Annotated in this window: 55 protein-coding genes (1 of these 55 only partly in view); 42 read left to right on the forward strand and 13 right to left on the reverse strand. The window is 70.2% G+C overall.

Going from position 1 to position 55,080, the window contains the following annotated elements:
* From BUB97_RS17245 to BUB97_RS17255, 3 genes are all read right to left on the reverse strand, one after another.
* Nucleotides 1-233: transposase (locus BUB97_RS17245; protein WP_408906141.1), on the reverse strand; the 233-nt coding region annotated here is incomplete at its 3' end.
* Nucleotides 234-311: 78 nt separating this feature from the next.
* Entirely contained in the window at nucleotides 312-995 is a 684-nt protein-coding gene (locus BUB97_RS17250; RefSeq protein WP_073137011.1) for a Fe2+-dependent dioxygenase, read from the reverse strand.
* 110 nt (nucleotides 996-1,105) lie between these two features.
* Nucleotides 1,106-3,304 carry a TonB-dependent receptor gene (locus BUB97_RS17255; RefSeq protein ID WP_139281374.1) on the reverse strand — a complete coding sequence of 733 codons (2,199 nt, stop codon included), beginning with the start codon at nucleotides 3,302-3,304 and terminating at the stop codon, nucleotides 1,106-1,108.
* Nucleotides 3,305-3,569: 265 nt separating this feature from the next.
* Here BUB97_RS17255 and BUB97_RS25890 point away from each other — a divergent pair, with 265 nt between their 5' ends.
* From BUB97_RS25890 to BUB97_RS17295, 8 genes are all read left to right on the forward strand, one after another.
* Nucleotides 3,570-3,851 (forward strand): hypothetical protein, encoded by a 282-nt coding sequence (locus tag BUB97_RS25890; RefSeq protein WP_175562668.1) that lies wholly within the window; start codon nucleotides 3,570-3,572, stop codon nucleotides 3,849-3,851.
* A gap of 101 nt (nucleotides 3,852-3,952) precedes the next feature.
* On the forward strand, nucleotides 3,953-4,912 hold the full coding sequence (gene fabD / locus BUB97_RS17265; RefSeq protein ID WP_073137017.1) for an ACP S-malonyltransferase: 960 nt from the start codon (nucleotides 3,953-3,955) through the stop codon (nucleotides 4,910-4,912).
* 7 nt (nucleotides 4,913-4,919) lie between these two features.
* Nucleotides 4,920-5,366: a GNAT family N-acetyltransferase gene (locus tag BUB97_RS17270; RefSeq protein ID WP_073137019.1), complete on the forward strand. Its 447-nt coding sequence runs from the start codon at nucleotides 4,920-4,922 to the stop codon at nucleotides 5,364-5,366.
* The gene (gene fabG, locus BUB97_RS17275) at nucleotides 5,366-6,103 is read left to right on the forward strand and encodes a 3-oxoacyl-[acyl-carrier-protein] reductase (protein ID WP_073137021.1); all 738 of its coding nucleotides are present in this window, start codon (nucleotides 5,366-5,368) and stop codon (nucleotides 6,101-6,103) included. Before BUB97_RS17270 ends, fabG begins: the two co-directional genes overlap by 1 nt.
* 187 nt (nucleotides 6,104-6,290) lie before the next feature.
* The gene (locus tag BUB97_RS17280) at nucleotides 6,291-6,530 is read left to right on the forward strand and encodes an acyl carrier protein (protein ID WP_043830727.1); all 240 of its coding nucleotides are present in this window, start codon (nucleotides 6,291-6,293) and stop codon (nucleotides 6,528-6,530) included.
* A 139-nt stretch (nucleotides 6,531-6,669) separates the two neighbouring features.
* Nucleotides 6,670-7,953 carry a beta-ketoacyl-ACP synthase II gene (fabF, locus tag BUB97_RS17285; RefSeq protein ID WP_073137023.1) on the forward strand — a complete coding sequence of 428 codons (1,284 nt, stop codon included), beginning with the start codon at nucleotides 6,670-6,672 and terminating at the stop codon, nucleotides 7,951-7,953.
* Between the two features lie 77 nt (nucleotides 7,954-8,030).
* Nucleotides 8,031-9,044, forward strand: coding sequence for an endolytic transglycosylase MltG (gene mltG / locus BUB97_RS17290; RefSeq protein WP_073137025.1), 1,014 nt, complete (start codon nucleotides 8,031-8,033; stop codon nucleotides 9,042-9,044).
* Between the two features lie 19 nt (nucleotides 9,045-9,063).
* Nucleotides 9,064-9,963 carry a DMT family transporter gene (locus BUB97_RS17295; protein WP_073137027.1) on the forward strand — a complete coding sequence of 300 codons (900 nt, stop codon included), beginning with the start codon at nucleotides 9,064-9,066 and terminating at the stop codon, nucleotides 9,961-9,963.
* A gap of 7 nt (nucleotides 9,964-9,970) precedes the next feature.
* On the opposite strand, the gene rutA is transcribed toward BUB97_RS17295, so the two are convergent.
* Nucleotides 9,971-11,056, reverse strand: a complete 1,086-nt coding sequence (gene rutA, locus BUB97_RS17300; protein WP_073137029.1) for a pyrimidine utilization protein A — start codon at nucleotides 11,054-11,056, stop codon at nucleotides 9,971-9,973.
* 179 nt (nucleotides 11,057-11,235) lie between these two features.
* Between rutA and BUB97_RS17305 the strand changes: the two genes are divergently transcribed.
* Nucleotides 11,236-12,024 carry a TerC family protein gene (locus BUB97_RS17305; RefSeq protein WP_086062290.1) on the forward strand — a complete coding sequence of 263 codons (789 nt, stop codon included), beginning with the start codon at nucleotides 11,236-11,238 and terminating at the stop codon, nucleotides 12,022-12,024.
* Here BUB97_RS17305 and BUB97_RS17310 read toward each other — a convergent pair.
* A complete protein-coding gene (locus BUB97_RS17310; RefSeq protein WP_245818346.1) occupies nucleotides 11,984-12,790 on the reverse strand; it encodes an SDR family NAD(P)-dependent oxidoreductase in 807 nt (268 codons plus the stop codon). The genes BUB97_RS17305 and BUB97_RS17310 overlap by 41 nt on opposite strands.
* Before the next feature lie 27 nt (nucleotides 12,791-12,817).
* Between BUB97_RS17310 and BUB97_RS17315 the strand changes: the two genes are divergently transcribed.
* From BUB97_RS17315 to BUB97_RS17340, 6 genes are all read left to right on the forward strand, one after another.
* A complete protein-coding gene (locus tag BUB97_RS17315) occupies nucleotides 12,818-13,711 on the forward strand; it encodes a YicC/YloC family endoribonuclease (protein ID WP_073137033.1) in 894 nt (297 codons plus the stop codon).
* On the forward strand, nucleotides 13,708-14,343 hold the full coding sequence (gmk, locus tag BUB97_RS17320) for a guanylate kinase (protein WP_073137035.1): 636 nt from the start codon (nucleotides 13,708-13,710) through the stop codon (nucleotides 14,341-14,343). Before BUB97_RS17315 ends, gmk begins: the two co-directional genes overlap by 4 nt.
* Before the next feature lie 4 nt (nucleotides 14,344-14,347).
* The gene (locus BUB97_RS17325; protein WP_073137038.1) at nucleotides 14,348-15,277 is read left to right on the forward strand and encodes an AEC family transporter; all 930 of its coding nucleotides are present in this window, start codon (nucleotides 14,348-14,350) and stop codon (nucleotides 15,275-15,277) included.
* A gap of 122 nt (nucleotides 15,278-15,399) precedes the next feature.
* Nucleotides 15,400-16,881: a DASS family sodium-coupled anion symporter gene (locus BUB97_RS17330; protein WP_073137040.1), complete on the forward strand. Its 1,482-nt coding sequence runs from the start codon at nucleotides 15,400-15,402 to the stop codon at nucleotides 16,879-16,881.
* The gene (locus BUB97_RS17335; RefSeq protein WP_073137042.1) at nucleotides 16,881-17,837 is read left to right on the forward strand and encodes a lactate/malate family dehydrogenase; all 957 of its coding nucleotides are present in this window, start codon (nucleotides 16,881-16,883) and stop codon (nucleotides 17,835-17,837) included. Before BUB97_RS17330 ends, BUB97_RS17335 begins: the two co-directional genes overlap by 1 nt.
* A gap of 1 nt (nucleotide 17,838) precedes the next feature.
* On the forward strand, nucleotides 17,839-18,297 hold the full coding sequence (locus tag BUB97_RS17340; protein WP_073137044.1) for a hypothetical protein: 459 nt from the start codon (nucleotides 17,839-17,841) through the stop codon (nucleotides 18,295-18,297).
* A 57-nt stretch (nucleotides 18,298-18,354) separates the two neighbouring features.
* On the opposite strand, the gene BUB97_RS17345 is transcribed toward BUB97_RS17340, so the two are convergent.
* The gene (locus tag BUB97_RS17345; RefSeq protein ID WP_073137046.1) at nucleotides 18,355-18,630 is read right to left on the reverse strand and encodes a Usg-like family protein; all 276 of its coding nucleotides are present in this window, start codon (nucleotides 18,628-18,630) and stop codon (nucleotides 18,355-18,357) included.
* A 267-nt stretch (nucleotides 18,631-18,897) separates the two neighbouring features.
* Between BUB97_RS17345 and groES the strand changes: the two genes are divergently transcribed.
* The 3 genes from groES to BUB97_RS17360 all read left to right on the forward strand — a co-directional run bounded on the left by groES (nucleotide 18,898) and on the right by BUB97_RS17360 (nucleotide 21,226).
* The gene (gene groES, locus BUB97_RS17350) at nucleotides 18,898-19,197 is read left to right on the forward strand and encodes a co-chaperone GroES (RefSeq protein WP_073137048.1); all 300 of its coding nucleotides are present in this window, start codon (nucleotides 18,898-18,900) and stop codon (nucleotides 19,195-19,197) included.
* A 51-nt stretch (nucleotides 19,198-19,248) separates the two neighbouring features.
* Nucleotides 19,249-20,895, forward strand: coding sequence for a chaperonin GroEL (gene groL / locus BUB97_RS17355; protein ID WP_073137050.1), 1,647 nt, complete (start codon nucleotides 19,249-19,251; stop codon nucleotides 20,893-20,895).
* A gap of 121 nt (nucleotides 20,896-21,016) precedes the next feature.
* Entirely contained in the window at nucleotides 21,017-21,226 is a 210-nt protein-coding gene (locus BUB97_RS17360) for a cold-shock protein (protein ID WP_073137052.1), read from the forward strand.
* Nucleotides 21,227-21,292: 66 nt separating this feature from the next.
* Here the strand turns inward: BUB97_RS17360 and BUB97_RS17365 are convergent, their stop codons facing one another.
* Complete coding sequence (locus BUB97_RS17365) at nucleotides 21,293-21,790, reverse strand: hypothetical protein (RefSeq protein WP_139281375.1); 498 nt, start codon at nucleotides 21,788-21,790, stop codon at nucleotides 21,293-21,295.
* A gap of 319 nt (nucleotides 21,791-22,109) precedes the next feature.
* On the opposite strand from BUB97_RS17365, the gene BUB97_RS17370 reads away from it, so the two are divergent.
* A complete protein-coding gene (locus tag BUB97_RS17370) occupies nucleotides 22,110-23,237 on the forward strand; it encodes an alpha/beta hydrolase family protein (protein ID WP_217659700.1) in 1,128 nt (375 codons plus the stop codon).
* Between the two features lie 157 nt (nucleotides 23,238-23,394).
* Here BUB97_RS17370 and BUB97_RS17375 read toward each other — a convergent pair whose 3' ends face one another.
* The gene (locus BUB97_RS17375; protein ID WP_073137163.1) at nucleotides 23,395-23,829 is read right to left on the reverse strand and encodes a tellurite resistance TerB family protein; all 435 of its coding nucleotides are present in this window, start codon (nucleotides 23,827-23,829) and stop codon (nucleotides 23,395-23,397) included.
* A 51-nt stretch (nucleotides 23,830-23,880) separates the two neighbouring features.
* Nucleotides 23,881-26,718: an ATP-dependent DNA helicase gene (locus BUB97_RS17380; protein WP_073137058.1), complete on the reverse strand. Its 2,838-nt coding sequence runs from the start codon at nucleotides 26,716-26,718 to the stop codon at nucleotides 23,881-23,883.
* Nucleotides 26,719-26,864: 146 nt separating this feature from the next.
* Here BUB97_RS17380 and fbaA point away from each other — a divergent pair, with 146 nt between their 5' ends.
* Nucleotides 26,865-27,962, forward strand: a complete 1,098-nt coding sequence (fbaA, locus tag BUB97_RS17385; protein ID WP_073137060.1) for a class II fructose-bisphosphate aldolase — start codon at nucleotides 26,865-26,867, stop codon at nucleotides 27,960-27,962.
* A 171-nt stretch (nucleotides 27,963-28,133) separates the two neighbouring features.
* Nucleotides 28,134-29,633 (forward strand): catalase, encoded by a 1,500-nt coding sequence (locus BUB97_RS17390; RefSeq protein WP_073137062.1) that lies wholly within the window; start codon nucleotides 28,134-28,136, stop codon nucleotides 29,631-29,633.
* An 81-nt stretch (nucleotides 29,634-29,714) separates the two neighbouring features.
* Here BUB97_RS17390 and BUB97_RS17395 read toward each other — a convergent pair whose 3' ends face one another.
* A complete protein-coding gene (locus BUB97_RS17395) occupies nucleotides 29,715-30,722 on the reverse strand; it encodes an aspartate-semialdehyde dehydrogenase (RefSeq protein WP_073137064.1) in 1,008 nt (335 codons plus the stop codon).
* Between the two features lie 221 nt (nucleotides 30,723-30,943).
* On the opposite strand from BUB97_RS17395, the gene BUB97_RS17400 reads away from it, so the two are divergent.
* Nucleotides 30,944-32,575 carry a lysine--tRNA ligase gene (locus BUB97_RS17400; protein ID WP_073137066.1) on the forward strand — a complete coding sequence of 544 codons (1,632 nt, stop codon included), beginning with the start codon at nucleotides 30,944-30,946 and terminating at the stop codon, nucleotides 32,573-32,575.
* Nucleotides 32,572-34,503 carry a phosphatidylglycerol lysyltransferase domain-containing protein gene (locus BUB97_RS17405; RefSeq protein WP_073137068.1) on the forward strand — a complete coding sequence of 644 codons (1,932 nt, stop codon included), beginning with the start codon at nucleotides 32,572-32,574 and terminating at the stop codon, nucleotides 34,501-34,503. Before BUB97_RS17400 ends, BUB97_RS17405 begins: the two co-directional genes overlap by 4 nt.
* A gap of 4 nt (nucleotides 34,504-34,507) precedes the next feature.
* Here BUB97_RS17405 and BUB97_RS17410 read toward each other — a convergent pair whose 3' ends face one another.
* Entirely contained in the window at nucleotides 34,508-35,143 is a 636-nt protein-coding gene (locus BUB97_RS17410) for a S24 family peptidase (RefSeq protein ID WP_073137070.1), read from the reverse strand.
* A gap of 125 nt (nucleotides 35,144-35,268) precedes the next feature.
* Here BUB97_RS17410 and BUB97_RS17415 point away from each other — a divergent pair, with 125 nt between their 5' ends.
* The 11 genes from BUB97_RS17415 (at nucleotide 35,269) to terL (ending at nucleotide 47,068) form a co-directional block, all read left to right on the forward strand.
* On the forward strand, nucleotides 35,269-35,712 hold the full coding sequence (locus BUB97_RS17415) for a hypothetical protein (RefSeq protein ID WP_073137072.1): 444 nt from the start codon (nucleotides 35,269-35,271) through the stop codon (nucleotides 35,710-35,712).
* Between the two features lie 173 nt (nucleotides 35,713-35,885).
* Nucleotides 35,886-36,245, forward strand: coding sequence for a hypothetical protein (locus BUB97_RS17420; RefSeq protein ID WP_175562669.1), 360 nt, complete (start codon nucleotides 35,886-35,888; stop codon nucleotides 36,243-36,245).
* A gap of 190 nt (nucleotides 36,246-36,435) precedes the next feature.
* A complete protein-coding gene (locus BUB97_RS17425; protein WP_073137074.1) occupies nucleotides 36,436-37,848 on the forward strand; it encodes a portal protein in 1,413 nt (470 codons plus the stop codon).
* Nucleotides 37,845-38,603 carry a capsid assembly protein gene (locus tag BUB97_RS17430; protein WP_073137076.1) on the forward strand — a complete coding sequence of 253 codons (759 nt, stop codon included), beginning with the start codon at nucleotides 37,845-37,847 and terminating at the stop codon, nucleotides 38,601-38,603. The genes BUB97_RS17425 and BUB97_RS17430 overlap by 4 nt, the downstream gene beginning before the upstream one ends.
* A gap of 448 nt (nucleotides 38,604-39,051) precedes the next feature.
* Nucleotides 39,052-39,885, forward strand: coding sequence for a phage capsid protein (locus BUB97_RS17435; protein ID WP_073137077.1), 834 nt, complete (start codon nucleotides 39,052-39,054; stop codon nucleotides 39,883-39,885).
* Nucleotides 39,886-40,121: 236 nt separating this feature from the next.
* Nucleotides 40,122-40,688, forward strand: a complete 567-nt coding sequence (locus tag BUB97_RS17440) for a phage connector family protein (RefSeq protein ID WP_073137079.1) — start codon at nucleotides 40,122-40,124, stop codon at nucleotides 40,686-40,688.
* Nucleotides 40,689-40,693: 5 nt separating this feature from the next.
* Complete coding sequence (locus BUB97_RS17445) at nucleotides 40,694-42,574, forward strand: phage tail protein (protein WP_073137081.1); 1,881 nt, start codon at nucleotides 40,694-40,696, stop codon at nucleotides 42,572-42,574.
* Nucleotides 42,574-43,014 carry a hypothetical protein gene (locus tag BUB97_RS17450; RefSeq protein ID WP_073137083.1) on the forward strand — a complete coding sequence of 147 codons (441 nt, stop codon included), beginning with the start codon at nucleotides 42,574-42,576 and terminating at the stop codon, nucleotides 43,012-43,014. Before BUB97_RS17445 ends, BUB97_RS17450 begins: the two co-directional genes overlap by 1 nt.
* Before the next feature lie 37 nt (nucleotides 43,015-43,051).
* Nucleotides 43,052-45,334 (forward strand): glycosyl hydrolase family 28-related protein, encoded by a 2,283-nt coding sequence (locus tag BUB97_RS17455; protein ID WP_073137085.1) that lies wholly within the window; start codon nucleotides 43,052-43,054, stop codon nucleotides 45,332-45,334.
* A complete protein-coding gene (locus BUB97_RS17460) occupies nucleotides 45,331-45,642 on the forward strand; it encodes a hypothetical protein (RefSeq protein WP_073137087.1) in 312 nt (103 codons plus the stop codon). Before BUB97_RS17455 ends, BUB97_RS17460 begins: the two co-directional genes overlap by 4 nt.
* Entirely contained in the window at nucleotides 45,626-47,068 is a 1,443-nt protein-coding gene (gene terL / locus BUB97_RS17465) for a phage terminase large subunit (RefSeq protein WP_073137089.1), read from the forward strand. Before BUB97_RS17460 ends, terL begins: the two co-directional genes overlap by 17 nt.
* A gap of 225 nt (nucleotides 47,069-47,293) precedes the next feature.
* On the opposite strand, the gene BUB97_RS17470 is transcribed toward terL, so the two are convergent.
* Nucleotides 47,294-47,515: a hypothetical protein gene (locus tag BUB97_RS17470; RefSeq protein WP_073137091.1), complete on the reverse strand. Its 222-nt coding sequence runs from the start codon at nucleotides 47,513-47,515 to the stop codon at nucleotides 47,294-47,296.
* A 108-nt stretch (nucleotides 47,516-47,623) separates the two neighbouring features.
* Between BUB97_RS17470 and BUB97_RS17475 the strand changes: the two genes are divergently transcribed.
* From BUB97_RS17475 to BUB97_RS17495, 5 genes are all read left to right on the forward strand, one after another.
* On the forward strand, nucleotides 47,624-47,998 hold the full coding sequence (locus BUB97_RS17475) for a hypothetical protein (RefSeq protein ID WP_073137093.1): 375 nt from the start codon (nucleotides 47,624-47,626) through the stop codon (nucleotides 47,996-47,998).
* A gap of 3 nt (nucleotides 47,999-48,001) precedes the next feature.
* On the forward strand, nucleotides 48,002-48,511 hold the full coding sequence (locus BUB97_RS17480) for a cell wall hydrolase (protein ID WP_073137095.1): 510 nt from the start codon (nucleotides 48,002-48,004) through the stop codon (nucleotides 48,509-48,511).
* 68 nt (nucleotides 48,512-48,579) lie between these two features.
* A complete protein-coding gene (locus BUB97_RS17485; RefSeq protein WP_073137097.1) occupies nucleotides 48,580-49,545 on the forward strand; it encodes a Bug family tripartite tricarboxylate transporter substrate binding protein in 966 nt (321 codons plus the stop codon).
* 14 nt (nucleotides 49,546-49,559) lie between these two features.
* On the forward strand, nucleotides 49,560-50,435 hold the full coding sequence (locus tag BUB97_RS17490; protein WP_073137099.1) for an isocitrate lyase/PEP mutase family protein: 876 nt from the start codon (nucleotides 49,560-49,562) through the stop codon (nucleotides 50,433-50,435).
* Between the two features lie 44 nt (nucleotides 50,436-50,479).
* Nucleotides 50,480-50,848, forward strand: coding sequence for a DUF952 domain-containing protein (locus BUB97_RS17495; protein WP_073137101.1), 369 nt, complete (start codon nucleotides 50,480-50,482; stop codon nucleotides 50,846-50,848).
* A 263-nt stretch (nucleotides 50,849-51,111) separates the two neighbouring features.
* Here BUB97_RS17495 and BUB97_RS17500 read toward each other — a convergent pair whose 3' ends face one another.
* A complete protein-coding gene (locus BUB97_RS17500; RefSeq protein WP_073137167.1) occupies nucleotides 51,112-51,936 on the reverse strand; it encodes a DMT family transporter in 825 nt (274 codons plus the stop codon).
* 144 nt (nucleotides 51,937-52,080) lie between these two features.
* Here BUB97_RS17500 and BUB97_RS17505 point away from each other — a divergent pair, with 144 nt between their 5' ends.
* The 3 genes in view from BUB97_RS17505 to BUB97_RS17515 are tightly spaced (at most 11 nt apart) and all read left to right on the forward strand, a layout consistent with a single transcriptional unit that may run on beyond the window.
* Nucleotides 52,081-53,139, forward strand: coding sequence for a quinone-dependent dihydroorotate dehydrogenase (locus tag BUB97_RS17505; RefSeq protein ID WP_073137103.1), 1,059 nt, complete (start codon nucleotides 52,081-52,083; stop codon nucleotides 53,137-53,139).
* Complete coding sequence (locus tag BUB97_RS17510; RefSeq protein ID WP_073137105.1) at nucleotides 53,139-53,996, forward strand: TIGR01459 family HAD-type hydrolase; 858 nt, start codon at nucleotides 53,139-53,141, stop codon at nucleotides 53,994-53,996. The genes BUB97_RS17505 and BUB97_RS17510 overlap by 1 nt, the downstream gene beginning before the upstream one ends.
* Before the next feature lie 11 nt (nucleotides 53,997-54,007).
* On the forward strand, nucleotides 54,008-55,080 hold the 5' portion of the coding sequence (locus BUB97_RS17515) for a multidrug effflux MFS transporter (RefSeq protein WP_139281376.1). 106 nt of this gene lie beyond the right edge of the window; the window shows 1,073 of its 1,179 coding nt (coding positions 1-1,073); its start codon is at nucleotides 54,008-54,010; its stop codon lies beyond the right edge, outside the window.

Below are 55,080 nucleotides of genomic sequence, written 5' to 3' on the forward strand. Positions count from 1 at the left end.
CGCTCGGAGCGGACCGAGAACAGGATCTGGATCAGGCTCGCTCGGATCAGCCGCTCGGGCGCAATCGAGGGGCGGCCGAAGTCGGTGTAAAGCACCTCGAAATCGGCATCCAGGCTGGCCAGCGCCTCGTTCACCACCTGCCGGATCTTGCGCAGGGGATGCCGCGCCGGGATGCGCGCCTCAAGATCGACGTAGCTGAACAGCGACCCGCTCGTCTCGTCCGTCCCCCGCATCATCAACCCCGCGGTTGCCCTGCGGAGGTGAATCATGTTCCTCAAATCGCGTCGAGGGCCGACTTCTTCAGCAACCTGCTAGATCTCCACCCAGCGCCGGAGAAGGTTGTGGTAGGCGGCCGTCATGGCCAGGACGCCGGGGTGGTCGTCCGGCAGGTCCCGCCGGAGCTCGATGATCCCCATGTCCATGTCGTAGAGGAAGGCGCGCTGGCCGTCGTCCTTCACCATGGACTGGGTCCAGAAGAAGGAGCCCCAGCGGCTGCCCCGCGTGACGGGCTTCACGTGGTGCAGGCTGGTCGAGGGGTAGACCACCATGTCCCCGGCCTCGAGCTTCACCTCATGGGTGCCGTAGGTGTCCTGCACCACCAGCTCGCCGCCCTCGTAATCCTCGGGCGGGGTCAGGAAGAGGGTGGAGGAGACATCCGCCCGGATGCGCTGGCCCGTGCCGGGGATGGCGCGGATGGCGTTGTCCACATGCGCCTGGAAGGTCATGCCGACATCGTAGCGGTTGAACATGGGCGGCAGCACGCGCAGGGGCAGCGCCGCCGTGGCGAAGAGGGCGTTGCGGCCGAGCGCGCGCAGGACCAGGTCGCCCAGCTCCTTCGCCTCAGGTGAATCGACGGGGATCTGGAGGTTGTGCTTCACCTTGGCGGATTGCTCCCCCGCCGTCGCGCGGCCGTCCTGCCAGGCGGCGGCCTCCAGCCTTTCGCGGCAATAGGCCACCTCGGTAGGGGTCAGGACCTGGGGGATGCGGACGAGCATGGTGTGCTCCGGGAGGCTGGAAACAGGAAGCGGGCGGCGGGGCCGGCATCATGCCACCCCCGCCGCCCGCGGTCAGTCCGGCGCGCCCGCGCCCCGGGCGGTATTGGCCGTCAGAACTCGGCGGCGACGGAGAAGAGCACCGTGCGGCCGGCCGCGACGACGGCGCGGTTGCCGAACAGGCCTTCGTAATTGGTGCGGTCCGTCAGGTTGTAGCCGTTCACCCGCAGCGTGACGTTCTGGTTCAGCTTGTGCTGGAGCATGGCGTCGAGGCTGAAGTTATCCGGCACCTCGGCGGAGTTGGCGGCATCGAGGAAGACCTGGCTGCGCCAGATGATGCCCGCGCCGACCGTGACGTTCCAGGGCGTGTCCCGGGCGATGTCATAGGTGGTCCAGAGGGATGCCGCGTGCTCCGGCACGTACTGGACGCGCTTGCCGACATTCGCGGCCGTCTGGGAGCGCGTCGTCTCGCTGTCCAGATAGGTATAGGCGGCGTTGATGTTCCATTCCGGCGTCACGCGCCCGGTGATGCCCAGCTCCAGGCCCCGGATGCGCTGGACGTCGCCGGTGGCGGACACCTCGTTGGTGTCGGCGTCCAGATAGGTCGCGTTGCCCTTTTCGGCGTGGAACAGTGCGGCGGTGAGGCCGAGGCGGTTGTCGAGAAGGCTGATCTTCGCGCCGATCTCGTGGTTGGTGTTCCGCTCGGGCCGGATGTTGTTGTCGAAGTTGGTGGCCGCCGCAGGGAAGGTGGTGAAGAAGGTGCCGGGCGGCGTCGTCGAGGTGGAGTAGGAGTAGTAGTAGGTCTGGCTCGGTGTTGGTTCCCAGATGATGCCGGCGCGCGGGTCCCAGAAGCTGTCGCGGATGGCGAAGTTCTGGCTCGGCGCGGCCCCGGGGGTGCCGGCCTTGTAGTCCAGGTCGAAATTCGTCCAGCGGAAGCCGCCATAGACGGACAGGGTGGGCAGGACCCAGAGGCGCTCGTTCAGGAAGAGGCCGAGATTGGTCGATTCCGTCTCGCGCCGGTTGTTGGCCGCGCCCGTGCCGAGGACGAGGTCGTTGTTCGTCCAGGAGTTGAGCAAGGTGACGCCGGGGCGCGCGGGGACGTAGGGATAGGCAACGCGGTCGACCGTCTCCCGCACGATGTCGACGCCGCCGGTCAGCTCGTGCCGGATGGGCCCGGTGGTGAAGCGGGCAACGCCGGCGGTGATGTTCTGGGTCGCCTCGTTCACCTGATTGTAGGGCGCGTTGCTGCCGCCGCCATAGGAGAGGGTCGGGTTCAGCCCGCGGAAGAACTGGCCGGAGCAGCTGGTGCGGTAGGCGGCCGCCGTCGTCCCGGTGCCGCAGCTCGCCGCCGTCAGCGCCGTGTCCCGGTCCACGCGCATCAGGCGCGTGTCATTGGTGACGGTCAGCCAGTTGCCGAAGCGGTGGGAGAAGCGGGCCGTCAGCCGGTCCACCACCGTCTCGTCGCGGTCGTTCTGGATGCCGTACCAGTTGGAGCGGTTGACCCCGTATTCCGATGCCGGGCGGCCGATGGCGCCGAGGCCGGAGTAGATGATGGGCATGCCGCCATCGATCGTGCGGCGGTCCTCGAAATGCAGGTATTCCACCGAGAAGGTGGTGGGGGTGCCGAGGCCGAAGGCGATGGAGGGGGCGACACCCCAGCGGCGCGTGTCCTGGTCGTCGCGGTCCACGAGGCTGCTGCTCTGGCCCATGACGTTCAGGCGCATGGCGATGGTCTCGCTGATGCGCTGGTTGATGTCGGCGGTGAAGCGGGCGAAGGGGCCCATGCCGCCGGTGGCGGTGGCGGCGTAGCGGTTCTCAAGCATGGGCAGGCGCGAGTTGACGTTGATGCCGCCGCCGATGGCGCTGGTGCCGATCGCGAAGCCGGAGGCGCCCTTCAGCACCTGCACGTCCTCATAGGTGAAGGCGTCGCGCTGGTAGGAGCCGAAGTCCCGCAGGCCGTCGACCAGCACGTCGTTCTGGGCGGAGAAGCCGCGGATCCGGAACTGGTCGCCGGTGACGCCGCCATTGCCCTCGCCGATGGTCGAGGTGATGCCGGGCACGTTGCGCAGCGCCTGCTCCAGCGTGGTCACGTTCTGCTCGCGCAGGACCTCCTGCGGAACCACGTTGATGGTCTGCGGGGTGTCCTGGATGGTGCTCGGCAGGCGGGGATTGCCCGTGGGCACCTGAAGCTGGTTGGCCGGGCGGGTGCCGGTCACGGAGACCTCGGGCACGGCCACCGGGGCGGGGTCGGCGGCGAGCTGGGCGAAGGCCGGCCCCCCGGCCATGGCGGCGCCGAGGCTGAGGCTGGCCACCAGGGCGGTATTGGGAGCCGAGGGGCCCCTCCTGCTTGAGCGACTCATCCGTACGGCACCCCCGAACACGTTGATATTGCGAAGCGCTCTTAACTTCGCGTGTTACGAAAGGTCAAGGTTGCGTGTGACTCTCAGTTGCGAAGAGGGGGAGGCGTTGCAAACGGGCAACTTATTGCCACCGCATGCCTTTTTCCTGCCGTCTCGCCGCCTTTCCGGGCGGCAGAATGAGGTTGGCCCGGCTTCACGGGTCCAAGGAGGTTTGCTGATGTCTTGGCTCTCGCGCTTTGCTCTGGTTGCTGGCCTTGCGGCAGGGATCGGTGGAGTTTCCACGGCGGCGCAGGCCGCGCCAGCCTCGGCGGCTCCGATGCTGGGCGCCGCGATGGTCGCCCCGCAGGAGGGACTGCTGCAGGACGTGCGCTGGGTGAACCGGTGCCGCCCGGTGGTGGTGTATCGCCGTGACCGCTATGGCCGCCCTGTCCGTGTCCAGCGCGAGCAGTGCCGCCGCATCTGGGTGGGCCCGCCGCGTGGCCCCCGTGGTCCTTACTGAGCCCGTTACGGTTGACAGTCCGGTGACGCCGCCGCTACCCCGCCGCGCCACGGCGGGGTAGCGGTGCCCTGCTTTGCTCAACAGGCAGGAAACGCGTCACCATGGCCCTTGCGCTCGTCTTCCCCGGCCAGGGCAGCCAGGTCGTCGGCATGGGCCGTGACCTCGCCGCCGCCTTCACCCCCGCGCGGGAGGTGTTCGAGGCGGTGGATGAGACGCTGAAGCAGAATCTCTCCCGCCTGATGTTCGAGGGGCCGGCCGAGGAGCTGACCCTCACCGCCAATGCCCAGCCGGCGCTGATGGCCGTCTCCCTCGCCGTGCTGCGGGTGCTGGAGGCCGAGGGCGGGCTCGACATCAAGAACCGCGTCGCGCTGGTGGCCGGACATTCCCTGGGCGAATACAGCGCGCTGGCCGCGGTGCGGGCCTTCGACGTGCCCCAGGCGGCGCGGCTGCTGCGGCTGCGCGGCGATGCGATGCAGAAGGCGGTGCCGGCCGGCACGGGGGCCATGGCCGCCCTGCTGGGGGCCGAGATGGAGCAGGCCCGCGCCATCTGCGAGCGCGCCGCCGAGAACCCGGAGACCGGGCGGCGCGAGGTCGTCGAGGCGGCCAATGACAATGGCGGCGGCCAGGTCGTGATCTCCGGCCACAAGGCCGCGGTGGAGCGGGCGGTGGAGATCGCCAAGGCGGAGGGCATCCGCCGGGCCATGCTGCTGCCGGTTTCCGCCCCCTTCCACTCCTCCCTCATGGCTCCGGCCGCCGATGCGATGGGCGAGGCGCTGGAGCGCGACCCGCCCAGGGCCCCGCTGGTGCCGGTGGTGGCCAATGTCACGGCCGCCAAGGCCACCGATCCGGACGTGATCCGCGACCTGCTGGTCCGCCAGGTGACGGGCACGGTGCGCTGGCGCGAATGCGTGGCCGCCATGGCCGCCATGGGCTGCGACACCTTCGTGGAGGTGGGCTCGGGCAAGGTCCTGACCGGGCTGATGAAGCGCAACGCCCCGGAGGCGACGGCCATGGCCTGCGGCACGCCGGCCGAGATCGAATCGGTGCTCAAGGCCCTCTGAGGCGGCCATGACCCGTGTCGCTCTGGAAGATCAGGCCGTTCCCGCCACGCGGGATGCCGTGTGGGAGGGGCTGCGGGCCTTCAACGAGGCGCAGTCCGGTCCCGGCTCCTTCGCCTCCACCCCGCTGAACGTCGTGCTGCGGGACGAATCCGGCGCGCCGGTCGGGGGGCTGATCGGGCGCAGCTACTCCGGCTGGCTCTATGTGGAGCTGTTCCACCTGCCGGAGGCGCAGCGGCGCGCCGGGCTGGGGCGGGAGATGCTCTCCATGGCGGAGCGCGAGGCGGCCGCCCGCGGCTGCATCGGCGTGCGGCTGGAGACCTATTCCTTCCAGGCGCCCGGCTTCTACGCCCGGATGGGCTACACGGTGGTGGGCCGCCTGGATGACTGCCCGCCCGGCCATACCCGCTTCTCCCTTGCCAAGCGCCTCGACGGCGCACCCCTGGAGGCCCCCTGATGTTCGACCTGACCGGCAAATCCGCCCTCGTCACCGGCGCCACGGGGGGGATCGGCGCCGCCATCGCCCGGGCACTGCATGCCCAGGGGGCGAAGGTGGCCATCACCGGCCGGCGCGAGGCCGAGCTGGCCTCCCTGGCCCAGGAGCTGAGGGAGCGGGTGCTGGTGGCCCCGGCCGACCTGTCCGACCCGGAGGCCCCCGCCGCCCTGGTGGAAAAGGTGGAAGGCGAGTTCGGCGGGCTGGACATCCTGGTGAACAATGCCGGGCTGACGCGGGACGGGCTGGCGCTCCGCATGGGCGACAAGGACTGGTCGGACGTGATCGAGGTGGACCTGACCGCCCCGTTCCGCCTGGCGCGTGCCTCCCTCCGCGGGATGATGAAGCGCCGGTCCGGCCGGATCATCTCCATCGCCTCCATCGTGGGCGTGACCGGCAATCCGGGCCAGGCGAACTACGCGGCCGCGAAGGCCGGGCTGATCGGGATGAGCAAGGCCCTGGCCCAGGAGGTGGCGCCCCGCGGCGTGACCGTGAACGTGGTGGCCCCCGGCTTCATCAAGACCGCGATGACCGATGCCCTGAACGATGCCCAGAAAGCGGCCCTGATGGGACGCATCCCCATGGGCAAGATGGGGGCCTCTGAGGACATCGCCGCGGCCGTGACCTATCTGGCCTCCAACGAGGCGGCCTGGGTGACGGGCGTGACCCTGCATGTGAATGGCGGGATGGCCATGATCTGAGGCCTCGGTTGAGGCTCGGGAACAACGGTCCTTGATCTGGGCTTCGCACGGCCCATCCTTCGGTCTAGGCCCTGGGAAATAGCCGTGCTAAGGCCCGCGCCCTGCGCCCGGGCATTCGCGTTAACGAATGCCCGGCAGCAAACACGGGTTTTCGGCGGTCAACCGCCATCTGGAGAGAGCAAGCGCGATGAGCGAAACCGCCGAGAAGGTGAAGAAGATCGTGGTCGAGCACCTCGGCGTCGAGGAGGCCAAGGTGACCCCGGAGGCGTCCTTCATCGACGACCTGGGCGCCGACAGCCTGGACACGGTCGAACTGGTCATGGCCTTCGAGGAGGCCTTCGGCGTGGAGATCCCCGACGACGCCGCCGAGAAGATCACGACGGTGGGCGACGCCATCACCTATATCGACGCGCACAAGACGGCCTGATCAGGCCGCTGGGCCGGACCCTTGGGGTGACCCTTGGGCCGGTCCGCCGTCCGCCAATGACGCGCGGGGCGGGGCCGGGTTCCGGCCGCTGCCCGGCCCCTGAACGCCAGCGGGGCAGGCGCGGGAGGGAGTAGCGAGAGTGTTCGGTCAGCTCACGGCCCCGCGCCGCGTCGTCGTCACCGGCATGGGCATCGCCAGCCCGCTGGGGCTCGGCGTGGAGAATGTCTGGAAGCGGATGCTGGCCGGGGAATCCGGCATCAGCGCCATCCAGGGCTTCGACGTGTCCAATATCCCCGCCAAGATCGCGGGCGTCGTGCCGAATGGCACGAAGGCCGATGGCGGGCTGGACCTGGCCGAGTGGATCCCGGTCAAGGACCAGAAGAAGATGGACCGCTTCATCCAGCTCGCGCTGGTGGCGGCCACCGAGGCGGTCGAGGATTCCGGCTGGGTGCCGGAGACGGAGGAGGACCGTTACGCCACGGGCGTGATGATCGGCTCTGGAATCGGCGGGCTCCAGACGATCTATGAGGCGTCCCAGCTGATCGCGGGCGGCAAGCACCGCCGGCTCTCGCCCTTCTTCATCCCCTCCGCGCTGATCAACCTGGCCTCGGGCCATGTCTCGATCAAATACGGCTTCAAGGGGCCGAACCACTCGGTGGTCACGGCCTGCGCCACGGGCGTGCATGCGCTCGGCGATGCCGCGCGGCTGATCGCGCTGGGCGATGCCGATGTGATGGTGGCCGGCGGCGCCGAGGCGGCGGTCTCCGAAATCGGCATGGCGGGCTTCGCGGCCTCCCGCGCCCTCTCCACCGCCTTCAACGACACGCCCGCCAAGGCGTCCCGCCCCTGGGACAAGGACCGGGACGGCTTCGTCATGGGCGAGGGCGCGGGGGTGGTGGTGCTCGAGGAATACGAGCACGCCAAGGCGCGCGGCGCGAAGATCTATGGCGAGGTGATCGGCTACGGCATGTCCGGCGACGCCTATCACATCACCGCCCCGGCCGAGGGGCATGAGGGTGCCTATCGCGCCATGAAGGCCTGCCTGCGCTCGGCGGGCATCGGCACGGAAGCCATCCAGTACATCAACGCCCATGGCACCAGCACCCCGCTGGGCGACGACCTGGAGCTGCAGGCGGTGGAGCGGCTGTTCGGGGATGACGCCAAGGGCGTCGCCATGTCCTCGACCAAGTCGGCGATCGGACATCTGCTCGGCGCGGCGGGAGCGGTGGAGGCGATCTTCTGCCTGCTCGCCATCCGCGACGACGTGGCGCCGCCGACGCTGAACCTGGACGAGCCCTCCCACCCCTCCGCCATCGACCGGGTCGCCAATGAGGCCCAGCCGCGGAAGATCGAGGTGGCGCTTTCCAACTCCTTCGGCTTCGGCGGGACCAACGCCTCCATCCTGTTCAAGGCGGCGGCCTGAAAAAGGCCCCGCTGGTCGCCCGGCACGCTGCTGCCGGGCTGGCCTGACCCTTTCGGATAGCCAGGGACCGCGCGCCGATGAGACGAGCGATCCGATTCCTGCTCATCCTGGTGCTCTTGCTCGGCCTGGCCGGCGGTGGCGCCTTCCTCTACGCCCGCCATGTCTACGAGCGCCCCGGCCCTCTGGCGGAGCCGGCTCAGGTCGTCGTTCCGCGCGGCGGGACGGAGACGATCGGCGCCGCGCTGGCGCAGCGAGGGATCGTGGCCGATGGCCGCGAGTTCCTCGTCGCGGCCTGGGCGACGCGGACGCAGGGCGCCATCCGGGCCGGCGAATTCGCCTTCCCCGCCCGGGCTTCGCTGCGGGACGTGCTGGAGGTGCTGCGCACGGCGCGGCCGGTGCAGCGGCGGCTCACCATCCCCGAGGGGCTGATGGCCCGGCAGATCACCGGCGTGCTCGACCGCGCCGAAGGGCTGGTGGGCGACACGCCGCCCATCGACGAGGGCGACCTCCTGCCCGAGACCTACACCTACCAATGGGGCGACACCCGCGCCGCCATCGTGCGGCGCGCCACCGCCGCCATGGAGGAGGCGCTGCGCGAGGCCTGGGCGAACCGGGCGCCGGACCTGCCCATCTCCTCCCCCCGGGAGGCGCTTGTGCTGGCCAGCATCGTGGAGCGCGAGACGGCGGTGGCGGCGGAACGGCCGCGTGTGGCTTCCGTGTTCATCAACCGCCTGCGGCGTGGCATGCCGCTGCAGTCGGACCCGACCGTGGCCTATGCCGCAGCCGATGGCGCGCCGCTGGAGCGGGCGCTGACCCGGGCCGATCTCGACCGGGAGCATCCCTTCAACACCTATCGCAACCGGGGGCTCACCCCGGGCCCGATCGCCTCGCCGGGTAAGGAATCCCTGCGGGCCGTGACCCGGCCCGAGGCGACCGACCTGCTCTATTTCGTGGCGGATGGCAGCGGCGGCCATGCCTTCGCCCGCACGCTGGAGGAGCACAACCGGAACGTGGCGCGCTGGCGCGAGATCGAGCGGGGCCGCGCGGCACCGGCTTCTGCTCCGGCGGCCAACCCCGCGCCCCCGCGGTGAGGCCCGGCGCGGGGCAGGCGTGAGCCCCGGCGCCCCGCTGCGGGGATGGCGGCTCTGGTGGCGGCTGCTGCTGATCTCGGCCCTCTGGGCCACCGCCTTTCCCGTGGTGCGGTTGGCCGGGCGTTCCATGCCGCCCTTCGCGCTTTCGGCCGGGCGTGCGGCGGTGGCGGTGACCCTGCTGCTCCTCTTTGCCCTGGCCACCGGCGCCTTCCGACGGCGGGAGGGGTGGAGCTGGCGGGCCGCCCTCGTGCTCGGCACGGCGAATGGCTGGCTGCCGAACTGCCTCACCGCCTTTGCGCTGCTCACCCTCACGGCCGCCTCCGTGGCGCTGATCCAGTCGGCCTCGCCGCTTTTTGTGGCGTTGTTGGCCGCGCTCTTCCTGCCGGGCGAGCGTCCGGGGCCGAGGACGCTGGCGGGGCTTGGCCTCGGTTTCGTGGGAATCGCCGTGATCCTCGGGCCCGCCGCGCTGGCGGGCGGGGCTGCGGGGCTGCTGGCGGGGATGGTGATGCTGGTGGTGGCGCTCTCCTACGCGACCGGCGTGGTCTTCGTGCGGCGGACCCGGCCGGGCGGGGCGCTGCAGCTGGCGGCGGGGCAGCAGGGGGTGAGCGCGCTGGGGGCGCTGGCGGTGAGCCTTTCCCTGGAACCGCTCTCGGCCTTCGAACAGCCCTGGGAGGTCTGGGCGGTGGTGGCCTGTGCCGGCGTGTTCGGCTCGGCCTTGCCGGTGACGCTGTTCCTCTTCCTCGCGCAGCGGGCGCGGGCGACGGACGCTGCCATGACAGGTTATCTGCAGCCGGGCTTCGCCGCCGTTTTCGCGGCGCTGCTGCTGGGGGAGTGGCCGGAGCCGCGCGTGCTGCTGGGTGGGGCGGTGGTGCTGGCCGGGGTCTGGCTGGCGACCGGCGGGAAGCGCCGGTCGCCCTAGGGGCGGTTCAGGCCGGGGCCATGGCCCGGATGTGCTGCCGGCTGCGCATCAGCGGCTGGATGTGCTGGCCGAAGGCCTCGATGCCCTCGAGGAAGTCGTCGAAGGTCAGCAGGACGCCGGCGAGGCCAGGCACCTCCGACATCTCGTCCATCATGCGCGCGACCGAGGCATAGGAGCCGATCAGCGTGCCCATGTTCAGGTTGATGGCGCCTTCGGGCAGGGCGTATTGCCGCACGTTGGTATCTCCGCCGGAGCGCGTGTCGGCGGCGGCTTGGCCGGCCATCCAGGCGATGGCCTCACGGTCGGCGCCGGCCTGGTAGTGCTGCCACTTCGCCATGGCCGCCTCATCGGTCTCGTCGGCGATGATCATGATGAGGGCCAGCGACCCGACCTTGCGCCCGGTTTGAGCGGCGGCTGCCTGGACGCGGGCGGTGACGGGGGCGAGGGCCTGGGGGGTGTTGATGCCCTGGCCGAGGCAGAAGTTGTAGTCGGCGTGCCGGGCCATGAAGTCGAGGCCGGCTTGGCTCTGGCCGGCGCAGACGATCTCGATGCCCTGTCCCGGCATGGGCAGGAGACGGCAATCCTCCATCTGGAAGTATTCGCCCCTGAAGTCCGACCGGCCGGTGGACCAGAGCTCGCGCAGGATGGTGGCATATTCCGAGAGGTGGTCGTAGCGGCGGGCGAAGTGCTCGTCGCCGGGCCAGAGGCCCATCTGCGAGTATTCCGGGCGCTGCCAGCCGGTGATGAGGTTCACGCCGAAGCGCCCCGGGGCGATGGAATCGATGGTCACGGCCATGCGGGCCATGATCGCCGGGGGGAGGGTGAGGGAGGCGGCGGTGGCGAAGAGCTTGATGCGGTTCGTCACCGCCGCCAGCCCGGCCATGAGGGTGAAGGATTCCAGGTTGTAGTCCCAGAACTCCGTCGCGCCGCCGAAGCCGCGCAGCTTGATCATGGAGAGGAGGAAGTCGAGGCCGTAATGCTCGGCCCGCTGCGAGATCTGCTTGTTGAGCGCGAAGCTGGGCTTGTACTGAGGCGCGTTGGTGGAGATGAGCCACCCGTTGTTGCCGATCGGGATGAAGACGCCGACATCCATGTCCTGGTGGCCCCCTGGAGGAGAAAAGGAACCGGGACGGCTCAGCAATTCCCGTTCCAGCGCCATTGGGCGGGGAATGCCCTCGATGTGATGACGCGCCAGGGGGTGGCTGACCTTTCGGAGTTCCTGCCGCCGCCCCATAGATGCGGGCTACATTACAGGAAGGACACCTGACCGCCGTGGAAGCCGAGGTTCTCATTGCGCTTGCCGCGCTGATCGGCATGGAGGTGGTCCTCGGGATCGACAACCTCGTCTTCATCGCGATCCTGACCAACCGCCTTCCGGTGGAGCGGCGGCGTTCGGCGCGGCTGATCGGGCTGGGGCTCGCGGTCCTGCTGCGCCTGGTAATGCTGGCCGGGGTGGGCTGGCTGATCTCGCTGACCCAGCCCCTTTTCGGCTTCTGGGGCATGGACTTCTCCGGCAAGGACCTGATCCTGATCGCCGGCGGCCTGTTCCTGATCGGCAAGGCCGTGATCGAGATCCACCACCGCGTGGACCCGGACGCCCAGGCCGAGGCGAAGGCGGCCAGCCAGGTGACGGCCCATTACGGGGCGACGATCTTCCAGATCATCCTGATCGACATGGTGTTCAGCGTGGACAGCATCCTGGCGGCCGTGGGGCTCACCCAGGTGATGTGGGTGATCGTGGTCGCGATCCTGGTCTCAGTCGCCGTCATGCTGCTGTCGATGGATGCCCTCTCCAACTTCATGGAGAAGAACCCGACGGTGGTGATGCTGGCCCTCGCCTTCCTGGTGATGATCGGCATGGTGCTGCTGGGCGAGGGCTTCGGCTTCCATGTGCCGAAGGGGTTCGTCTACACGGCCATGGCCTTCGCGGCGGGGGTGGAGGCGCTGAACGTGTGGGCGCGGCGCTCGCATGGCCGGCGGACGGTCGGCCCGGACAGCACTACCCTGGCCGGGCCGGAGGCTAGCCCGGCGGTGAATCGGCCTTCGCCGGAAGGCGGCTGAGCCAGTTGGGCGGCAGCGCGCCGGCCAGGCGCGCCGCCGCATAGACGGGCCAGGGATAGACGACCCGGGCCTTCCCGCGCGCGATGCCCGTGAGGGTGCGGCGCGCGGCTTCCTCCGGCTCCATCAGGAGGGGCATGGGGAAGGTGTTCGGCGCGGTCATCGGCGTGCGGATGAAGCCGGGGCAGATGGCGTGCAGGCGGATGCCGTCCTGCCGCGCCGTGGCATCGGTGGCCTCGGTCCAGCGCTGGAGGGCCGCCTTGGAGGCGGAATAGGCCGGGGCGCCGGGCGAGGCGACGAAGGCCGCGATGGAGGCGATGGCGGCCACGCGGCCGCGGATGCCATCCGGCCCCGGCGGCTGGGCGCGCATCATCTCCAGCCCGGGCATGATGGTGTTCAGCGCGCCGGTAAGGTTCACCGCGAAGATTCGGGCGACCTGGCCCGGTGCCTCCCGAGTGCCGCCGGTGCCGGCCGAGGTGCCGGCATTGGCGATGAGCAGGTCGAGCCCGCCGGTGGCGCCGACCCATTCCGAGGCGGCGGCCGCGTCGGTGACGTCGAAGGCGGTTTCGGAGACCTCGGCGCCGGCCGCGCGACAGGCGGCGGCGGTGGCGGCGAGGCGGGCGGCGTCCCGGCCGGCGAGGTGGAGGACGCGGCCGGGGGCGGCGAGTTCCCGCGCCAGGGCGGCGCCGAGGCCGGAAGAGGCGCCGGTGATGGCCGCGCGGCGCCAGGGCCAGCCTTCGACCCGCTGTGTGTCGGCGCCTTGCATCATGCCCTCTCCCGCCGCAGAAGGCCGCGCATGGCCATCCGATCCATGACCGGCTTCGCGCGCACCACCGGCACCTTGCCGGATGGTACCCCCTTCACCTGGGAGCTCCGCAGCGTCAACGGGCGCGGGCTGGACATCCGCTTGCGCCTGCCGCCGGGGCTGGATGCGTTGGAGGGGCCGCTGAAAGAGGCGGCCGGCGGGCGCTTCGCGCGGGGGAACGTGACCGCCAATCTCACGCTGAAGCGGGAGGACCGGGCACCCCGGCTGATGCTGGACCAGGCGGCGCTGGAGCGCGCCATGGCCCTGGTGGCCGAGCTGGCGGCGCGGATGCCAGGGGCTGCGGCGCCCCGGCCGGAGGCCGTGCTGGCCCTGCCGGGCGTGCTGCGGACCGAGGTGGAGGTGCCGGACGAGACCTCCGAGGCGGCGCGCCGGGCAGCGGTGACGGAGGGGTTCGGGCAGGCCATGGCCGAGCTGTTCGCGGCCCGCGCGGCGGAGGGGGCGCGGCTGGGTGTGATCCTGGCGACGCTGCTGGACGAGATTGAGGCCCTGCGGGCGCAGGCGGCGCGGGAAGCCGCACGGCAGCCGGAGGCGCATCGCGCCCGGCTTTCCGCCGTGCTGGCGGAGCTGCTGGAGGGCGAGCGCCGCGTGCCGGAGGACCGGCTGGCGGCCGAGGTGGCGCTGCTGGCCGCACGCTCCGACGTGCGGGAGGAGCTGGACCGGCTGGGTGCCCATGTGGAGGCGGCCCGCGCCTTGCTGGGGGAGAAGGCGCCGATCGGGCGGAAGCTGGAATTCCTGACGCAGGAATTCGGGCGGGAGGCCAATACGCTCGGCGCGAAATCCGGCAGCCTGGGGCTGACCCGGCTTTCCCTGGAACTGAAAGCCGCCATCGAGCGGCTGCGCGAGCAGGCGGCGAATGTGGAATGAGCGAGATCGAGCGGCCCATGAACCGGAGGGGCCTCTGCCTGGTTCTGGTGGCGCCTTCCGGCGCGGGCAAGACGAGCGTTTCGCGCGCGCTGCTGGCGCGGGAGGGGGAGCTGTCCCTCTCCATCTCCGCCACCACCCGCGCCGCCCGGCCGGGCGAGGTGCACGGCGTTCACTACTTCTTCCACACGCCCGGGGAGTTCGAGGCGATGGAGGCTGAGGGGCACTTCATCGAGAGCGCGCATGTCTATGGCCGGCGCTACGGGACGCCGCGCGCGCCGGTGAAGGCTGCCCTGGCCGCGGGGCGCGACGTGCTCTTCGACGTGGACTGGCAGGGGCATCTGCTTCTGCAGCAGGCCATGCCGGGGGATGTGGTGGGAGTGTTCCTGATGCCGCCCTCCATCGAGGAGCTCGAGCGGCGGCTGCGGACGCGCGGGACGGACAGCGAGGAGGAGATCCTCCGCCGCATGGGCAAGGCGCGGGAGGATGCCTCGCATTGGGAGGAGTTCGACCACGTCCTCATCAACACCGACTTCGCGCAGACGGTGGACACGGTTTCCGCCATTCTGCGGGCGGCGCGCACGGCGCGGGCGCGGAATCTCTGGCTGAAGGACTTCGTGGCGGGGCTGGGCTAGGGAGGTGGTCGGCGTTCTCGGCCTCGTCGCGCCGGTCTTCCTGCTGATCGGGCTCGGCTATGTGGCCGGGGTGCGGCGGATGCTCTCGGACGAGGCGCTGCGGGGCATCAACGACTTCGCCTTCTGGCTCTGCGCGCCGGCGCTGCTCTTTGTCTCGGCGGCCTCCGGTGGCGGTGCGGCGCATGGTGGGCGGCTGGAGGTCATCTTCTTCGGCAGCGTGCTGCTGGTCTATGCGGCGGCGCTGCTGCTCTGCCGCTTCGTCGCGCGGCGGGGGCTCGCGGAATCGGGATTGTTCGCGCTGAACTGCAGCTTCGGCAACACGCTGATGATGGGCGTTCCGGTGACGCTGGCGACCTTCGGCACGGCGGGCATCGCGCCGGCCACGGCGATCGTGGGTCTCTATTCGCTTGTCATGCTGCCGCTGACGACGGTGGTCGCCGAGTTGGGCATGAGCGCGGGGGCCTCGCCGCTTCGCGTGCTGGCGGCCACGCTGCGCTCGGTGGTGCGGAACCCGATCGTGCTCGCGGTGCTGCTGGGCAATCTCTGGGCGGTGTTCCTGCCGGCGCCGCCGGACTTCATGCGGCGCTTCCTGGAGATCCTGGGCGGTGGGACGAGCCCGATGCTGCTGTTCTGCCTCGGTGCGTCGCTGCGCGACTTCCACATCCGGCGGGACTGGCTGGATGCGGTGGTGATCAACGTCCTGAAGCTGGCGGTGCTGCCGCTGGTGGTCTGGGGGTTCGGGCGGCTTGCGGGACTGGGGCCGCTGGAGCTTGCGGTGGCGGTGACCATGGCGGCCATGCCGACCGGCGCGAATGCCTTCATGATGTCACGCCGCTACGCCACGGGCATGGAGCGCGCCGGGGCGGCGGTGCTGCTGGGCACCATGCTGTCTGTCGTCTCCCTGACGCTCGTTCTTGGTTTATTTGCACGCTGAGGGCGTGCCATGATCCGGATCAACGCCTTGTTCACGCGCCCGTGGTTTTGAGGGGGGCGCTTCCGTGTAGGGGCGCCAGGAGTCTGGCCTGACGACCAGATCATCACCTCTTGGAGGCCGGGATGATCCTGATGTCTCCGGGCGAGCCCACCTCGAACCGCAAGCTCGCCTGGTTCCTCATTGCGCTTCTTGTCTATGGGGCGGTGCTGCTGCTGCCGACGCCGGCGGGGCTGACGGCCTCCGGGCAGGTGGCGCTGGGGCTGCTGGCCCTGGTGATCATCCTCTGGATCAGCGAATGCGTTTCCCCGGCCGCGAGCGCCATCGTGCTGACAGGGGCCGCGGTGCTGGGCCTCATGGGCAAGTCGCTGACCGCGGGCGCGAAGCCGATGACGTCCACCGATGCGCTGACGGTGATGCTCAACGGCTTCTCCTCCTCCGCCGTGCTGCTGGTCGCGGGGGCGCTCTTCCTGGCGGTGGCGCTGAAGCTCACCGGGCTGGACCGGCGCGTGGCGCTGATGGTGATGAGCCGGGTCGGCATTTCGCCCGCGCGGCTGACGATCGGGGCCATGATCGTCGGCTTCGTGCTGGCGCTGTTCATCCCCTCCGCGACCGCGCGGGTGGGTGCGGTGATTCCGATCATGGTGGGCGTGGTGACCGCGCTGGGCCTGCCGGTGACGAGCAGCCTGGGCGCCACGCTGATGATCGTGACGGCGCAGGTCTGCTCGATCTTCAACATGGCGATCAAGACCGCCGCGGCGCAGAACCTGATCAGCCTGAACTTCATGCAGGCGAGCTTCGGCCGCACCCTGACCTGGGGCGAGTGGTTCATCACCGCGCTGCCCTTCACGCTTTCCATGTGCGTCGTGCTCTTCGTCGTCTCGCTCGTTCTGCTGCGGCCGCATGTGCCGCCGGTGGAGGAGGCGAAGCGGCGGCTGGCGGAGGAGGTGGCGAATCTCGGCCCGGTGACGCCCGCCGAGTGGCGGCTGATGCTGGTGGCCTTGCTGCTGCTGGTGATGTGGTCCACCGAGGGCTGGCTGCATCCGCTGGACACCACGACGACGACCCAGCTGGGCATCGCCCTGCTGCTGATGCCGCGGATCGGGGTGATGACCTGGGCGCAGGCGGAGAAGCAGGTTCCCTGGGGCACGGTGGTGCTGTTCGCCGCGGGCATCTCTCTCGGCGTGCTGCTCTCCCGCACCGGTGCGGCGGGCTGGCTGGCGAGCGTGACGCTGGGGCAGCTGGGGCTGGGGGCGACGCCCGTGTTCCTGGTGGTGGGCGCGCTGTCGCTGTTCAGCATCGTGCTGCATCTCGGCTTCGCCTCGGCCACGGGGCTGGCGAGCACGCTGATCCCCATCATGATCGCCTTCGCCGAGACGCTGCCCTATGGGCGTGAGACCGCCTTCGGGATCGTGATGATCCAGAGCATGGTGGTTTCCTTCGGCTTCATCCTGCCGACCAACGCGCCGCAGAACATGCTCTGCTACGCGACCGGTGCCTTCTCCACGATGCAGTTCGCGAAGGTCGGCATCGTGCTGACCCTGGCCGGGCTGGGGCTGCTGGTGCTGTTCTCCGCCACCATCTGGCCGATGATGGGAGTGCTGTGATGGGCGGCAAGGTCGGGATTATCGGCGCCGGGCAGGTCGGCGCGGCGGCTGGGTTCCTGCTGGCCAATGTGCCGGGGATCAGCGAGGTGGTGCTGGTCGACATGGATGCCGCTCGGGCACGGTCGGAGGCGGCGGACATCGCCCATGCGGCGGCCTTCGGCAGCCCCGCCCTGGTGCGGGCGGGGGATTACGCCGAACTGGCCGGAGCCGGGGTGGTGGTGGTGACGGCCGGCACCAGCCTGAAGCCCGGCCAGACGCGGCTGGACCTGTTGGCGGCGAATGTCGGCGTGGTGTCGGCGGTGCTGGAGCGGGTCCTGGCCGTGGCGCCGGAGGCGGTTCTGCTCTTCGCCTCCAACCCGGTGGACGTGATGCCGGCGGTGGCTGTCCGGCATTTCGGCGTGCCACGCGGCCGGGCCATCGGGACGGGATGCGCGCTGGACTCCGCCCGCTTCCGAGACCGTCTGGCGCGGCATCTCGGCCTTTCGCCCGGTTCGGTCCATGCGAATGTGCTGGGCGAGCATGGCGATTCGGAGGTGCTGCACTGGAGCGGCGCCCAGGTGGCGGGCATGCCGCTGGCCGACTTCGCGGCGGGAATGGGCGTGCCGCTGACCTCGGAGGCGCGGGAGTCGATTACCCAGGAGGTGCGGACCTCCGCCTACCGGATCAAGGAGGGCAAGGGCGTCTCCAACTTCGGGATCGGAGGCTGCATCGCGCGGCTGACCCGGGCCATCGTGAATGATGAGCATGTGGTGTTCAGCACCTCCACCTTCATGGAGGAACTGCTGGGGGTGGGTGAGACCTGCGTCTCGCTTCCCCATGTGCTCTCGGCGCAGGGTGCCTCGGCACCCTTCCTGCCGCCGCTAGACGCGGCGGAGGAGACGGCGCTGCGCCACAGTGCCGAGGTGTTGCGGCAGGCGATCCGGGTGGGGTTGGACTCGGTGAAACGGGAGAGCTGACGTGGCGGAGGCCAAGCCGAGCCTGAAGCTGGACGCACTGTTCAATGAGCTGGAGGCGGAGGAGCGGCGGGAGCGGGATGCGGCCCGGCGCGCCGCTCTCAAGGCGGCGGCGGGGCAGGAGGCCGAGCGGCGCCATTTCGAGGAGCGGCCGCTGACGGAGGCGGACCGCGCCTTGTTCCTCCATCGGATCCGCGCTGCCTTCGTTGATCATGAGCGCGAGGTGATGCTGGTGTCCTTCCCCAGCGCCTTCTGCCGGGACGACGGCCGCCGCATCAACCACCAGCTTCAGGGCTGGGAGGAGCAGCTGCCGGGCTATGCCCGGCGGATCTACGAGTTCTGGCGGGATGACCTGCGCCTGGGGGGCTTCGGCCTGCAGGCGCGAATCATCAGCTTCGAGAACGGCATGCCGGGCGATGTCGGGCTGTTCGTCACCTGGCCCGAGCTGCGGCCGGAAGGCTGAACCGGCAAGCTGGACCTGAAAGCGCGGCCGGGGGAGGGGCCCCCGGCTGTGCCCGCATCAATGCAGGCGGAGGACGCCCTCGGCATAGGTGAACTCGGCCGGGCGCCAGAGGGCGGCCGATGCGACGCGAACCGAATGAAGCTGGCCTTCGATCCCCCGGCGCCAGAATTCGAGGAAACCGTGCAGCTCCGGAAAGGTCGGGGCGCGGTCCACCTTCTGCCAGATGAAGGACTGGAGCACGGCCGGATGGTCCGGCATCCGGTAGAGAATCTCGGCGGTGGTCAGGTGCCATTCGGGGATGCGGACGACGTGCTCGATACCCTGCAGATGCATGCCCTTTCCTCCTCAGCGGGGCGGCAAAGGGCCCGCCCGGGGCGAATGGTGCCACGCGATTCGGAGCGCTGAATACAATAAATGTTTCATATCAATGCTTTGGCACTCTATGTGTGGGAGTGCTGCCGGGCTTGACGGCCTGGGGGGCGATCCCCTAGATCGTTGGCACTCACCGGGGGCAAGTGCTAACGACGGCCCAGAAGGGCCGCCGGGGCGCGGGGCAACCGGCCGGGTTCATCCCATGACAAAGGCTCAGGAGAGGACCGTATGACGAAGTTCCGTCCCCTGCACGACCGCGTTCTCGTCCGTCGCGTGACGGCCGAGGAGAAGAGCGCTGGCGGCATCATCATTCCCGACACCGCCAAGGAGAAGCCCCAGGAGGGCGAGGTCGTATCCGTTGGTGCCGGCGCGCGCAACGAGCAGGGCCAGATCGTCGCGCTCGACGTGAAGGCCGGCGACCGCATCCTGTTCGGCAAGTGGTCAGGCACCGAGGTGAAGCTCGACGGTGAGGAGCTCCTGATCATGAAGGAGTCCGACATCATGGGCATCGTGGAGAAGGCCGCCTGATCTCCCGCTAGGGACTGATCGGCGCTCTCCAACACAAGAAAGGACATTCAGATGGCTGCGAAGGACGTCAAGTTCGGCGCCAATGCCCGCGAGCGCATGCTGCGCGGCGTGGACATCCTGGCCGATGCCGTGAAGGTGACGTTGGGCCCGAAGGGCCGCAACGTCGTGCTCGACAAGAGCTTCGGCGCGCCGCGGATCACCAAGGACGGCGTGACCGTCGCCAAGGAGATCGAGCTGGCCGACAAGTTCGAGAACATGGGCGCGCAGATGGTGCGCGAAGTGGCCTCGAAGCAGAACGACCTGGCCGGTGACGGCACCACCACCGCGACCGTGCTGGCCCAGGCCATCATCCGCGAGGGTGCGAAGGCCGTGGCCGCCGGGCTCAACCCGATGGACCTCAAGCGCGGCGTCGACAAGGCCGTGGCCGTGATCGTGGCTGACCTGCAGGCGAAGACCCGCAAGATCACCACCTCCGCCGAGGTTGCCCAGGTCGGTTCGCTCTCCGCCAACGGCGAGACCGAGATCGGCGAGATGATCGCGCAGGCGATGGAGAAGGTCGGCAACGAGGGTGTCATCACCGTCGAGGAAGCCAAGTCCATCCAGACCGAGCTCGACGTCGTCGAGGGCATGCAGTTCGACCGCGGCTACGTTTCCCCGTACTTCATCACGAATGCGGAGAAGATGATTGCCGAGCTCGAGAACCCGTACATCCTGATCCACGAGAAGAAGCTCTCCCAGCTGCAGCCGATGCTGCCGCTGCTGGAAGCCGTCGTGCAGTCCGGGCGTCCGCTGGTGATCGTGGCCGAGGACATCGAGGGCGAGGCGCTTGCCACGCTCGTCGTGAACAAGCTGCGTGGTGGCCTGAAGATCGCGGCCGTGAAGGCCCCGGGCTTCGGCGACCGTCGCAAGGCGATGCTCGAGGACATTGCCATCCTGACGGGTGGTGAGGTGATCTCCGAGGACCTCGGCATCAAGCTCGAGACCGTGACGCTCAACCAGCTCGGCCGTGCGAAGAACATTCGCATCGAGAAGGAGAACACCACGATCATCGACGGCGCCGGCGAGAAGGAGGCCATCCAGGGCCGCGTCGAGCAGATCAAGGCGCAGATCGAGGAGACCACCTCGGACTACGACCGCGAGAAGCTGCAGGAGCGCCTGGCGAAGCTGGCTGGCGGCGTGGCCGTCATCCGCGTCGGCGGTTCGTCCGAGGTCGAGGTGAAGGAGCGCAAGGATCGCGTCGACGACGCGCTGCACGCGACCCGCGCCGCGGTCGAGGAGGGCATCGTTCCCGGTGGTGGCGTGGCTCTGCTGCGCGCCAGCCTGAAGCTGTCCGAGCTCAAGGGCCTGAACAACGACGAGCAGGTCGGGATCGAGATCGTTCGGCGCGCCATCGCGGTGCCGCTGAAGCAGATCGCCGAGAACGCGGGCAAGGACGGCGCGGTCATCGCCGGCGAGGTGCTCCGTTCGGACGCCTACGAGTACGGCTATGACGCCCAGACCGACGAGTACAAGAACCTCGTCGAGGCCGGCATCATCGACCCGACCAAGGTCGTGCGTACCGCCCTGCAGGACGCCGCTTCCGTGGCTTCCCTGCTGATCACCACCGAGGCGATGGTCGCCGAGCGTCCGGCCAAGGCCTCCGCTCCGGCCGGCGGCCCCGGCGGCGGCATGGGCGGCATGGGCGACATGGACTTCTGATCTCTTGGGGATCGGCGACGATCCCCATCAGAAGTTCGGTCTTCGTGACGAAGAGGGGCGGCCCGGCAACGGGCCGCCCTTTTCCGTTATAGGATGGGTTGTTCAGCGCGGAGGTGGCGCGATGCCGACGGGAACCGTGGTCTGGTACCAGGCCCATAAGGGCTATGGCTTCATCCGGCCCGATGATGGCGGGCCGGATGTGATGGTGCATGCCAGCGTGGTGGAGGCGGCCGGGCGGCGCGAGCTGAAGAAGGGTGAGGAGATCACCTATGAGGCGACGCAGCTGCCGAAGAAGCCGGCGCCGATCGTGACGCGGATCGCGCCGGGGTAGCGGCACGCGGCGGATCCGGGCGGCGAAAGGGGATCGTCTTTCCCCGCCGCCACCCGGTGGATACGGCTACTCCTCCCAGACGCGGAGCGCGGAGGTGTTGCGGAGCACGCCCTTGGCGCGTTCGGCCTGATCGACATTGGCGGCGGCCACGACCAGCACAGCGACGGCCTTCTCCTCGTCCGGCACGACATCCGGGCTCGCGGCGGCCGCGACACCTTCGCTCGCGGCGCCGGCGCCGAGGCCGGCCAGTGCGGCGGCGGCGATGGCCGGGAGGGCCGCGCCGCCGGTCGCGATGACCGCGCCCGCGGCTGCCATGCCCGCGCCCGAGGCGGCGAGGCCTGTGCCCATGGTGCGGAGGTTGCGGTGCTCGTCCTCCTGCAGCTTGCCGTCGGTCTCATGCGGCGCCTGCGGCGGCTGCTGCGACACCTCGGCGGTGCGGATCGTGATCCGGTCGCGCGGGATCGCGTCGGCGTTCAGGTATTGCAGGGCGGAATCTGCGGCCTCATGCGTCGCGAAGGTCGCCACGACATGGGTGTGAACGTTCTGGTTCTGCGTCTCGGGCATGTTCATGCTCCCTCCGGATGTCATGCCCTGCAACGCGGCTGGAACGGGGATGTTGCCGCGCGGCATGGCCGGACGCCGGCCAGGGATGGTGGCAGGCGGCCGGGAGGCGGTCGATTGTTCCGACAACGGAGCTGAAACGGTACTTCGGGATGGTGCGCGCCGGCCGCGCCCGTAAACTCCGTGGGAGGATCGGGCGACTCCATTCGCCATCCGGGAGAAACCGATGCTTTCCTCTTTCCGACCTCTGCTGGCCGTCCTGTGTCTCATGGGCTTCACGCTGGCCCCGGCCGCGGGCCGTGCCCAGGATGGTCCTGTCCAGGTGAGCTCCGGCCTTCAGTATGAGCTATTGCAGCGCTGGGATGTGGACAAGCTGAACCACATTCTCCAGGTGGACACCCCGGCCTTCGCGGGCATTCCGGTCACCTATACGGCCGCCCGTTCGGCGGTGAAGCTCTACCGGGTCACCTATTCCTCGGTGATTCCGGAGCAGAACAACCGGCCGATCGTCGCGACCGGGCTCGTCGCCGTGCCGGAGACGCAGGGGACCGCCTTTCCGGTCGTCTCCTACCAGCATGGCACGGTCTATGGCCGCCAGGAGGTTCCGTCCTTCCCGGACCAGTCGCCCGAGACCGCGCTGATGATCGCGCAGTTCGCGGGCCAGGGTTACGTGGTGATCGGGGCCGACTACTTCGGGATGGGCACCTCGCAGGAGCCCGAGGGCTACATGGTCAAGGGCAGCCACCAGCAGGCGACCGCTGACATGATCGCGGCCAGCCGGGCGGTCCTCGCGCATCTCGGGCTGAATGGCACGAAGCTGTTCCTGGCCGGCTGGTCGCAGGGCGGCTTCGTGACCATGGCCCTGTTGGAGAGGCTGGAGGGTGCCGGGGTTCCTGTCGCGGCTGCCGCGACGGCGAGCGCGCCGCTTGACGTCTTCGCCACGCTCAACGGCTTCCTGAGCTTCCCGCGGCCGAACGATGCGTCCTGGGTCTCGACGCTGTTCATCCTCTCGTCCTTCTCCTTCGAGAACTACTACCAGGTGCCCGGCCTCGCCCGGTCGCTCCTTAGTGACGAGTATTATGATCTGGCCCGCCGGGCCTATGAGCGGCAGCCCATCAACCCGCAGGATGTCCCGACCGACCTGCGCAAGCTGATCCGCGCGCCCTATTTCGATGCGCAGTTCTTCGCGGCCTCGGCCTATGGCCGGCTGGTCGCGTCCGCCCAGGCCTATCGCTGGATCATCCGCAGCCCCGTCCGCAACTATTATGGCGAGAGCGACGAGGCGATCACTGCGGGCATCGGCCGGTTGGCGATGACCTATCAGCAGGCGATCGGGAGCGGGAACACGGCTGTGCAGGCGGTTTCGACGGGCCCGACCAGTCATCGCGGCACCTTCGCCCAGGCCGTACCCTCGTGGAAGGAATGGTTCGACGGGCTTTCCCGCCCCTGAGGGTGGTTGCCCCGCCGGGGCGGTCACCCTCCATCCCGGGGTGGCCGGGCCCACGCGATCCCCGCGGGCCGGTGCCGTTCCGAGGGCCTGGGATTTCGGGGCCGCCGCGCGTTCCAACGGCCGGGGATGCTTCCCTCCCCCGGCCGGAGGAATCCGATCAGATGATCTGGAAGCGCGCCTTGGCCGCACGCTCGATCGCGCCCGCGATCAGACGGTCGATGTCGAGGGTGATGCGGAAATCCTGGAGGAAGCGGAGTTCCTCCTGGGTCGCGTCACCGTCGGCGGCGGCGATTTCGCAGGCCAGGAGATAGGCGGTCTCGCGCAGGCGGGGCGGCAGGGCGTCGCGGATCATCTCGGCGGCGCGGTCCAGCCCGTCGGCCTGGTCGAGCAGGGTGAGGACGATCTCGGTGACGGTGTCGATCTCGCTGGCGTGAAAATCGCCGAAGACCGGGAGTTCCCGGACGAGGCGGGACATGGCGGCCAGTTCGGCGTCGGTCATGCCGCGGTCGCTCACCCCCATCAGCACCATGGCGCAAACCAGGGCTTCCTGCGCGGTGAAGCGCGTGGGGAGGGGGGTGGGGGCGGCGTCCATGATGTTCGTGTCCATCTTGGGGTGAAGGGTTCGCGCGGAGAGGGCCGCGCGTCAATCGGTGAGACGATCACCATTCAGGAACTGCTCCCCCAGGAAGGTCCGGGTGGCCCGGACCGCCTCCGCCAAGCCCATGCGGTGGGGGATGACTCCCTCTGGCAAGCCGGCGAGGAGACGGGTGGGGGCGCGGGCATCCAGCAGGACGAAGACGCCGCGGTCATCGGCGCGGCGGATCAGGCGGCCGAAGGCCTGGCGAAGCCGGTGGCGGGCGATGGCGTCGTCATAGGCCTTGGGGCGGGCGCCGGAGAGATGGGTGCGGCGCTCCCGGTGCAGGATGGTGGGGCGGGGCCAGGGGATCCGGTCGAAGACGAGGAGGCGGAGGGAGCGGCCTGGCACGTCCACCCCGTCCCGCAGGGCATCGGTGCCGAGAAGGCAGGAATCCTCCTCGGCCCGGAAGACGTCCACCAGGGTGGCGTTGTCCATCGCGTCCACATGCTGCGCGTAGAGGGGGAGGCCGGCGGCCTCCAGCCCAGGGGCCATGCGGGCATGCGCATCTCGCAAGCGGCGGATGGCGGTGAAGAGGCCGAGGGCGCCGCCGCCGGAGGCGCGGAAGAGCTGCTCCATGGCCATGGCGGCCTGCGGACCTTCGCGCGACACATCCGTCACCACGATGGCGAGGGTCTGGTCGGGGTAGTTGAAGGGGGAGGGGACCGCGGCCCGGATGGCGGGGGTGGGAAGGTGGATGGCGCCGGTGCGGGACTCGGCTTCCTCCCAAGCGTGCTCGGCATCCTCCTCGCCGCTGTCGCGGAGGGTGGCGGAGGTAATGAGCAATCCATGGGCGGGGGCGGCGACGGCGGCCGCGAAGGGTTCGGTAGGGTCGAGGAAGTGGCGGTGCAGGGCCGCGTCGATCACCCGGCCCTCGCGGCGGGTGATGGCGAGCCAGTCCACATGGGCGGGGCGGGTGCCGGGTTCGGGCGGGCGGTCGGCCAGGGCCTTGAGCATGGCGCGCCAGGCGCCGAGCGGGCGCAGGCCGCGGCGGTCCACGGTGCGGCGGGCGGTGTCCAGGCGGATGCGGTCGCCGGTCTCCAACTCGGCGTCAGGGTCCTCCAGCAGGCCGGAGATGCGGGCGTGGAGGGCGCGGAGCGGAGTTTCGATGAGGGCGAGGGCTTCTTCCAGTGCCGCTCCGGCCTCGGCCACGCCGGGTTTGAGGGGGTGGAGGTCGCATTCCGCGTCGTAGCCGGTGTCGGCCTCGGGCGAGCGGGCGAAGACCTGGAGGATCACCGTGCGGAGAAAGGCTTCGCCCGGATTCGTATGGGCCGGGTGGCCGGGCAGGCCGTCCTCGCCCTCATAGCTTTCGCGATCGTCGGATTCGCCGAGGCGGGAGGACCAGCCGGGGCCCGGCAGGCTGCCGGCGTGACGCAGGGCCTCCTCGACCAGGGGGAGGAGGGCGGGATGGTCGGTGGTGATCTCCTCCAGCCGGCGGCGCAGGCCGCGGGCGCGGCCGCGCGCGCCCTCGGCCCCCAGGAGCCAGCGGCGGAGCTCGGCCATCTCGCCGCCGCTGATCTCGGCGGAGAAGGCGCTGTCGGCCGCGTCGAAGAGGTGGTGGCCCTCGTCGAAGACGTAGCGGACGGGGGGACGGTCCTCGCCGCCGCCCAGCGCCGCCTGGATCATCACCAGGGCGTGGTTGGCGATGACGAGGCGGGCGGTGCGGGCGCGGCGGATGGAGTGTTCCACGAAGCAGCGGCGCCAATGCGGACAGGCGGAGTGGATGCACTCGCCGCGGCGGTCCGTGAGGCCGGCGACATGGCCCCAGGGGAAGAGCTCCGCGATCCAGCCGGGGAAGTCGCCGCCTTGCATGTCGCCGTCCCGCGTCGCGGCGGCCCAGCGGGAGACGAGGGAGAGGGCGAGGAGGCGGGAGGGCATGGCGCCGTTCACCGCTTCCTCGTGGTTCAGGAGGCAGAGGTAGTTCTCGCGGCCTTTGCGGATGACGACGTGGCGCCGCCGCTCCTCCGGGTCGGGGTAGAGGCGGAAGAGCTCCTGGTCGATCTGGCGCTGGAGGTTGCGGGTGTAGGTGCTGATCCAGACGGGGGCGCCGTTGCGCTCGGCCCAGAGCGAGGCGGGGGCGATGTAGCCGAGGGTCTTTCCCGTGCCCGTGCCGGCTTCCGCGAGGACGAGTTGGGGCTGGCCTTCGGCCTCCCGCGGGGCGAAGGCGAGGCTGGCGGCGGAGGCGTAGTCGGCCTGGGCGGGGCGGGTTTCGGAATCCGCGCCCAGGATGTCGGCCAGGCGCTTGCGGGCTTCCAGCGGCGCGACGGGGATGGATGCGGGCGGGGTGGGAGGGGCGGTTTCCTCCCATTCGGGGAGGCGGCGCCAGACCTTCAGCCCATCGGTGGCGGCGCGGACCTCCGGCTGGCCGAGGGCCGCGAGGATGCTGGGAGCCCAGACCCAGTCGGAGGCGTCGCGCAGGCGGGCGGCGAGCGGGGCGGCGTCGCGGTTCAGGAGGTGGTGGCGGTTGGTGGCGAGGTGGCGGAGGAGGGTTGTCGCGATCTCGGGCAGGAGGATGGCGGCGGCCTCGTCGTCCTTCGGCGGCTCCAATTCCAGCGCCAGGGCGAGGCCGCGCGGCGTGGGGGCGGCGAGCTGGGCCGGGAGGATGAAGGCGAAGAGTTCCAGCAGGTCATAGGCGACCGGGAAGGGGGCGAGGTTCAGCCGGCGGGCGGTGGCGGGGGCATGGACCAGCAGGGGGGGCGGGAGGTCGGTGAGGCGGCGGGCCAGCGCGCCCGCGGCCAGGGTCTCGATCTCGCCATCCGGGCTGAGGAGGGTGGCGCGGCCGATCCCGGCGACGAGGGCGGGCGCTTCGGGCAGCAGCAGGCGGGGTGTGGCCGAAGCGGAGGGCATTGGCGGCTCTATACCCGCTTTGTTCGCGGGGGGGAGTCCGGAGCCTTATTTCCATTATATTTCGGTGCAAGGCTTCGGCAGACGGGAGGGCCCGTCTATGTAAGGGGCCATCTCCCTTCCGGGCCAACCAGAACAGGAAGCCAAGAGTGAACCATATCTCGCCGGCGGGTGCCGCCACGAAGCTGAAGCCGGGCGTCGTCACCGGCGCCGACTACCTGACGCTGCTGGAGGCCTGCCGCGAGGGCGGCTACGCCCTGCCGGCGGTGAACGTGGTGGGCACGAACAGCATCAACGCGGTGCTGGAGGCGGCGGCGAAGAACAAGTCCGACGTGATCATCCAGCTCTCCAATGGCGGCGCGCGCTTCTTCGGCGGCGAGGGCTGCCCGGATGCCAATGCCGCCCGGGTGCTGGGCGCGGTTTCGGCTGCGCAGCATGTGCACACGCTGGCCAAGGCCTACGGCGTCTGCGTCGTGCTCCACACCGACCATGCCGACCGTTCGCTGCTGCCCTGGATCGATGCGCTGATCGACCATGGCGAGGAGCACATGAAGCGGACCGGCCAGCCGCTCTTCTCCTCTCACATGATCGATCTTTCGGCTGAGCCGCTGGACGTCAACATCGAGGAATGCGCCCGCTTCCTGCGCCGCATGGCCCCGCTGGGCATGAGCCTCGAGATCGAGCTGGGCGTGACGGGCGGCGAGGAGGATGGCGTGGGCCATGACCTCGAGGAGAGCGCCGACAACGCGCACCTCTACACCCAGCCCGAGGACGTGCTGAAGGCCTGGGAGGTGCTCTCCCCCATCGGCCATGTCACCATGGCGGCCTCCTTCGGCAACGTGCATGGCGTCTATGCCCCGGGCAATGTGAAGCTGCGCCCGGAGATCCTGAAGGCTTCGCAGGAAGCCGTGTCGGCCAAGTTCGGCGGCGGCGAGAAGCCGATGAGCCTGGTGTTCCATGGCGGATCGGGTTCGGAGAAGGATAAGATCACCGAAGCCGTGTCCTATGGCGTGTTCAAGATGAACATCGACACGGACACGCAGTTCGCCTTCTCGGAGCCGGTAGGCGCCTATGTCGAGGCGAATCCGGTGGCCTTCAAGCACCAGATCGACCCAGCCACGGGCAAGCCGCAGAAGAAGTTCTACGACCCGCGCAAGTGGCTCCGGGCCGGCGAGAAGGGCGTGGTGAAGCGGCTGGACGAGGCCTTCGCCGATCTGGGTTCCGCCGGGCGCAGCCTGGCCGGCTGAGGACGGGGCGGGCGGGGTCGTTCCCCGCCCGGCTCTCCGGGGTAGGGAAGCCTGTCGCCTTGCCGGCGATAGGCTTTTCTTATGGGCCGCAGAGGCCCTTTGTATTTCACCGCGCCGAACCGCCTCCCTTAGCCTTGCCTTTCAAGAGACTTGGCAGGGAGCGGAAACGACATGGCCGATCAAGGACGCGGTCCCGGGCTCACCACGCGCCAGGGGCACCCAGTCTACGATAACCAGAACACGCGCAGCGTGGGGCCGCGTGGCCCGCTGGTGCTCGAAGACTACCATTACCTCGAAAAGATCACCCATTTTGACCGCGAGCGCATTCCCGAGCGGGTGGTGCATGCGCGTGGTGCGGCCGCGCATGGCATCTTCGTGCCGACGGGGATGGCGGGGGACGACCCCGTGACGAAGTACACGCGGGCCAAGGTGTTCCGGAAGGGCACGGAGACGCCGATCTTCCTGCGCTTCTCCACCGTGATTCATGGCGGGCACAGCCCGGAGACGCTGCGCGACCCGCGCGGCTTCGCCATCAAGTTCTACACCGAGGACGGCAACTGGGACCTGGTGGGGAACAATCTGAAGGTGTTCTTCATCCGCGATCCGCTGAAGTTCCCGGACATGGTCCATGCCTTCAAGCCGGACCCCATCCACAACCGGCAGATGATGGGCCGCTTCTTCGACTTCGTGAGCATGTCGCCCGAGGCGACGCATATGATCACCTGGCTGTTCTCCCCCTGGGGGATCCCGGCGGATTACCGGCACATGCAGGGTTCCGGCGTGAACACCTACAAGCTGGTGGACGACGAGGGGCAGACCGTCCTGTGCAAGTTCCACTTCCAGCCACGGCAGGGGATCCGGAACCTCACCTCCGAGGAGGCCTCGGCGATCCAGGCCAGGGACTTCAACCACGCGACCGGAGACCTGTATGACTCGATCGAGCGCGGCGAGTTCCCGGAATGGGATATGTTCATCCAGGTGATGAGTGACGACGAGCATCCGGAGCTGGACTGGGATCCGCTGGATGTCACGAAGCTCTGGCCCGAGGACCAGTTCCCGATGCTGCATGTCGGGCACATCCAGCTGAACCGGAACCCTGCAGACTTCCACAACGAGGTGGAGCAGGTGGCTTTCGGCACCGGCGTGCTGGTGGACGGGATCGACTTCTCCGAGGACAAGCTGCTGCAGGGGCGCACCTTCGCCTATTCGGACACGCAGCGTTACCGCGTGGGGCCGAACTACCTGCAGCTGCCGATCAACGCGCCCAAATGCCCCTTCGCGACGAACCAGCGCGGCGGGCAGATGAGCTACCATGTGGATGGGGCCGGGCAGGGCGCCAACCCGCATGTGAATTACGAGCCCTCCAGCCTGAATGGGCTGCGCGAGCAGGAGCGCGCCGGTCCGCCGCCGCGTCCCTTTGTGCAGGGGCATATCGGGCGGCAGAAGATCGAGCGCACGAACGACTTCAAGCAGGCGGGCGAGCGCTGGAGGAGCTTCAGCGATGCGGAGCGGGACGAGCTGGTGACGAACCTGGTCGGCGCCCTCTCCCAGTGCGAGCGGGTGATCCAGGAGAAGATGGTCTGCCACTTCATGCAGGCGGACCGGGAGTATGGCGGCCGGGTGGCGGCTGGGCTGGGCGTTGCCATGCCGCAGCGCGAGGCGGCGGAGTAGGCCTGCTGCGCTGACGGATGGGCATGAAGAAGGGGGAGGGCCGGTGGCTCTCCCCCTTTTCGTTCCGGCCGGGCCGGAGGCTCAGGCCGCGAGCTTGACCGGCAGGGCCTCGGCGATCTGCACCGCGTTCAGCGCGGCGCCCTTCAGCAGCTGGTCGCCGCAGACGAAGAAGTCGAGGCCACGATCGCCGAAGACGGGGTTGGACCGGATGCGGCCGGCCTCCACGTCGTAGCGGCCGCTGGCGGTCAGCGGCATGGGGTAGATGGCGTTCTCGACATCGTCGGTCAGCTTCACGCCCGGGGCGGTGGAGAGGACGCGGCGCGCGGCTTCCGGGGTGACGGGGCGCTCGGTCTCGATCGTCACGGCCTCGGCATGGGCGCGGAGCGTGGGCACGCGGACGGCGGTGCAGGAGATCAGGAGATCGGGCAGGCCCATGATCTTCCGGGTCTCCCAGGTCACCTTCATCTCCTCCCGCGTGTAGCCGTTGGGCTGGAAGCTATCGATGTGCGGGATGAGATTCATGGGAAGGGGGTGGCGGAAGACCGAGTTCCTCGGCTGGCCGCCATTCACCAGCATCTCGCGCAGCCCGTCCTCCAGCTCCTGCATGCCCTCGGCGCCGGCGCCGGAGGAGGCCTGGTAGGTGGAGACGATCACGCGGCGCAGCCCGAACTCGGCATGGAGCGGGGCGAGGGCCACGGCGAGGATGGCGGTGGTGCAGTTCGGGTTGGCGATCAGGCGCGCACCCTCGGCGGCCGCGGCGTTCACCTCGGGGACGACCAGCGGGACGTCCTTCTCCAGCCGGAAGGCGGAGGAGTTGTCCACCACCACGGCACCGGCCGCGACCAGCTCCCTCGCATGGGCCTTGGACCAGTCGCCGGAGACGGCGAGCAGGGCCAGGTCCAGCTTCGGCGGGCTGGCGGGGTCGTAGACCTCGATGGTTTTCTCCCCGAAGGGAGTGGGAATTCGGGTGCCGGCGCTGCGGTTCGAGGCGAAGAGGCGCAGCTCGGTCACCGGGTAGCCGCGGTCCCCGAGGACCTGCACCAGTTCCTTGCCGACCGCGCCCGTCGCACCGAAAACCCCAACGCGCATGACCTGCCATCCTCTCGAGGCGTTGTTGGGGGATGGGGCCGCCCTGAAGCCAGGACGAAGGCCCACCCCTGCCAGTGTGGCATCGGGGCTTATACAGGGGGTGGGGACAGATGCGAGGCGCGCGTTTCGGGGGGCAGGAATGCCCGGCGGTCGAGCGCGCGAGCAGGTTTGACGCGGCGCGCGTTGACCCGGCGGGGGCGCGGGGGCATGTGGGCCCGGCCATGGAACGTCTCCCCGCCGATCCCTCCCTGCGTGACATCCGCGCCTGGCCCTTTGAGGAGGCCGCGAAGGTGGCCGACCGCGCCTCGGTGAAAGCCAAGGGCACGGCGCTGTTCGAGACGGGGTACGGACCTTCGGGCCTGCCGCATATCGGGACTTTCGGTGAGGTGGCGCGGACCACCTGGGTGCGCAGGGCCTTCGAGCGGCTGACGGGGATGCCCTCGCGGCTGCTCGCCTTCTCGGATGACATGGACGCGCTTCGGAAGGTGCCGGACAACGTGCCGAACCCGGAGCTGCTGCGGGCTCATCTGGGCCGGCCCGTCTCGCGGATCCCGGATCCTTTCGGGACGCATGAGAGCTACGGCGCGCACAACAATGCGCGCCTCAGGGCCTTTCTGGAGGCCTTCGGCTTTGAGTTCGAGTTTGCCTCCTCCACCGACTATTATTCCTCCGGGCGGTTCGACCAGGCGCTGCTGCGGATGCTGGCGGTGCATGAGGAGGTGCGGCAGGTGATCCTGCCGACGCTGGGGCCTGACCGGCGGGCGACCTATTCGCCTTTCCTGCCCATCCATCCGAAGACCGGCATCGTCATGCAGGTGCCGATGGAGGAGGTGCGGCCGGAGGCGGGGACGGTGGTCTGGCGGGACCCGGAGACGGGGGAGCGCTTCGAGACCCCGGTGACGGGCGGCCATGTGAAGGCGCAGTGGAAGGCCGACTGGGCGCTGCGCTGGTATGCGCTGGGCGTGGATTACGAGATGTCCGGCAAGGACCTGATCGACAGCGTGAAGCTGTCCTCGGCCATTTGCCGGGTGCTGGGCGGGGAGCCGCCGGTGGGCTTCACCTATGAGCTGTTCCTCGATGCCCAGGGGCAGAAGATCAGCAAGAGCAAGGGCAACGGGCTGACCATCGAAGAGTGGCTGCGCTATGCGCCGCCCGAGAGCCTCTCCCTCTTCATGTATCAGCAGCCCGGGCGGGCGAAGCGGCTGCATTTCGATGTCATTCCCCGGGCCACGGACGAGTACCTGGCGAATGTGGAGAAGCTGCGCACGGGGAATGACCCGGCGAATCCGGCCTGGCACATCCATGACGGGGCGCTGCCGAACGGCGCGGGCAGCCCGATCACCTTCACCCTGCTGCTGAACCTGGCTGTGGCGGCGAATGCCGAGACGCCGGAGATGCTGTGGGGGTATCTGCGGCGGCACGCGCCGGAGGCGACGCCGGAGGCCTCTCCGATGCTGGCGGTGCTGGTCGAGCGGGCCTCGGCCTATTACCGGGACATGGTGAAGCCGACGAAGCGCTTCCGGCCGGCAAGCGAGCCGGAGCGGGAGGCGCTGCTGCACCTGGCCGAGCTGCTGCGGGAGAACCAGCCGCGGATCGAGGCCCTGCCCGCGGCGGAGCGGCCGGCGGCGATTCAGGACCTCGTCTATGACGCGGGGCGGCGGGAGCCCTTCCTGCAGCCGGGCAAGGATCCGTCCCGCCCCGGCGTGTCGCGGGCCTGGTTCGCGGCCATCTACCAGGTGCTGCTGGGGCAGGAGGAGGGGCCGCGCTTCGGCGGCTTCGTCGCGCTCTATGGCATTCCGGAAACCATCGCCCTGATCGAGGGCACGCTGAATCGGAGCGCGGACGCCGCATGAACTGGGCGCTGATCCGCAAGCACGGACCGACCGTCTTCGGGCTGATCCTGCTGGTGGGCGCGCTCTATGTCGTGCAGCGGGAGTTCCGCAACCTGTCCGTGGCCGAGGTGGGCGTGGCCCTGGAGGCGACTCCGGTGCGGCAGCTCTGGATCGCGGGGGGGTGGACGCTCATCGCCTATGCGGTGCTGACCATCTACGACCGCTTGGGCTCGGTCTATGCGGGCAAGCCGATTTCCTATCTGCGGACTTCGCTGGCTTCCTTCTGCGCCTATACGCTGGCGCATAACCTCGGCTTCGCGGCCGTTTCCGGCGCGGCGGTCCGCTACCGGTTCTATGCGGCCTGGGGGCTGACGCCGGTCGAGATCGCGAAGGTCATCGCCTTCACCTCCCTGACCTTCGGGCTGGGGGGATTCGCGCTCGGCGGGCTCGTGCTGTTCCTGGAGCCTTCGGTCCTGCCCTGGGTGGGGGAGGGGGAGGCCATTCCCGCCTGGGCGGCGCAGGCCGTCGGCGTGGCCATGTGGGTGATCGTGGCGGCCTATGTGGTGCTGTCGCGCGTGCTGCCGCATTTCAAGGTGTTCGGGCACCAGATCGACCTGCCCGGCTTCCGCATGGCCCTGGCCCAGGTTGCCCTGGCGAGCGTGGATGTCGCGGTGACGGCGGCGATCTTCTACTGCCTGCTGCCCGAGGCGCCGGGGCTGACCTTCTGGAAGTTCCTCGGGATCTACATCGCGGCCTATACGGCCGGGCTCGCGGCCAGCGTGCCGGGCGGGCTGGGCGTGTTCGATGGCTTCATCCTGCTGAGCCTGGAGCCCTATCTGCCCTCCGCCCAGGTGATTGGGGCGGTGCTGCTCTTCCGGCTGTTCTACTACATCGTGCCGCTCTTCTTGGCGGGTGGGCTCTTCGCGGCCTTCGAACTGGGGCAGCGGCGGTCCTCCCTGGGGCGGCTTCAGGCCGAGACCCGGGTGACGGGGGCGCTGGAGGTGCCGGTTCTGTCCGGCCTCGCGGGGCTGGGCGGGGTCGTGCTGCTTTTCGTGGGCGCGCTGCCGGCGCGGGCGACGGGGATCGCGCAATGGGGCGGTGAATGGGCGGCGCTGGCGAGCCAGTTCGCGGCCTCCATCGTCGGCTCGCTGCTGCTGGTCGTCTCCTATGGGATGTTGCGCCGGCTGCGGATCGCCTGGTGGGCCGGATTGTTCCTGCTGGGCAATGGCGTGGCCATCCTCGCGGTGCGGGGCGATCCTTGGTGGGTGGCCGCCGCCTATCTCGGGACCGGGTTGTTCCTGGCTGCCATGCGGCACGCCTTCTACCGGGATGCGCGGCTGACCGGGGAGCCGCTGACGGGCGCGCGGGTCTTCTCCCTGGCCGCCGGGGTGATCTGTGGGCTGACCCTGGCGACGGTGGCCTATCATGGCCGCTTCTCGACCGCTGCCTGGTGGGAGGTGGTGCTCGAGTCGGGGGCGCCGGAGCCGTTGCGCTTCGCCGTGGGCGCGGCCGTGGCCCTGCTGCTCTTCGCAGCCTTTCGCCTGCTACGGCCGGCGCGGATCCGGGCGGAGGATTATGACGAATCGGCCCAGGCCCGGTTGATGGCGCTCGGCGCCCGCGTGCCGGGCCATGCGGATGGCGTGGTCTTCGCCGATGGCGGCAAGGCGGGCTTTGCCTTCCGGCAGCTGGAGGGCGTCTGGGTGGCCGATGGCGACCCGGCCGGAACCCCGGAGGCGCGGATCAACGCGATCTGGCGATTCCGTGACCTGTGCGATGCCGCGGGCGTGGCGCCCGCCTTCGCCGGCGTGGGGCGCCACATGCTGCGCGCCTACGAGCAGGCGGGGATGGCCACCGTGACCATGCCGAACGGCATGGTCATGGCCCTCGCCGGAGACCAGGACCCCAAGGCGGTGCTGCGTCTGCTCGCGACGGGGGCGGCCGGGGACTGAACGGCTACTGGCTGGCCCAGACGATGCGGTGCATCCAGGTCAGCTCTTCCAGCTCGAAGCTGTAGTTGGGATGGGCGGGGTTGAGGCTGGCCAGCTCCACGCGCTTGGCGGATTGGCGCAGCAGCTCCTTCGCCATCACCTCGCCACCCCGGGTACGGACCACCACCCGGTCCCCACGACGCACCGGCGCGCTGGGGGAGACGATGATGACGTCGCCGTCCCTGAACACGGGTTCCATCGAGTCGCCGCTGATTTCCAGCGCATAGGCGTTCGGGTCGCCGACCTCGGGCAGGCTGATCTCGTCCCAGCCGCCGCCGACGGGGTAGCCGCCATCGTCGAAGTAGCCGCTGCTTCCGGCCTGGGCGAGGCCGATCAGGGGGATGCGCCGGCTGGGGCGGGAGGCGGCGCGCATGTTGCCGGTGACGAGGCTGGCGAATTCGTCCATCCCCGCCCCGGTGGCGGCCAGGACCTTCGCCACGCTTTCGGTGGAAGGCCAGCGCGCCCGGCCATCCGGGCCGATTCGCTTCGACGGGTTGAAGGCGGTCGGATCCAGTCCTGCCTTGCGGGCGAGACCGGAGGCAGAGAGGCCGTTCTCCGCCGCCAGCGCGTCGAGCGCGCGCCAGATGTCGCTGTGTTGCATGCGTCTCATAATATAGGCGAGAAATCTGTGGGCAACAGGAATTAGGTCTCAGAATCGCCTTGACGTTCACAAGCTCGTGGGTGGATGTTCATGCTGTGTTCACAACCGGCGAGGATCAGCCCCCGATGACCCGTCCCGCTTCCGGTGCTCTTCGCACCACAGCGCCGACTCTCTCCAGCCTGGACAAGGTCCAGCCCTTCCTGAATGCGGAGGAGGCCTGGTTCTGGACCATGGCCGCCCTCATCGCACGGCGCGACGGCGCGCGAATCGTCTCCGGCCGCGGCCTGGTGGCGCGGCCCTGCGAGCCGGATGACGTGGTGAAGGCCCTCGACCGGCTCTATCGCCACCGCCGGATCGACCTGGCGCATGCGCGCATCATGCGGATCTGGGGCGAGCGCGGCACGGCGCCGGACCCGACCGCCCCGCGGGAGCGCGGCGATTACCGGCTGTGGCGCGAAGCCATGGACCGGCTCGACTGGCCGCTGCGGATGAAGGGTATCGTGGCCGGGCCCGAGCCGCGGGAGGCGGAGGCCGATGTGGTCGCTTTCCACCCCGTTCGGCCGGTCTGACGAGGCTTTTCATGATCTCGGCACCTCTCGTGCCGGCCCCTGACCTGCTCGCCGCCGCCCCGGGATACCGGGGCGGCGGTGTTGCGTTTGGCGGGGCGGCGCACAGGCGGGCCGCGGAGGCGAGGCCTCAGCGGCTCTGGATCGCTTTCGGCGGCGGCGCGGATCAGGGTTGGATGCGGCTGCTGCGGCCCGGCTTCCGGCATTGTTTCGCGGCCCTGCGCGACGAGGGGGGCTGGACGGTGCTCGACCCGCTCTCCGGACGGCTGCTGGTCACGCGGCTGCCGGTGGAGCCCGGATTCGATCTGCCCGGCTTCTGGGGCCGTGCGGGGTGCCGGGTTCTCGGGCCCTTCGTGCCCGCGGCGCCCGCGCAGGCCTGGCCGGCCGTGATCCCCTTTTCCTGCGTTGCCCTGTGCCGGGCCTTACTCGGCCCCGGCGCACCTTTCGCGGTGACGCCTTACGGCTTGTACCGGCGACTAGAGAAAAATTCCTCTCATGAGGAAAATGTTCTTGATGAATCCGGATCTGGCGGCTAGAACCCCTCTCGTCAACGGGCGAATTGCGCCCGGTGGCTTCCTCCCCGACCCCTGAACTTCAGGCCCGGCCCGGATCACTCCGGTGCCGGGCCTTTTCTGTTCGGGGGCGGGGCTATCCGCAGACAGGAGCGAGCCGGCGCATGGGCGATTGCACCACTTCCCCGCCGCACCCCGATGGAGGGGCCCAGGCATGACGCCGGACGAGATCATCGCCCGCGCGGAGCGTGCGTTGGAGCGACGCCGCCCCTGGGAGGGCGTGTGGCGCGATTGCTACGACCATGTGCTGGCCTCCACGCCCGGCGCGGGCGGCCCCTCGCTGCATGACGGGACGGCGGCGGATGCGGCGGAGAACCTGGCGGCCTCCCTTCTCGCGGAGCTGACGCCGCCCTGGTCGCGATGGTTCGGGCTGGCGCCGGTGGACGAGGCGGCGGACCCGGAGCTGGCCGGGGTGCTGGAGCGGGCGGCGGAGACGCTGCAGGGGCACCTGGACCGCTCCAACTTCGCGCTTGAGATGCACCAGGCGTTTCTGGACCTGGTGGTGGCGGGCACGGGCGTGGTGCTGGTGGAGGAGGCGCCGCCCGGCGAGGCCTCCGCGCTGCGCTTCACCGCCGTGCCGCTGCGCGAGGCGGTGCTGGAGGAGGGCGCCTCGGGCCGGCTGGACACGGTGTTCCGGCTGGTGCGGATGAATGCCGGGACAATCGCGGCCCGGTATCCCGGCGCGGCGCTGCCGGCCGACCTGTTCCGGGCCGATGAGCCGGAGGCGACGCATAAGGTGATCGAGGCGGTGTGGCCGGGCTTCGGCGGGCCGCGCTTCGCCGCGGTGCTGGAGCGGGATGGCCGCGCCCTGCCGCTCGCCGATGGACGCTTCGAGGAATGCCCCTTCCTCGCCTTCCGCTGGATGAAGGCGCCGGGCGAGACCTATGGCCGCGGCCCCGTGATGAAGGCGCTGCCGGACATCCGCACCGCGAACAAGGTGGTGGAGCTGGTGCTGAAGAACGCCTCCATCGCGGCGACGGGGATCTGGCAGGCCGATGACGACGGCGTGCTGAACCCGGCGACGGTGCGGCTGGAGCCGGGCGCGATCATCCCGAAGGCCGTGGGGTCTTCAGGGCTGACGCCGCTGGCGGCGCCGGGTTCCTTCGACGTGTCGCAGCTCGTGCTCTCGGACATGCGGGCGCGGATCCGTTCGGCGCTGCTGGCGGACCGGCTTTCGTCGCCGCACCGCCCGAACATGACCGCGACGGAGGTGCTGGAGCGCAGCGCGGAGACGGCGCGGCTGCTCGGCGCCACCTATGGGCGGCTGCAGGCGGAACTGCTGACGCCTCTGGTGGCGCGGTGCCTTTCGATCCTGCGGCGGCGGGGCGAGGTGCCGCCGATCCTGCTCGATGGGCAGGAGGCGCGAATCGCCTACCAGTCCCCGCTGGCCCGCGTGCAGGGGAGGGCGGATGCGGCGAACACGCTGCTCTTCCTGCAAGCCGTTTCGGCGCTCGGGCCTTCGGCCGCGGGCGTCGTCGATCTTCCCGCGGCGGCGCGGCATCTCGCCCGCACGCTGTCCGCGCCAAGCGCCATTCTGGCGCCTATTCAGGAGCAACCCAGCGCATGAGTGAGAATCTGCTGGAGATCGAGCCGAAGGGGAGCGAACCCCCCGCCGAGGCTGTGGAGCTGCCCGCGAAGGCGGAGCGGCCGGAGGAGGTGCCGGAGAAGTTCTGGGATGCCGAGCGCGGCGCGCTCCGCGTCGATGCGCTGCTGAAGTCCTATCGCGAGTTGGAGCGGAAGCTCTCCGCCCGCTTCGCTCCGCCGGCGGATGATGCGCCGGAGGAGGAGCGGCTGCGCTTTCGCCGGGCCATCGGCGTGCCGGAAACGGCCGAGGAATACGCGATCGAGCCCCGGCATGAGCTCATCGGTCCCGACCTGGAGGTGAATGCTGCGCTGCACAAGGCGGGCTTCACGCCGGCCCAGGTGCAGCTCGTCTATGATCTCGCGGCCGAGCGCCTGCTGCCGATTGTGGCGGAGGCGGCCTCGCAGTTCGAGGCGGAGCGGCAGCGGGACCGGCTGCGCAGCGAGTTCGGCGGCGAGGAGCGGTTCCGCCGCACCGCGAAGCAGATCGCGTCCTGGGGCAAGGCGAATCTGCCGGAAGAGGTGGTCGCCGCGCTTTCCACCACCGCCGATGGGGTGATCGCGCTGCACCGCATGATGGAGAAGGGCGAGCCTGCCCTGGCCCGCCAGGCGGAAGCGCCCGAGGGCATGGACGAGGCGGCGCTGCGCCGGATGATGCGCGACCCGCGCTACTGGCGTTCCCGCGAGCCGGATTTCGTGAAGCGGGTGACGGAGGGCTTCCGCCGCCTCACGGGAGGGTGATGCTGCAGCCTAAACTTTGGCTTCAGGAATTAGCGCTAAGGTCCTGAAACCCGAGTCGGGGCATTGCGTTTTCCCGATGCGTCTCTGCGACGGGTGGTCACTGACTGCATCCCCCCAAAGGGTGACCCCCGTACGCCGCCGGTTCCGCATCCCCCCTCGTGCGGACCGGCTACGGGGGCGGGTGGCACCCTACTTCCCCCTGGTGCCGCCCGCCCCCGTCTCTTTTCCAAAAGGCCCCTCCGCACCGCGGACGGGGCCTTTTCCTGTTTCCACCCTTTCCGGCGCGACCAACCCGCCCCGGGCCTGATGGCGCAGCCATGGGCCCTGGGCGGGCGCGTGCCGTTCCGCGCGCCGCCTGGCCCCGGAGCCGTCCCCTCACGGGACGGCGCCGTGCCAACCGGGTGGCCGCATCTCCGCGCCGCAACCCATCATACGAAGGAGGACCTGCGTGTCCGCCACGATCGATCAGGCTTTCGTCAAGCAGTTCCAGGCCGAGGTGCATGAGGCCTTTCAGCGCCAGGGCAGCAAGCTGCGCCCCACCGTGCGCTCCAAGACCGGCGTGCACGGCGCCTCCACGGTCTTCCCGCGTGTCGGCAAGGGCACGGCGGCGGCCAAGGCGCGCAACGGCGTCGTGCCGGTGATGAACCTCGACTACTCCGCGGTCGAGTGCTTCCTGCAGGACTACTATGCGGGCGAGTGGGTCGATAAGCTCGACGAGATCAAGACCAATGTGGACGAGCGCGCGGTGGTGGCGAATGCCGGCGCCTATGCGCTGGGCCGCAAGACCGACGAGCTGATCATCGCCGCCCTCGACACCGCGACGCAGGAGGCGGTGGGCACCGCGGCCGGCACGACCGACACGGACGGGCTGACCAAGGCGAAGGTGCTGCTGGCCTTCGAGAAGCTCGGCGCCGCCGACGTGCCGGATGACGGCAACCGCTTCGCCGTCGTCGGCTGGAAGCAGTGGAGCCAGCTGCTGCAGATCGAGGAGTTCGCGAACGCCCAGTATGTCGGCGATGCCGACCTGCCCTGGAAGGGGATGCAGGCGAAGCGCTGGCTCGGCGCGCTGTGGATGCCGCATTCCGGCCTGACCAAGAGCGGCAACCTGCGCTTCTGCTACTTTTACCACCGCACCGCCATCGGCCATGCGGTGGCGCAGGACGTGATGACCGACATCACCTGGCATGGCGACCGCGCCGCGCATTTCGTCAACAACATGATGAGCCAGGGCGCCGTCCTGATCGACGACGCCGGCATCGTGCGGATGCGCGCGGCCGAGTAGCCGCGGCCGATCGCCTGAACGGGGCCGCGCGTGGCGAGGTATCGCCACGCGCGGCTTCCACATGAACGACGAGACGACGCGCATGCCGCCCCCCGGCTGGCATGCGCAGCGCGTGGGACCGGCGCCCGCGATGCGCCGCCTGTTCCGCGCCATGCCGGCGCGACGTTCGCGGCTGCACCGGCGCCGGCCCCCGCGCATCCCCTGCTTTTAAACCCCTTTCAGGGAGCATCGACCCGATGGCGCTTTCCGCCCTCGCCCTCTGCTCGCGCGCGCTGCTCAAGGTCGGCGCGCAGCCGATCGCCTCCCTCGAGGAGGGGACGGCCGAGGCGGAGGTTGCGGCCAATCTCTATCCCGGCACGCGGGATGCGCTGCTCTCCTGCCATCCCTGGTCCTTCGCCACGGGGCAGATGGAGCTCAACCGCCTGGCCGCGGCGCCGGTGGCCGATCTGGCGAATGCCTTCCAGCTGCCGCCGGATCTGCTGCGCGTCATCTCGGCGGGGGGCGGGCGCGGTCGTGGCATTGCCTATCGGATCCATGAGGGGCGGCTGCATGCGGATCCGTTCCAGGTCGTGCTCACCTATGTGTTCCGGCCGGCGGAGAGCGAGTTTCCCCCCTTCTTCGCCGCGGCGCTGGTGGCGCGGCTGGCGGCGGAGTTCTGCCTGCCGCTGACCGAGAACACGGTCCGGGCCGAGATGCTGCACCGGATCGCGGAATCCGAGCTGCGCCAGGCGAGGCTGATCGACAGCCAGCAGGCGACGCCGAGGGCCATCGAGGACTTCCCGCTTCTCGGCGCGCGGGGTTGACCGCCATGCCTGTGATCAAGCGCGCCAAGACCGCCTTCACGGCGGGGGAGCTGGCGCCGGAGCTGCTGGGCCGTGGGGACGTGCCGGCCTGGGCGAACGGGGCCATGCGCCTGCGCAACGTGGTGATCCAGCCCACCGGCGGCATCCAGCGCCGTCCCGGGCTGCGCCACCTCTCCACCTTGCCGGGCCTGGCGCGGCTGGTGCCCTTCGAGGTGAACACCGAGCGGACCTACCTGCTGGTGCTGCTGCACCAGGCCGTTCGGGTCATGCAGGACGGCGCCGAGGTGGCCGTGCTGGCGGGACCCTGGACGGAGGCGATGCTGCCGCAGATCGCCTTCACGCAGAATGCGGGCATGCTGCTGCTGCTGCATCCCGCCATGCGGCCGCAGGCTGTCCGGCGGAGCGATGCGGGGGTGTGGTCCGTCGGGCCATTCCTCTTCGCGGCGGAGCCCTTCTTCCGGCATGTGCCGAGTTCGGTTTCCGTGACGCCCAGCGGGACCACGGGCGTGGTGACGGTGACGGCCTCTGCGAGTGTCTTCGCGCCGGCGCATGTCGGCGCGCAGCTTCGCATCGGCGGAAAGCGGCTGCTGATCACGGCGGTGAACACGGCCGCGACCGTGACGGGACAGGCGCTGGATCCGCTGCCTTCCACCGGAGCGACGACGGATTGGGATGAATCCGCCTTCAGCGACGCGCATGGCTGGCCCGTCAGCGCCTGCTTCCACCAGGGGCGGCTCGTGCTGGGGGGCGCGCGGGATCTGCCGAACCGGCTGTGGTTCTCGCGCACCGCGCAGTTCGACAATTTTGACCTGGGCGAGGGGCTGGACGACCAGGCCATCGAGTTCGCCCTGGTCTCGGATCAGCTGAACGCCATCCGCGCGGTCTTCGCGGGGCGGCACTTGCAGGTCTTCACCTCGGGCGCGGAATGGATGGTCAGCGGCGATCCGCTGACACCCGCCTCCATCCAGGTGACGCGGCAGACCCGGGTCGGGTCGCCGACGGATCGCAACGTGCCGCCCCTCGACGTGGATGGATCGACGGTCTTCCTGGCCCGGTCCGGCCGCGCGGTGCACGAGTTCTCCTATACCGATCTGCAGCAGGCCTATCAGGCCGACGACCTTGCCCTCGTCGCGCGGCACCTGATCGTCTCGCCCATCGCCATGGCCTACGATTCGCAGCGGCGCCTGCTGCACCTGGCGATGCAGGATGGCAGCCTTGCGACGCTGACCATCTATCGCGCCGAAGGCGTGACGGGTTGGACCCGGCAGGAGACCGATGGCGCCTTCCGTTCCCTCGTGGAGATGGAGGGCACGGTCTATGCCGTGGTGGAGCGCGCGGGCCGCTTCCGGCTGGAGTGCTTCGATGACGCCCTGCGGCTGGATGCGGCGGTGTGGGCGACCTCGGATGGCACGGGCAAGGGCTGGTCCGGCCTCGAGCATCTGGAGGGACGGAGCATCGGCGTGCTGGCCGATGGCGCGCCGCGGGAAGCGGCGGTGGTGCTGGGCGGCGCGATCGTCATCGAGCCCACCGCCGATGTCGTGCAGGCGGGCTTGCCCTTCACCCATGTGGTGGAGCCCATGCCACCGGAGACGGTCTCCGCCACCGGTGCGCGCATGGGGCCGGTCCGGCTCGTCGCCATCACCTTCCGGCTGCTGGCGACGGGGGCGTTGACGGTCGATACCGGCCGGGGCGCGCGCCCCGTCCCCTTCCGGCGCCTGGACGCAGCGATGCTCGACGCCGCGCCGCCTGCCTTCAGCGGCGACGTGACCCTGCGCGGACTTGGCTGGCGCCGGGATTCCCTGGCGCCACTCTGGCGCATCGAGGGCGACGCGCCGCTCCCCTTCACGCTGCTTTCCGTGACAACCGAGACGAGGACGACCGACTGATGGCGCAGCTTGCCCCCGTCGTAACGCTCGCCGCCACCGGCGCCTCCATCTATGCGCAGGGGCAGGAGGCGAAGCGGCAGAAGAAGAACGCGCAAATCCAGCAGCAGAACGCGCAGATCCAGCAGGAGGCGCAGCAGCAGGTGCTGGCGGTGCAGGCGGCGCAGGACACCGCCGAGCGCCAGCGCGCGCTGGGCCGCAGCATTGCATCGGCACGCGCGAGGCTGGCCGCGGGCGGCGTGAATCCGGACCAAGGGTCCGGTGCCGCTCTCACGGCCGGCCTGCGGACCGCCGCGAGGGAGGCGCAGAACGCCGATGACGCGACCTATGCGGCCCGGCTTTCGGCCGGGCGCAAGTCGCTCCTGGACCAGGACGCGTCCCTCACGAACTGGGTGCGCGCGGGGCAGGGCCTCGGGCGCGTCGTGAAGAGCCTTCTGGACTGACCTGAACACGCCCCCGCGGCAGAACCGGAGAACCCCCATGGCCGAGCATATCCGCATCGGCGACGTCGCGCCGCGTGTGCATTACGTGGCGGATGGCGCGCAGACCGCCTTCGTCTATCCCTTTCCGATCTTCGAGGCCGACGACCTCGACGTGCATGTCGATGGTCTCCTGATCACGAACGGCTATGCCGTGTCCGGCGCGGGGAAGTCCGAAGGCGGGATCGTCACCTTCGCCGTGGCGCCGGCCCATGGCGCCAGGGTGGTTCTGCGCCGCCGCCTCGTGATGGAACGCGTCACCGACTATCAGCCGAACGGCGTGCTGCGTGCCAAGACGCTCAATGACGAGCTGGACCGCCAGATGGCGGCGCTTCAGGAGCTGCGGGAGGATGCGACCGGCGCCCTGCGGCAGAGCCCGGGCGAGGTGGGCGGGCAGTTCCAGCTGCCGCTGCGGCCCGCGCGGGCGAACCGCCTGCTTGGCTTCGACAGTGTCGGCGATGTGACCACCTTTTCCCGCGGCGAGGCCACGCTCTCCGCGCCGTTTCCGGGCGCGATCCCGCGCACCGTGGAGGACAAGCTGGCCGAGCGCCTTTCCGCCCGCGACTTCGGGGCGATGGGCGACGGCGTGAACGATGACGGCCCGGCGCTGCAGGCGGCGATGAACGCGGCGGCCGCCTCGGGGAAGTTCCTCGATATCGGGGAGGGGACCTATCGAACCACCATCCCGCTCACTCTCCCCGGTGCCGCCGCGGGGCTGAGCATGCGGGGCGCCATCCTCTATGCCGGCCCGGGCGGAGAGGCCGCGCTGACGCTGGGCGACGGGGCGGCGATCCGCAACCGGGCGAAAATCTACCAGGGGCTGCGGGTACTTCGGGCGGGGCTCTCCTCCTGGGAGGATGAACGGGATATCGGGATCCTGATCCGCAACCAGGATTCCGGCCTGATCGACATCCGGCAGGTCGAGATGTTCACCATCGGCGTGCAGACCTTGGGCGTGGAGCGTGGCTTCGAGGACAGCGTGCTCTATCTCGGCCGCATCGTGGACAACCGCTACGGGCTGGATGTGCGGACGGCCAGCGCCGCGGGGTGGAACACCTCCGTGCGCTACTATGGCGGCCATTTTGCCCATTCGCTGGCGACCTACCCGGAGAAGGACCGCTACGGCATCCGCCTTTCGGCCGCGCCGGGCGCCTATGTGGCCCATAACCGCCATGTCTTCGACGGACCGGCCTTCGAGCTGCAGTCGCGGGACCGGGTGATCGACGGCATTCCCTTTCTCATCCAGGTGAACTCGCGCGGCGCGATCGCGCGCAACATCCGGATGGAGGGCTGCGATCCCTATGTGGCCCGCCATACCGGCGCGGCGCAGGACCATGTGTATGAGGTGGCCTGGGCCAGCCAGGGCTATGGCATCGATATTGACTACACCGCGACGGCGACCCGCGTGGGCAGCGTGGTGCGGGCCATGCACCAGGCGGCGGCCTATCGCGAGGCCACGCGGACCGTGGCGGAGATCCCCAGCCTCCGCGCGGCCGCCATCCGCTGGAACGGCAGCGAGACAGGGTTCGAGAAGCTCGCCTGCCTCTCGACCAATGTCAGCGGCACGCCGACCCTGCTGCCGCACTTCACCTTCCCGGCGCTGGACAGCTACACGCTGACCGAGCGGGGCGTGATCCTGACCGGTGGGGGGGGTATCGGCTTCGTCGTCGATACGCGGCGCTGCAAGGAGTTCGCGCTGGCGGTGGACGCCGATGACCCGCGGATGATCATCCAGTGCTTCGGGGCGGGAAACGTGCTGCTCACCGCCGCCGATGGCGAGATGGTGCGTGCCTCCGGCATGTCCCTCACCTATGTCTCTGGCCCGCGCTGGTGGCAGGGCAATGCCGACAGCAATGACGCGAACCTCACCCGGTTGCAGGTGATCCGCCTGGCGCCCGAGGTGCAGACCGCGATCATCGGCGTGGCCCGGATCGGCACGGATTACGAGGTCCGGAGCCTTCGCCTGGCCTGCGATCCGTCGCAAAGCCCGGCCGTGCTCTACGGGACGCCGGAGTTGCCGCATGGCGTGCGGGAGCTGAAGGCGGAGATGGCATGGGACGCGCCGTCCATCGCGGCCGGTGGATCGGCCCAGGTGAATGTGCCCTGCGCCGGGGTGCGACCGGGTGACTTCGTGCAGGCCGCCTTCAGCCTCTCCACTTCGGGCGTGGTCTTCCTCGCTCAGGTGGGGGCGCAGGACGTGGTCACGGTCACGGCCTGGAACCGTAGCGGGGCGGCGGTGGACCTCAACCCGGGCATCGTGCGCGTGCGGGCGGTGAAGTCGTGACGCCCCTCACGCCGGAGGAGCTGCAGCGCGCCGTCCGCAAGGTGGTGGCGGATTACGAAGCCTTCGTCTCACGCGGTCCCGCGCCGGGCATGCATGAGGACCCGAAGGCCTTTACCGCCCATCACGCGGCGGCGCGCTCGGCGCTCGCGCATTTGGAGCACCTGATGAAGCTCAACAAGGGCCAGGCGGAGACGGATGCGGTGACCGAGGCCGGTGCGCTGATCGCCGAGGCGCGCCGCTCAATCCAGCTGGCCGAACAGGAAGACCGAGAGGGCGAGGAGAGCGCGGAGGATGAAGAGGCCGCCTGAGACGATCGAGCACGACTTCCTGGAGTTCCTCTATGCCTGGAACCTGCGCGCCGGGGTGGCGACGCCCGGCGTGCATCGCCGGATCGCGCGCTGGCTGATGGCACGCCATGCCGGAGAGGACCGAAGGCTTCTGCTGATGGCCTTCCGCGGCTGCGGCAAGTCGACCTTGGTGGGCCTGTGGTGCGCGTGGCGGCTGGCGGTACAGCCCGATCTGCGCATCCTGGTCCTGGCGGCGGACCATATGCTGGCGGCACGCATGGTGGCGACGGTGCGACGGATCGTCGAGCGCCATCCTCTCTGCCGCCACCTGCTGGGCGGGGACGAGGCCTGGGCGTCTGATCGCTTCACGGTGAGGCGTGCGGGCGCGATCCGGGAGCCCTCGATGCTCGCCCAGGGCATCGGGGGCAACGTGACGGGTGCGCGGGCCGAGCTGATCATCTGCGACGACGTGGAGGTGGCGGGCAATTGCGACACGCCCGGCAAGCGGGAGGAACTGCGCGAGCGTCTTGCCGAATGCGAGTTCATCCTCACCCCGGGCGGCACCATCCTCTATGTCGGCACGCCGCATTGCGCGGACAGCCTCTACGCGCCGCCGGAGACGGAGGGGGCCTATCTCGCCAGCTACCGGCGGCTGCGCATCCCGCTCCTCGACGAGGCCGGGCGCAGCGCCTGGCCGGAGCGCTTCCTCGGCGAGGGAATCCGGGCGCTGCGGGATCGGGTGGGGCCTCTGCAGTTCCGGCGGCAGATGCTGCTGGAATGCGCCTCCTCCGGCGCCGCGCGGCTCGATCCCGCCTTGCTCGTCCGCTACGGCGAGGAGCTGGATTACCGCGAGGCGAACGGGCGTCCCATCCTGTCGCTGCTCGGGCGTCGTCTGGTCGCCGGCGGCGGCTTCTGGGACCCGGCCTATGGGCGGCCGGGGCAGGGGGATTCCAGCGTTCTCGCCGCCACCTATTCGGACGGCGAGGGTAACCACTATCTCCACCGCCTTGCCTACATCACGCAGAATCCGGACGGGCAGCCGGACCCGGCGACGCAGCAATGCCGCCGTGTCGCCGCCATCGCGAAGGAGCTGCTCCTGCCGGTGGTGCGGGTGGAGACGAATGGAATCGGCAAGTTCCTCCCTCCGCTTCTGCGGCGGGAGATGTCGCGCAGTGGCGTCGCCTGCACGGTGTTGGAGCACAGCAGCCACAGGGCAAAGCAGGATCGCATCCTCGGCGCGCTGGACCCCGTGATGGCGGCGCGTCGCCTGTACGCGCATGAGGCCGTGTTCCGCACCGCCTTCCCGCAGGAGATGGCGGAATGGAAGCCCGGCGCGGCGGGCGTGAAGGACGATGCGCTGGATGCGGTAGCGGGCTGCTTGTTGGCCGAGCCGGTGAGGATGCCATCCTTGCCGCCGGTCCCACGCGGCGCATCGTGGCGAGGCTGACCTAGATGTCCCAGCGATTCAGCATCGGTTCAACTTTGCGACGCAAATTGAGACCGCACACGGAAATGAGAGACAGTCGATGCTGACCATCCGCCGCCTGCCCGTCACCACCGCCGGCCTGCTGAACGGCCTCGCCGGCCTTCCCTGGACGGCGCCGCTCCCGCGGCGCTGATCCCCCCCGCCAAGCTTCCGCAAAGGCCCGCCCTCCGGCGGGCCTTTCGCGTTTCAGGCGGCGGCCTTCTTCAGCACCTCGCTCGCATGCCGCTTCGCTCCGGCCTCGGTCATGGCGAAGCGCCCGGGCGAGACCTCCTCTGCCATGCCCATCCCGCAGAGACGCCGCAGGCAGGCCTCGTCCGGCAGCCCGGCCGGCCGCGTGCCGCCATGGGTCAGGAACAACCGGTGCAGCGCCGACCGGCAGCAGGTCTCCAGATAGGGCTCGTTCCACATTGCCTGCTCAAAGCATCCCCCAGGGTCCCCCGGCAAGTCGGGGTGCCCCGACGCGGGATCAACCCCTGTGCATCCCCCTCAACCCGGTGCGTTCCCGAAGGAGGACCCATGCCGTCCTTTCCCCCCGATCCGCAATGGATCTCCGCCGCGGTGGAAACCCCGCTGATGGCCGTGCTGGCCTGGATGCTGCACTCGCTCCGGCGCAGCATCACGCAGGCGCCGGATCCCGGCCTCTCCCCGCCGGTCCAGCCTCCATCGCGTCCCGACCTCACCCAGCACCAAGCCTCGCTGGAGCGCACGCGGGACGACCTGGCGGCGTTCAAGCTGGAGGTGGCCCGGACCTATGTGCCGCTCTCCCTCATCCGCGACGTGGATGGGCGCCTCACCGCCCATCTCATCCGCATCGAGCAGAAGCTCGACGAAGCCACCCGTGCCGCCCACAGCACCGCCGCCCAGATGCGCGTGCTCGCCGAGGACCGCTGATCCATGAACTGCACCGAACTCCTCGCCCGCACGCTCTATGCGGAGGCGGGCACCCGGCCCGTGCGCGCGATCGAGGCCCTGGCGGCCCTGGCCGTGAACCGCGCGCGCGCTGCGATGCCACGCCCGGCCCGTATCCCCGGTGCCGCGCCCTTCGCGCCGGGCGGCCATGCCCGCCTGCCCGAGCCGGGCCTGCAGGAGATGACGGCCGCCTGCCGCGACCCCTTCCTCTTCCCGAGCCGCAACCCGCGCCACCCGGCCCATGCGCTGCTGGCCGCGCCGCATCCGGGCGACCCGGCCCTCGCGGTCTGCCGCCGGGTGGCCGCCCGTGCCCTGGCGGGCGCGCTGGCGGACCCGACGCAGGGCGCCACCCACTGGCACCCCGCCGAATCCCTGCCGGCCTGGGCCGTGGCCCGGGAGGCGGTGGCCGAGATCGCCGGCCTCGTCTTCTACCGGCTGGAGATGGGGGAACGTCCGGCCAGCCCGGCCCCGCCCGTTCTGGTGGCTGCCGCCTGAACCGGCCTTCGCTGCTTCACGGGCGCGCGGCGGCGGATTAGCGTCCGGCAAAAGCGGGAGAAACGTCCATGCGGCTCACCAGGCGTGCCGCGCTCGCGGCGCTGCCGGGCCTCGCCCTACCGGCCATCGCCCTGCCGGCCATGGCCCAGTCCTGGCCCAGCAAGCCGGTCCGGATCATCGTCCCCTACGCGCCTGGCGGGGGCACGGACATCCTCGCCCGTGCCCTGGCCGATGCCCTGCGCCCCGAACTGCCCCAGCCCGTGGTGGTGGAGAACCGGGCAGGGGCAGCGGGGGTGGTGGGCACGGAGCAGCTGATCCGCGCCGAGCCGGACGGGCACACGCTCACTGCTGTTGTCAGCACGCATGTGATGAACAAGTACACGCTGGAGCGCCTGCCCTACGACGCGCTGCGCGACGTCACCCCGGTCTCCATGCTCACCCGCAACACGATGGTCTGGGTGACGGGGGCGGGGCAGCCCTTCCGCAACCTGGCGGAGCTGCGCGCCCATGCCGCCGGCACGCCTCTCACCACCGGCTCCACCGAGGCGCTTTCGCAGTTCATCGGGCAGGAATTCGCCCGTCGCCTGAAGGTGGAGATCCCCGATGTCAGCTACCGCTCCGGCGGGCAGCTGATGACCGATATCGTGGCCGGCCACCTTCCCCTGGGCTGCACCAGCACGGCGAGCGTCACCCCGCATATGAGCACGGGGCGGGTCCGCATTCTCGCCGTCTCCACCGCCACGCGCACCCCCTTCTTCCCGGATGTGCCCACCGCGCAGGAGCAGGGGCTGGCGGATTTCGACCTGGCCGGCTGGGTCGGCCTGCTCGGGCCACGCGGGATGGCCGCCGCCCTGGCGCGGCGAATCCACGAGCTGGTCTCCGGCGCCTTCGGGAACGAGGCCTTCCGTGCCCGCCTGACCACGCTCGGCATCGAGCCCGATCTGCGCGACCCCGATGGCCTGCGCGACGCCATGGAGCGCGAGGACCGGATCTGGGCGGCCGCCAGCGCCGCCGGCCATCTCCAACGCCAGTAGTCCAGGACAACAGCATGGCAAACCCCGCCCTCAAGGCCGCCTTCGACGCGAAGCGCTTCGTCGTCGCCCCCGGCATCTACGACGGCATCTCCGCCCGCGTCGCCGACGGCATGGGCTTCGACTGCCTGTATATGACGGGCTTCGGCACGGTCGCGTCCCATCTCGGCCTGCCGGATGCCGGCATCGCCACTTACACGGACATGGTGAACCGTGCCGGCCGCTTCGCGCAGATCACGCGCACGCCGATCATCGCCGATGCCGACACCGGCTATGGCGGCCTGCTGAACGTGCGCCACACCGTCCTGGGCTATGAGGCCGCCGGCCTCTCCGGCATCCAGCTCGAGGACCAGGAGGTGCCGAAGAAGTGCGGCCATACGCCCGGCCGCCGCGTGATCCCGGCCGAGGAGATGGTGCTGAAGGTGAAGGTCGCCGCCGAGGCGCGGCGGGACCCCAACTTCCTCATCGTCGCCCGCACCGACGCCCGCACCGGCCTGGGGCTGGAGGAGGCGATCCGCCGAGGCCGTCTCTATGCCGATGCGGGCGCCGACGTGGTCTTCATCGAGAGCCCGGAGAGCGAGGCGGAGATGGTGGAGATCGGCCGCGCCTTCTCGGACAAGCCTCTGCTGGCGAATTGCGTGGAGGGCGGGCGCACGCCCATCCTGCCGGCCAAGCGGCTGGAGGAGATCGGTTATGCCATCGCCATCTATCCGGCCCTGGGCTTCCTCGCCGCCGCCGCCGCCTATGAGCGCGCCTTCGCGCATCTGAAGGCCGAAGGCAGCAGCAACGGCCTGCCCGAGGGCGAGAGCTACGGCTTCGGCCGGATCTGCGAGCTGCTGGGCTTCCCCGAAGTCTGGGAGTTCGACCGGCGCTGGGCCGTGCTGGACAAGTAGCGCGCCCGGGGGCATCGGGCCGGCGAGAGCCGGAAGGAGTGACCATGCCCGATGCCCCGGAACCCCTGATCCACACGCTGATGCGGGGCGCCGACTGGCGCGCCGCGCAGGATGCCGGGGCCTATCACGGCAGCGCCGACGACCGGCGGGACGGCTTCCTCCACTTCTCCACCGCCGCCCAGCTGCGCGCGAGCGCCGCGAAGCACCGGGCCGGGGAACCCGACCTCTGGCTCGTCAGCGCCGAAAGCACGGCGCTGGGCGAGGCGCTGCGCTGGGAACCCGCCTCAGGCGGCAAGCGCCCCGGCCTCTTCCCCCATCTCTACGCATCCCTACCGCTCTCGGCCGTGCGCGGCGCGGTCTTCTTGCCGCTTGGCAGTGACGGGCTGCATCGCTTTCCGGACTGGGTGCCCTGAGAGGGCTCCGCCCTCATCCGCCAAGGGCCTGAGGCCCTTGGAACCCCATCGGACTGCCGTGGATGCCCCGGATCGAAGGGGTCTCTGGTTGAAGGTGACTCTCCTGCCTTTGCAGTCGCCTAAGGTCATGGACCTCAGGCGCGCCGTCAGCCCCGTGATTCCAAACTTGAAGAAAAAGAAGAAGGTGAGGGGTCCGGGGAGAGGAAGAATTCCTTCTTCCTCTCCCCGGGACTGACCAACAGACCAGGAACCGCCCCCAACCCTCAGCCCGTGCGCCGCTGCGCCATGATTCCCGCGAAGGTCACCACCCCCGCGCCCACCCAGACCAGAAGGGGCGGCCACACCCCCCAGACCGTCACATCCGCGATCACCGCGAAGACCAGGGCGGAGAATTCCAGCGGCGCCAGCCGTCCGGCGCTGGCATGCCGGAAGGCTGAGGCGAGGCAGAGCGTGGCCCCGCCCGCCAGCACGCCGTTGGCCGAAAGCGCCGCCGCATCGCCCCAGGATGGGGTGACCCATTCCGTCGCGGCCCAGGGCAGCAAGGCGGGAAGGGCGGGTACCGCGCTCCAGAAGATCACGCGCGCCATGCCGGGTTCGTCCCGCAGGCTGCGGTTCATCACCAGCACCATGGCGTGGCAGAAGCTGCCCATCAGCCCCCAGGCATAGGCGGCCCAGGCGCCGCCCGCGGACAGTCCGGGCGAGAGGGCGACCAGCACCCCCAGGAAGCCCACGCCGCACCAGATCCAGGCGGTCGCGGCAACCGGTTCCTTCAGCAGCACCCGGAACAGGGCGAGCAGCATGAAGGGTGCCGTGAAATAGACGAGGTAGCCCTCCGCCAAGGGCAATTCGCGGAGGGAGAGGAAGAAGCCCGCGCCCGAGCCGACCATGAAGGCCGAGCGCAGCAGCTGGGCCCAGGGCCGCCGCGTGGCGACGCCGCCGCCTGCCCGCGGCCGTGCCAGCCGGGCCGCGCCCAGAAGCGCGAGCAGCACGGCGTAGCGGAAGGCGAGTACCTGGCTGACGTGATAGCCGCCGGACAGCACCTTCGAATTCGCGTCGAGCACCGCGAAAAGCGCGAGCGCGGCCAGCATCAGCAATGGTCCGCGCAACGGTGCCACCTCCCGAGGGATTCCCCCTCGCCGCTTCTCCCGTCCTGCCGATGCGCCGTCAACGCGGCGCGGGGGAGGGCAGCACCCCCTGGCCCTTCTCGCCGCACTGCGGCACAACCGGCGGCCATGCGCGCCGCCCTCGCCTCCGCCCTGATGCCCCTCATCCGGGGGCTCGATCCGGAAACGGCCCATGACCTGTCGCTGCGCGCGCTGAACTGGGGCCTGGCCGGGCAGGACCGCTCCCAGGACGATTCGCTGCTGGCGCTGCATGCGCTCGGGCTCGACTTCCGCAACCCGATCGGCCTCGCCGCCGGATTCGACAAGAACGCGGTGGCGGTGCTGCCCCTGATGCGCCTCGGCTTCGGCTTCGTGGAGGCCGGCACCATCACGCTGCGCCCGCAGCCCGGCAATCCGAAGCCGCGCCTGTTTCGCCTTGAGGAGGACCGGGCGGTCATCAACCGCTTCGGCTTCAACAATGCGGGCATCGAAGCCTATGTGGCGAAGCTGGCCGCCCTGCCTCGGCCGCTGCCCGCCGTGCTCGGCGCCAATATTGGCATCAACAAGGACAGCCAGACGCCGGAGGCCGACTACCCCGCCCTCTACACTCGCGTGGCGCCCCTGGCCGATTACGTGACCATCAACGTCTCCTCCCCCAACACGCCGGGGCTGCGGGATCTGCAGGGCGAGGCGCGGCTGGCCGCGATCCTGGATGCCACCCTCGCTGCCCGGGCCGAGCGGAAGAAGCGCCCGCCCGTGCTGGTGAAGATCGCCCCCGACCTCGCCGATGCGGCGGTGGAGGCCATCGTGCAGACCTGCCTGGACCGCGACGTGGCGGGGCTCATCATCTCCAACACCACCATCGCCCGGCCGGACAGCCTCCGCTCCCCGCACAAGGCGGAGACGGGCGGCCTGTCCGGGCGGCCACTCTTCACCCCCTCCACCGAACTGCTGCGGCGGGTCCATCGCCTGTCCCGCGGCCGGCTGACGCTGATCGGCGCCGGTGGCGTGGAGAGCGGCGAGACCGCCTATGCCAAGATCAAGGCCGGCGCCTCCCTCGTGCAGACCTATGCGGGCTTCGCCTATGCCGGCCCGGCCCTCATCCCCCGGATCAAGCGCGAGCTCGCCGAACTGCTGCGGCGGGACGGCGTGAAGAACCTGTCCGACGCTATCGGAGCCGAAGCCTGATGCAGATCCTCGACAGCGTCGCCCCGCTCGCGGAGCGCTATCGCGGCTTCGTGCTCGACCTCTGGGGCGTGGTGCATGACGGGCAGGCGGCCTTTCCCGGGGTGGCCGATGCGCTGGCCCGGATGAAGGCGACGGGAGCGAAGATCGTCTTCCTCTCCAACGCCCCGCGCCGCTCGCATGTGGTCGAGCGCCAGCTCACCGGCTTCGGCATCGACCGCGCCCTCTACGACGCCGCCATGACGAGCGGCGAGATCACCTGGCGCCTGCTGCGGGACCGCACCCACCCCTTCGTGCGGGATCTCGGTCCCCGCGCCCTGCATATCGGCAAGCCCGACGACCGCTCCGTGGTCGAGGATCTCGGGATCACCCTGACCGACCGGGCCGAGGAGGCGGACTGGGTGCTCAACACCGGCCCCGACCCGGATCGCGGCGTGCAGACGGTGGATCCCTATGAGGGCCAGCTCCGCGCCGCTCTGGCGCGGGAGCTGCCGATGCTCTGCGTGAACCCGGACCGCCGGGTGGTGGTGGGCGGGCGCCTGATCATCTGCGCCGGCGCCCTGTCCGAGCGCTATGCCGAACTCGGCGGCCGCACGCTGGAGATCGGCAAGCCCGACCCGGAGGCCTATGAGCCCGTGATGGCGCTGCTGGACCTGCCCCGCGGCCAATGCGTCGCCATCGGCGACAGCCCCCATACGGATCTGGCGGGCGCCCAGGCGGCGGGGCTGGATGCGGTCTGGGCCCTGGGCGGCCTGGCTGCCGAGGAAGGGCTCGCCGAGGCCGATCCCGCCACCCTCGCCGCCCGCGCCACGGCCGAGGGCGTCGCCCCCGTGGCCGCGCTGCGCGGGCTGCGCTGGTAGGGGCGCGGCGCGTGATCCCGCCGGGGCCGCCCCGCCCGGCCATGTGGCTGCTGGTGGTGATGACGGGGCTCGGCCCCTTCTCCATGCAGATCCTCATCCCGGCCCTGCCGCGCATGGCGGTGGATCTCGGCGTGCCCTATGGCATCGCGCAGCTCACCCTCACCCTCTACCTGATCGGGGTCGCCCTCGGTCAGCTCCTCTACGGGCCGCTGGCGGACCGCTTCGGGCGGCGGCCGGTCATGCTCGGGGCGCTCGCGCTCTATCTCGTCGCCTCCGCCCTCTCGGCCTTCGCGCCCTCCATGGCTTGGCTGGGCATCGGGCGGGTGGCGCAGGCCATGGGCGCCTGCTCCGGCATGGTGCTCGGCCGCGCCATCATCCGCGACGTCTGGCCGCGGGACCAGGCGGCGAGCCGGATCGGCTATGTCGTCATGGCCATGACCCTGGCGCCGATGCTCGCCCCCATGGTCGGCGCCCTCATCGAGGAGCGTTTCGGCTGGCGATCCTCCATGGTCGCCTGCCTCCTCTTCGGCGCGCCGCTCCTCCTCGCCGTCTGGCTGCGCCTGCCGGAAACCCTGCGCGAGCCGCAGCCGCTGCCGGGGCTGCGGGGCATGGGGCTGGCCCACATGTCCCTGCTGCGCCTGCCCGCCTTCCGTTGGATCGCGGCGGTCGGAGCCGCCTCCACCGGCGTGTTTTTCGCCTTCATGGCCGGCGCGCCGCGCGTGGCCGAGGCCATGGGCCATACGCCGCGTGACTACGCCACCGCCTTCCTCGCCATCTCCGTCTGCTTCGCCGGGGGCTCCTGGATGGCCGGCCGGTTCTCCGCGCGCATGGGCCTGGCGCGGATGCTCTCGGCGGGGCTCTGGATCATCATCCTCGGCTCCGGCGTCATGCTCGCGGTCCAGCTCTTCCTCCCGCACAGCCTGATGGGCTTCTTCCTGCCCATGGCCCTGGTCGCGCTCGGCAACGGCATCAGCCTGCCCAATGCCGTCGCGGCCGCGATCAGCGTTCGCCCGGAACGCGCGGGCACCGCCTCCGGCCTGCTCGGCGCCATGCAGATGGGCTTCGGCGCCCTGATGACGCTGGT

The sequence above is a fragment of the Muricoccus roseus genome, from assembly GCF_900141905.1.
Lineage (GTDB): Bacteria > Pseudomonadota > Alphaproteobacteria > Acetobacterales > Acetobacteraceae > Roseomonas > Roseomonas rosea.

Bases quoted from the DNA above. Each gene is read 5' to 3' on its own strand.
- BUB97_RS17315 (WP_073137033.1), top strand. From the start codon at position 12,818: ATGGCCATCCGATCCATGACCGGCTTCGCGCGCACCACCGGCACCTTG.
- BUB97_RS17510 (WP_073137105.1), top strand. From the start codon at position 53,139: ATGCAGATCCTCGACAGCGTCGCCCCGCTCGCGGAGCGCTATCGCGGC.
- BUB97_RS25890 (WP_175562668.1), top strand. From the start codon at position 3,570: ATGTCTTGGCTCTCGCGCTTTGCTCTGGTTGCTGGCCTTGCGGCAGGG.
- terL (WP_073137089.1), top strand. From the start codon at position 45,626: ATGAAGAGGCCGCCTGAGACGATCGAGCACGACTTCCTGGAGTTCCTC.
- BUB97_RS17335 (WP_073137042.1), top strand. From the start codon at position 16,881: ATGGGCGGCAAGGTCGGGATTATCGGCGCCGGGCAGGTCGGCGCGGCG.
- BUB97_RS17425 (WP_073137074.1), top strand. From the start codon at position 36,436: ATGACGCCGGACGAGATCATCGCCCGCGCGGAGCGTGCGTTGGAGCGA.
- BUB97_RS17390 (WP_073137062.1), top strand. From the start codon at position 28,134: ATGGCCGATCAAGGACGCGGTCCCGGGCTCACCACGCGCCAGGGGCAC.
- BUB97_RS17445 (WP_073137081.1), top strand. From the start codon at position 40,694: ATGCCTGTGATCAAGCGCGCCAAGACCGCCTTCACGGCGGGGGAGCTG.
- BUB97_RS17310 (WP_245818346.1), bottom strand. From the start codon at position 12,790: ATGATGCAAGGCGCCGACACACAGCGGGTCGAAGGCTGGCCCTGGCGC.
- BUB97_RS17450 (WP_073137083.1), top strand. From the start codon at position 42,574: ATGGCGCAGCTTGCCCCCGTCGTAACGCTCGCCGCCACCGGCGCCTCC.
- BUB97_RS17485 (WP_073137097.1), top strand. From the start codon at position 48,580: ATGCGGCTCACCAGGCGTGCCGCGCTCGCGGCGCTGCCGGGCCTCGCC.
- fabG (WP_073137021.1), top strand. From the start codon at position 5,366: ATGTTCGACCTGACCGGCAAATCCGCCCTCGTCACCGGCGCCACGGGG.
- BUB97_RS17440 (WP_073137079.1), top strand. From the start codon at position 40,122: ATGGCGCTTTCCGCCCTCGCCCTCTGCTCGCGCGCGCTGCTCAAGGTC.
- BUB97_RS17430 (WP_073137076.1), top strand. From the start codon at position 37,845: ATGAGTGAGAATCTGCTGGAGATCGAGCCGAAGGGGAGCGAACCCCCC.
- BUB97_RS17455 (WP_073137085.1), top strand. From the start codon at position 43,052: ATGGCCGAGCATATCCGCATCGGCGACGTCGCGCCGCGTGTGCATTAC.
- groES (WP_073137048.1), top strand. From the start codon at position 18,898: ATGACGAAGTTCCGTCCCCTGCACGACCGCGTTCTCGTCCGTCGCGTG.
- BUB97_RS17490 (WP_073137099.1), top strand. From the start codon at position 49,560: ATGGCAAACCCCGCCCTCAAGGCCGCCTTCGACGCGAAGCGCTTCGTC.
- BUB97_RS17505 (WP_073137103.1), top strand. From the start codon at position 52,081: ATGCGCGCCGCCCTCGCCTCCGCCCTGATGCCCCTCATCCGGGGGCTC.
- BUB97_RS17480 (WP_073137095.1), top strand. From the start codon at position 48,002: ATGAACTGCACCGAACTCCTCGCCCGCACGCTCTATGCGGAGGCGGGC.
- BUB97_RS17270 (WP_073137019.1), top strand. From the start codon at position 4,920: ATGACCCGTGTCGCTCTGGAAGATCAGGCCGTTCCCGCCACGCGGGAT.
- BUB97_RS17280 (WP_043830727.1), top strand. From the start codon at position 6,291: ATGAGCGAAACCGCCGAGAAGGTGAAGAAGATCGTGGTCGAGCACCTC.
- BUB97_RS17470 (WP_073137091.1), bottom strand. From the start codon at position 47,515: ATGTGGAACGAGCCCTATCTGGAGACCTGCTGCCGGTCGGCGCTGCAC.
- BUB97_RS17400 (WP_073137066.1), top strand. From the start codon at position 30,944: ATGGAACGTCTCCCCGCCGATCCCTCCCTGCGTGACATCCGCGCCTGG.
- BUB97_RS17345 (WP_073137046.1), bottom strand. From the start codon at position 18,630: ATGCATCTGCAGGGTATCGAGCACGTCGTCCGCATCCCCGAATGGCAC.
- BUB97_RS17405 (WP_073137068.1), top strand. From the start codon at position 32,572: ATGAACTGGGCGCTGATCCGCAAGCACGGACCGACCGTCTTCGGGCTG.
- gmk (WP_073137035.1), top strand. From the start codon at position 13,708: ATGAGCGAGATCGAGCGGCCCATGAACCGGAGGGGCCTCTGCCTGGTT.
- BUB97_RS17250 (WP_073137011.1), bottom strand. From the start codon at position 995: ATGCTCGTCCGCATCCCCCAGGTCCTGACCCCTACCGAGGTGGCCTAT.
- BUB97_RS17475 (WP_073137093.1), top strand. From the start codon at position 47,624: ATGCCGTCCTTTCCCCCCGATCCGCAATGGATCTCCGCCGCGGTGGAA.
- BUB97_RS17375 (WP_073137163.1), bottom strand. From the start codon at position 23,829: ATGGACGCCGCCCCCACCCCCCTCCCCACGCGCTTCACCGCGCAGGAA.
- BUB97_RS17365 (WP_139281375.1), bottom strand. From the start codon at position 21,790: ATGCCCGAGACGCAGAACCAGAACGTTCACACCCATGTCGTGGCGACC.
- BUB97_RS17420 (WP_175562669.1), top strand. From the start codon at position 35,886: ATGCGGCTGCTGCGGCCCGGCTTCCGGCATTGTTTCGCGGCCCTGCGC.
- BUB97_RS17395 (WP_073137064.1), bottom strand. From the start codon at position 30,722: ATGCGCGTTGGGGTTTTCGGTGCGACGGGCGCGGTCGGCAAGGAACTG.
- rutA (WP_073137029.1), bottom strand. From the start codon at position 11,056: ATGGATGTCGGCGTCTTCATCCCGATCGGCAACAACGGGTGGCTCATC.
- BUB97_RS17500 (WP_073137167.1), bottom strand. From the start codon at position 51,936: ATGCTGGCCGCGCTCGCGCTTTTCGCGGTGCTCGACGCGAATTCGAAG.
- BUB97_RS17380 (WP_073137058.1), bottom strand. From the start codon at position 26,718: ATGCCCTCCGCTTCGGCCACACCCCGCCTGCTGCTGCCCGAAGCGCCC.
- groL (WP_073137050.1), top strand. From the start codon at position 19,249: ATGGCTGCGAAGGACGTCAAGTTCGGCGCCAATGCCCGCGAGCGCATG.
- BUB97_RS17495 (WP_073137101.1), top strand. From the start codon at position 50,480: ATGCCCGATGCCCCGGAACCCCTGATCCACACGCTGATGCGGGGCGCC.
- BUB97_RS17410 (WP_073137070.1), bottom strand. From the start codon at position 35,143: ATGCAACACAGCGACATCTGGCGCGCGCTCGACGCGCTGGCGGCGGAG.
- mltG (WP_073137025.1), top strand. From the start codon at position 8,031: ATGAGACGAGCGATCCGATTCCTGCTCATCCTGGTGCTCTTGCTCGGC.
- BUB97_RS17415 (WP_073137072.1), top strand. From the start codon at position 35,269: ATGACCCGTCCCGCTTCCGGTGCTCTTCGCACCACAGCGCCGACTCTC.
- BUB97_RS17360 (WP_073137052.1), top strand. From the start codon at position 21,017: ATGCCGACGGGAACCGTGGTCTGGTACCAGGCCCATAAGGGCTATGGC.
- BUB97_RS17330 (WP_073137040.1), top strand. From the start codon at position 15,400: ATGATCCTGATGTCTCCGGGCGAGCCCACCTCGAACCGCAAGCTCGCC.
- fabD (WP_073137017.1), top strand. From the start codon at position 3,953: ATGGCCCTTGCGCTCGTCTTCCCCGGCCAGGGCAGCCAGGTCGTCGGC.